The 57,671-nt window shown below is 32.6% G+C and carries 58 protein-coding genes and 2 tRNA genes (1 of these 60 running past the window's edge); 31 read left to right on the plus strand and 29 right to left on the minus strand.

Annotated features, from left to right (window positions below):
• Together DMZ43_RS13250 and DMZ43_RS13255 are read left to right on the plus strand one after the other, a co-directional pair.
• The coding region (locus DMZ43_RS13250; RefSeq protein ID WP_131508844.1) for a T9SS type B sorting domain-containing protein at positions 1-966 on the plus strand (966 nt) is incomplete at its 5' end.
• 9 nt (positions 967-975) lie between these two features.
• Positions 976-1,983 (plus strand): type IX secretion system membrane protein PorP/SprF, encoded by a 1,008-nt coding sequence (locus tag DMZ43_RS13255; protein WP_129761179.1) that lies wholly within the window; start codon positions 976-978, stop codon positions 1,981-1,983.
• 144 nt (positions 1,984-2,127) lie between these two features.
• Here DMZ43_RS13255 and DMZ43_RS13260 read toward each other — a convergent pair whose 3' ends face one another.
• Positions 2,128-3,282 carry a VWA domain-containing protein gene (locus tag DMZ43_RS13260; RefSeq protein WP_131508845.1) on the minus strand — a complete coding sequence of 385 codons (1,155 nt, stop codon included), beginning with the start codon at positions 3,280-3,282 and terminating at the stop codon, positions 2,128-2,130.
• Positions 3,283-3,492: 210 nt separating this feature from the next.
• On the opposite strand from DMZ43_RS13260, the gene DMZ43_RS13265 reads away from it, so the two are divergent.
• Genes DMZ43_RS13265 through DMZ43_RS13275 form a run of 3 tightly spaced genes read left to right on the plus strand, consistent with a single transcriptional unit; the run spans position 3,493 to position 6,966 of the window.
• The gene (locus DMZ43_RS13265) at positions 3,493-5,661 is read left to right on the plus strand and encodes a histidine kinase (protein WP_131508846.1); all 2,169 of its coding nucleotides are present in this window, start codon (positions 3,493-3,495) and stop codon (positions 5,659-5,661) included.
• A 45-nt stretch (positions 5,662-5,706) separates the two neighbouring features.
• Positions 5,707-6,441, plus strand: a complete 735-nt coding sequence (locus tag DMZ43_RS13270) for a LytTR family DNA-binding domain-containing protein (protein WP_131508847.1) — start codon at positions 5,707-5,709, stop codon at positions 6,439-6,441.
• 6 nt (positions 6,442-6,447) lie between these two features.
• On the plus strand, positions 6,448-6,966 hold the full coding sequence (locus DMZ43_RS13275) for a gamma carbonic anhydrase family protein (protein WP_129761175.1): 519 nt from the start codon (positions 6,448-6,450) through the stop codon (positions 6,964-6,966).
• On the opposite strand, the gene murI is transcribed toward DMZ43_RS13275, so the two are convergent.
• The 8 genes from murI to DMZ43_RS13315 all read right to left on the minus strand — a co-directional run bounded on the left by murI (position 6,963) and on the right by DMZ43_RS13315 (position 15,142).
• Positions 6,963-7,742: a glutamate racemase gene (gene murI / locus DMZ43_RS13280; RefSeq protein ID WP_131508848.1), complete on the minus strand. Its 780-nt coding sequence runs from the start codon at positions 7,740-7,742 to the stop codon at positions 6,963-6,965. The genes DMZ43_RS13275 and murI overlap by 4 nt on opposite strands.
• Positions 7,743-7,806: 64 nt before the next feature.
• A complete protein-coding gene (locus DMZ43_RS13285; protein ID WP_129761173.1) occupies positions 7,807-8,316 on the minus strand; it encodes an OmpH family outer membrane protein in 510 nt (169 codons plus the stop codon).
• A gap of 36 nt (positions 8,317-8,352) precedes the next feature.
• Positions 8,353-9,360: an OmpH family outer membrane protein gene (locus tag DMZ43_RS13290; protein ID WP_131508849.1), complete on the minus strand. Its 1,008-nt coding sequence runs from the start codon at positions 9,358-9,360 to the stop codon at positions 8,353-8,355.
• A 169-nt stretch (positions 9,361-9,529) separates the two neighbouring features.
• Positions 9,530-12,073 (minus strand): outer membrane protein assembly factor BamA, encoded by a 2,544-nt coding sequence (bamA, locus tag DMZ43_RS13295; protein ID WP_238155824.1) that lies wholly within the window; start codon positions 12,071-12,073, stop codon positions 9,530-9,532.
• A 10-nt stretch (positions 12,074-12,083) separates the two neighbouring features.
• Positions 12,084-12,824, minus strand: a complete 741-nt coding sequence (locus tag DMZ43_RS13300) for an isoprenyl transferase (RefSeq protein WP_131508851.1) — start codon at positions 12,822-12,824, stop codon at positions 12,084-12,086.
• A gap of 1 nt (position 12,825) precedes the next feature.
• Entirely contained in the window at positions 12,826-13,515 is a 690-nt protein-coding gene (locus DMZ43_RS13305) for a DUF6089 family protein (protein ID WP_129761170.1), read from the minus strand.
• Between the two features lie 88 nt (positions 13,516-13,603).
• Positions 13,604-14,482: an NAD kinase gene (locus tag DMZ43_RS13310; RefSeq protein WP_131508852.1), complete on the minus strand. Its 879-nt coding sequence runs from the start codon at positions 14,480-14,482 to the stop codon at positions 13,604-13,606.
• Positions 14,483-14,485: 3 nt separating this feature from the next.
• Positions 14,486-15,142, minus strand: coding sequence for a CBS domain-containing protein (locus tag DMZ43_RS13315; RefSeq protein ID WP_129761168.1), 657 nt, complete (start codon positions 15,140-15,142; stop codon positions 14,486-14,488).
• Between the two features lie 91 nt (positions 15,143-15,233).
• On the opposite strand from DMZ43_RS13315, the gene DMZ43_RS13320 reads away from it, so the two are divergent.
• The 6 genes from DMZ43_RS13320 (at position 15,234) to clpX (ending at position 20,591) form a co-directional block, all read left to right on the plus strand.
• A complete protein-coding gene (locus tag DMZ43_RS13320; RefSeq protein ID WP_131508853.1) occupies positions 15,234-15,947 on the plus strand; it encodes a pyridoxine 5'-phosphate synthase in 714 nt (237 codons plus the stop codon).
• A 58-nt stretch (positions 15,948-16,005) separates the two neighbouring features.
• Positions 16,006-16,770 carry an alpha/beta fold hydrolase gene (locus tag DMZ43_RS13325; protein ID WP_131508854.1) on the plus strand — a complete coding sequence of 255 codons (765 nt, stop codon included), beginning with the start codon at positions 16,006-16,008 and terminating at the stop codon, positions 16,768-16,770.
• Between the two features lie 30 nt (positions 16,771-16,800).
• Positions 16,801-17,154, plus strand: a complete 354-nt coding sequence (locus tag DMZ43_RS13330; RefSeq protein WP_129761165.1) for a phage holin family protein — start codon at positions 16,801-16,803, stop codon at positions 17,152-17,154.
• 81 nt (positions 17,155-17,235) lie between these two features.
• Complete coding sequence (gene tig / locus DMZ43_RS13335) at positions 17,236-18,558, plus strand: trigger factor (RefSeq protein WP_131508855.1); 1,323 nt, start codon at positions 17,236-17,238, stop codon at positions 18,556-18,558.
• 87 nt (positions 18,559-18,645) lie between these two features.
• Positions 18,646-19,323 (plus strand): ATP-dependent Clp endopeptidase proteolytic subunit ClpP, encoded by a 678-nt coding sequence (gene clpP, locus DMZ43_RS13340; RefSeq protein ID WP_129761163.1) that lies wholly within the window; start codon positions 18,646-18,648, stop codon positions 19,321-19,323.
• A 35-nt stretch (positions 19,324-19,358) separates the two neighbouring features.
• Positions 19,359-20,591, plus strand: a complete 1,233-nt coding sequence (clpX, locus tag DMZ43_RS13345; protein WP_129761162.1) for an ATP-dependent Clp protease ATP-binding subunit ClpX — start codon at positions 19,359-19,361, stop codon at positions 20,589-20,591.
• Positions 20,592-20,880: 289 nt separating this feature from the next.
• Here clpX and DMZ43_RS13350 read toward each other — a convergent pair whose 3' ends face one another.
• Positions 20,881-22,401: a GH3 auxin-responsive promoter family protein gene (locus DMZ43_RS13350; protein ID WP_131508856.1), complete on the minus strand. Its 1,521-nt coding sequence runs from the start codon at positions 22,399-22,401 to the stop codon at positions 20,881-20,883.
• Positions 22,402-22,443: 42 nt separating this feature from the next.
• On the opposite strand from DMZ43_RS13350, the gene DMZ43_RS13355 reads away from it, so the two are divergent.
• Positions 22,444-23,235, plus strand: coding sequence for a DUF2797 domain-containing protein (locus tag DMZ43_RS13355; protein ID WP_129761160.1), 792 nt, complete (start codon positions 22,444-22,446; stop codon positions 23,233-23,235).
• An 11-nt stretch (positions 23,236-23,246) separates the two neighbouring features.
• Here DMZ43_RS13355 and rpsU read toward each other — a convergent pair whose 3' ends face one another.
• The 3 genes from rpsU to DMZ43_RS13370 form a co-directional block, all read right to left on the minus strand.
• A complete protein-coding gene (gene rpsU, locus DMZ43_RS13360) occupies positions 23,247-23,441 on the minus strand; it encodes a 30S ribosomal protein S21 (RefSeq protein WP_129761159.1) in 195 nt (64 codons plus the stop codon).
• Positions 23,442-23,541: 100 nt separating this feature from the next.
• Positions 23,542-26,190 carry an AsmA-like C-terminal region-containing protein gene (locus tag DMZ43_RS13365; protein WP_131508857.1) on the minus strand — a complete coding sequence of 883 codons (2,649 nt, stop codon included), beginning with the start codon at positions 26,188-26,190 and terminating at the stop codon, positions 23,542-23,544.
• A gap of 216 nt (positions 26,191-26,406) precedes the next feature.
• A complete protein-coding gene (locus DMZ43_RS13370) occupies positions 26,407-27,111 on the minus strand; it encodes a queuosine precursor transporter (RefSeq protein ID WP_131508858.1) in 705 nt (234 codons plus the stop codon).
• Between the two features lie 72 nt (positions 27,112-27,183).
• Here DMZ43_RS13370 and folK point away from each other — a divergent pair, with 72 nt between their 5' ends.
• The gene (gene folK / locus DMZ43_RS13375) at positions 27,184-28,317 is read left to right on the plus strand and encodes a 2-amino-4-hydroxy-6-hydroxymethyldihydropteridine diphosphokinase (RefSeq protein ID WP_129761155.1); all 1,134 of its coding nucleotides are present in this window, start codon (positions 27,184-27,186) and stop codon (positions 28,315-28,317) included.
• The gene (locus tag DMZ43_RS13380) at positions 28,307-28,792 is read left to right on the plus strand and encodes a GyrI-like domain-containing protein (protein WP_131508859.1); all 486 of its coding nucleotides are present in this window, start codon (positions 28,307-28,309) and stop codon (positions 28,790-28,792) included. The genes folK and DMZ43_RS13380 overlap by 11 nt, the downstream gene beginning before the upstream one ends.
• A 29-nt stretch (positions 28,793-28,821) precedes the next feature.
• On the opposite strand, the gene DMZ43_RS13385 is transcribed toward DMZ43_RS13380, so the two are convergent.
• Positions 28,822-29,595, minus strand: a complete 774-nt coding sequence (locus DMZ43_RS13385; RefSeq protein WP_131508860.1) for a hypothetical protein — start codon at positions 29,593-29,595, stop codon at positions 28,822-28,824.
• A 63-nt stretch (positions 29,596-29,658) separates the two neighbouring features.
• Positions 29,659-30,195: an RNA methyltransferase gene (locus tag DMZ43_RS13390; protein WP_131508861.1), complete on the minus strand. Its 537-nt coding sequence runs from the start codon at positions 30,193-30,195 to the stop codon at positions 29,659-29,661.
• Between the two features lie 298 nt (positions 30,196-30,493).
• Between DMZ43_RS13390 and mutS the strand changes: the two genes are divergently transcribed.
• The 3 genes from mutS to DMZ43_RS13405 all read left to right on the plus strand — a co-directional run bounded on the left by mutS (position 30,494) and on the right by DMZ43_RS13405 (position 33,387).
• Complete coding sequence (gene mutS, locus DMZ43_RS13395; RefSeq protein ID WP_131508862.1) at positions 30,494-33,106, plus strand: DNA mismatch repair protein MutS; 2,613 nt, start codon at positions 30,494-30,496, stop codon at positions 33,104-33,106.
• A gap of 102 nt (positions 33,107-33,208) precedes the next feature.
• A tRNA-Gly gene (locus tag DMZ43_RS13400) sits at positions 33,209-33,280 on the plus strand.
• A 23-nt stretch (positions 33,281-33,303) separates the two neighbouring features.
• Positions 33,304-33,387 (plus strand) — tRNA-Leu (locus DMZ43_RS13405).
• Between the two features lie 58 nt (positions 33,388-33,445).
• Here DMZ43_RS13405 and DMZ43_RS13410 read toward each other — a convergent pair.
• From DMZ43_RS13410 to DMZ43_RS13420, 3 genes are read right to left on the minus strand one after another with little or no spacing between them, the layout of a single operon-like run.
• Complete coding sequence (locus tag DMZ43_RS13410) at positions 33,446-34,078, minus strand: transglutaminase family protein (protein WP_131508863.1); 633 nt, start codon at positions 34,076-34,078, stop codon at positions 33,446-33,448.
• Positions 34,079-34,087: 9 nt separating this feature from the next.
• Positions 34,088-34,684, minus strand: a complete 597-nt coding sequence (locus DMZ43_RS13415; RefSeq protein WP_238155825.1) for a peroxiredoxin-like family protein — start codon at positions 34,682-34,684, stop codon at positions 34,088-34,090.
• On the minus strand, positions 34,659-35,252 hold the full coding sequence (locus tag DMZ43_RS13420) for an NAD(P)H-dependent oxidoreductase (protein ID WP_131508864.1): 594 nt from the start codon (positions 35,250-35,252) through the stop codon (positions 34,659-34,661). The genes DMZ43_RS13415 and DMZ43_RS13420 overlap by 26 nt, the downstream gene beginning before the upstream one ends.
• 104 nt (positions 35,253-35,356) lie before the next feature.
• On the opposite strand from DMZ43_RS13420, the gene DMZ43_RS13425 reads away from it, so the two are divergent.
• From DMZ43_RS13425 to DMZ43_RS13455, 7 genes are all read left to right on the plus strand, one after another.
• Positions 35,357-35,716, plus strand: coding sequence for a helix-turn-helix domain-containing protein (locus DMZ43_RS13425; protein WP_131508865.1), 360 nt, complete (start codon positions 35,357-35,359; stop codon positions 35,714-35,716).
• Between the two features lie 16 nt (positions 35,717-35,732).
• Positions 35,733-36,305, plus strand: a complete 573-nt coding sequence (locus DMZ43_RS13430) for a Crp/Fnr family transcriptional regulator (RefSeq protein ID WP_106676121.1) — start codon at positions 35,733-35,735, stop codon at positions 36,303-36,305.
• A gap of 124 nt (positions 36,306-36,429) precedes the next feature.
• Positions 36,430-37,182, plus strand: coding sequence for a type 1 glutamine amidotransferase domain-containing protein (locus tag DMZ43_RS13435; protein WP_131508866.1), 753 nt, complete (start codon positions 36,430-36,432; stop codon positions 37,180-37,182).
• 2 nt (positions 37,183-37,184) lie between these two features.
• Positions 37,185-38,390 carry an MFS transporter gene (locus DMZ43_RS13440; RefSeq protein ID WP_131508867.1) on the plus strand — a complete coding sequence of 402 codons (1,206 nt, stop codon included), beginning with the start codon at positions 37,185-37,187 and terminating at the stop codon, positions 38,388-38,390.
• Between the two features lie 4 nt (positions 38,391-38,394).
• On the plus strand, positions 38,395-39,333 hold the full coding sequence (locus DMZ43_RS13445; RefSeq protein WP_131508868.1) for an aldo/keto reductase: 939 nt from the start codon (positions 38,395-38,397) through the stop codon (positions 39,331-39,333).
• A gap of 58 nt (positions 39,334-39,391) precedes the next feature.
• Positions 39,392-40,357, plus strand: a complete 966-nt coding sequence (locus DMZ43_RS13450; protein WP_131508869.1) for a TIGR03571 family LLM class oxidoreductase — start codon at positions 39,392-39,394, stop codon at positions 40,355-40,357.
• Positions 40,357-40,743, plus strand: coding sequence for a VOC family protein (locus tag DMZ43_RS13455; protein ID WP_131508870.1), 387 nt, complete (start codon positions 40,357-40,359; stop codon positions 40,741-40,743). Before DMZ43_RS13450 ends, DMZ43_RS13455 begins: the two co-directional genes overlap by 1 nt.
• A gap of 91 nt (positions 40,744-40,834) precedes the next feature.
• On the opposite strand, the gene DMZ43_RS13460 is transcribed toward DMZ43_RS13455, so the two are convergent.
• Positions 40,835-41,140, minus strand: coding sequence for a hypothetical protein (locus DMZ43_RS13460; RefSeq protein ID WP_129761150.1), 306 nt, complete (start codon positions 41,138-41,140; stop codon positions 40,835-40,837).
• Positions 41,141-41,259: 119 nt separating this feature from the next.
• Positions 41,260-42,495 (minus strand): 3-deoxy-D-manno-octulosonic acid transferase, encoded by a 1,236-nt coding sequence (locus DMZ43_RS13465; protein ID WP_131508871.1) that lies wholly within the window; start codon positions 42,493-42,495, stop codon positions 41,260-41,262.
• Positions 42,496-42,623: 128 nt separating this feature from the next.
• Here DMZ43_RS13465 and DMZ43_RS13470 point away from each other — a divergent pair, with 128 nt between their 5' ends.
• The 4 genes from DMZ43_RS13470 to DMZ43_RS13485 all read left to right on the plus strand — a co-directional run bounded on the left by DMZ43_RS13470 (position 42,624) and on the right by DMZ43_RS13485 (position 46,878).
• Positions 42,624-43,760, plus strand: coding sequence for a DegT/DnrJ/EryC1/StrS aminotransferase family protein (locus DMZ43_RS13470; protein WP_131508872.1), 1,137 nt, complete (start codon positions 42,624-42,626; stop codon positions 43,758-43,760).
• Positions 43,760-44,779 carry a UDP-glucose 4-epimerase GalE gene (gene galE / locus DMZ43_RS13475; protein ID WP_131508873.1) on the plus strand — a complete coding sequence of 340 codons (1,020 nt, stop codon included), beginning with the start codon at positions 43,760-43,762 and terminating at the stop codon, positions 44,777-44,779. The genes DMZ43_RS13470 and galE overlap by 1 nt, the downstream gene beginning before the upstream one ends.
• 114 nt (positions 44,780-44,893) lie before the next feature.
• Positions 44,894-46,141, plus strand: coding sequence for an AraC family transcriptional regulator (locus DMZ43_RS13480; protein ID WP_131508874.1), 1,248 nt, complete (start codon positions 44,894-44,896; stop codon positions 46,139-46,141).
• 545 nt (positions 46,142-46,686) lie between these two features.
• A complete protein-coding gene (locus DMZ43_RS13485) occupies positions 46,687-46,878 on the plus strand; it encodes a hypothetical protein (protein WP_129761145.1) in 192 nt (63 codons plus the stop codon).
• 41 nt (positions 46,879-46,919) lie between these two features.
• On the opposite strand, the gene lspA is transcribed toward DMZ43_RS13485, so the two are convergent.
• The 3 genes from lspA to DMZ43_RS13500 all read right to left on the minus strand — a co-directional run bounded on the left by lspA (position 46,920) and on the right by DMZ43_RS13500 (position 49,313).
• On the minus strand, positions 46,920-47,411 hold the full coding sequence (gene lspA / locus DMZ43_RS13490) for a signal peptidase II (RefSeq protein ID WP_131508875.1): 492 nt from the start codon (positions 47,409-47,411) through the stop codon (positions 46,920-46,922).
• A 3-nt stretch (positions 47,412-47,414) separates the two neighbouring features.
• Complete coding sequence (gene fabD / locus DMZ43_RS13495) at positions 47,415-48,308, minus strand: ACP S-malonyltransferase (RefSeq protein ID WP_129761143.1); 894 nt, start codon at positions 48,306-48,308, stop codon at positions 47,415-47,417.
• Between the two features lie 81 nt (positions 48,309-48,389).
• Positions 48,390-49,313, minus strand: a complete 924-nt coding sequence (locus DMZ43_RS13500) for a dihydrofolate reductase (RefSeq protein WP_131508876.1) — start codon at positions 49,311-49,313, stop codon at positions 48,390-48,392.
• A 360-nt stretch (positions 49,314-49,673) separates the two neighbouring features.
• Between DMZ43_RS13500 and DMZ43_RS13505 the strand changes: the two genes are divergently transcribed.
• Positions 49,674-49,973 carry an isoamylase early set domain-containing protein gene (locus DMZ43_RS13505; protein ID WP_129761141.1) on the plus strand — a complete coding sequence of 100 codons (300 nt, stop codon included), beginning with the start codon at positions 49,674-49,676 and terminating at the stop codon, positions 49,971-49,973.
• Between the two features lie 63 nt (positions 49,974-50,036).
• Here the strand turns inward: DMZ43_RS13505 and DMZ43_RS13510 are convergent, their stop codons facing one another.
• From DMZ43_RS13510 to DMZ43_RS13535, 6 genes are all read right to left on the minus strand, one after another.
• Positions 50,037-50,489, minus strand: coding sequence for an energy transducer TonB (locus tag DMZ43_RS13510; protein ID WP_131508877.1), 453 nt, complete (start codon positions 50,487-50,489; stop codon positions 50,037-50,039).
• A gap of 2 nt (positions 50,490-50,491) precedes the next feature.
• Positions 50,492-51,316: a thymidylate synthase gene (locus tag DMZ43_RS13515; RefSeq protein WP_131508878.1), complete on the minus strand. Its 825-nt coding sequence runs from the start codon at positions 51,314-51,316 to the stop codon at positions 50,492-50,494.
• A 93-nt stretch (positions 51,317-51,409) separates the two neighbouring features.
• Entirely contained in the window at positions 51,410-52,939 is a 1,530-nt protein-coding gene (locus tag DMZ43_RS13520) for a NupC/NupG family nucleoside CNT transporter (RefSeq protein WP_131508879.1), read from the minus strand.
• A 14-nt stretch (positions 52,940-52,953) separates the two neighbouring features.
• Positions 52,954-53,562, minus strand: a complete 609-nt coding sequence (locus DMZ43_RS13525) for a bifunctional nuclease family protein (protein WP_129761138.1) — start codon at positions 53,560-53,562, stop codon at positions 52,954-52,956.
• 119 nt (positions 53,563-53,681) lie between these two features.
• Entirely contained in the window at positions 53,682-54,641 is a 960-nt protein-coding gene (locus tag DMZ43_RS13530; protein WP_129761137.1) for an electron transfer flavoprotein subunit alpha/FixB family protein, read from the minus strand.
• A gap of 21 nt (positions 54,642-54,662) precedes the next feature.
• Positions 54,663-55,409: an electron transfer flavoprotein subunit beta/FixA family protein gene (locus DMZ43_RS13535; protein ID WP_129761136.1), complete on the minus strand. Its 747-nt coding sequence runs from the start codon at positions 55,407-55,409 to the stop codon at positions 54,663-54,665.
• A 303-nt stretch (positions 55,410-55,712) separates the two neighbouring features.
• On the opposite strand from DMZ43_RS13535, the gene DMZ43_RS13540 reads away from it, so the two are divergent.
• The gene (locus tag DMZ43_RS13540; RefSeq protein ID WP_131508880.1) at positions 55,713-56,690 is read left to right on the plus strand and encodes a pyruvate dehydrogenase complex E1 component subunit beta; all 978 of its coding nucleotides are present in this window, start codon (positions 55,713-55,715) and stop codon (positions 56,688-56,690) included.
• A 61-nt stretch (positions 56,691-56,751) separates the two neighbouring features.
• Positions 56,752-57,671 carry the 5' portion of a DUF5686 family protein gene (locus DMZ43_RS13545; RefSeq protein ID WP_131508881.1) on the plus strand. Its footprint extends 1,579 nt past the window's final position, so only the first 920 of its 2,499 coding nucleotides appear in the window; it begins with the start codon at positions 56,752-56,754; its stop codon lies beyond the right edge, outside the window.

A 57,671-nucleotide genomic window follows, 5' to 3' on the forward strand; every position in this document is an offset into this window, starting at 1 on the left:
GATGAAGACGTACTAGATGGTCAAGACCCATTAAATTATACAGTAACGTACTATGCGAGTTTTGATGATGCAGACGCAGGAGTAAACCCATTACCTACACTTTATGAGAACATCACTAATCCACAGGTTATTTATGTAAGAGTAGACAATGATACCACACCAAACTCTATCTGTTATGATGTGACAGATCTGACCCTTCAGGTGAATCCGTTACCAGTATTTGATTTAGAAGACAGTTATATACTATGTGTGGATACTAATGGGACAGAAGTATTAGATCCTTTAGTATTAGATACAGGACTGACCACACCAGATTACAGTTTTACATGGTATCTTAACGGAACAGAAATCGCAGGCGCTACAGAAGGTAGTTATATGCCAATAGAAGGCGGAACTTATAGTGTAACTGTTGTGGACGAAGCAACATCAACAGAGACCAACTGTGAGAATACCGATGAGACTTTAGTTATAGAAAGTGCACCTCCAACCTTGGTAGCCGAAGTGACTACACAAGCTTTTTCAGAAAATCACGTTATAGAAGCAGAAGCAACAGGACCAGGAGAGTATGAATACAGTTTAGATAACGGTCCATGGCAAGACAGTGGTTTGTTTGAAGACGTTACCTCAGGAGAACATGTAGTAGTGGCAAGAGACAAGAATGGATGTGGATTGACAGCGTTGGAGATAACAGTGTTGGATTATCCAAAGTACTTTACACCAAATGGAGATGGATATCATGATACATGGAACATTATAGGATTTGCAGGTAGAGCTGACGTAAAAATTTATATCTTTGACAGGTTTGGAAAACTGTTGAAGCAGATATCTCCTTCGGGACAAGGATGGGATGGAACCTACAATGGAAACCCAATGCCATCAAGTGATTACTGGTTTGTAGTAGAGTACGACGAACCAATTGGTGGGCAGAGAAAAGAGTTTAAAGCTCACTTTACTTTGAAACGATAATTTATTGATATGAACTTAAAAAAGTATTGTTTAATAGCAATTTTAGCATTAGTTACAAAATTTGGAGTAGCCCAAGAAGGGCTTCCAGTTTACTCAGATTATTTAACGGATAATTATTATCTTATTCATCCTTCAATGGCTGGTGTTGCTAATTGTGCTAAAGTAAGATTAACAGCACGACAACAATGGTTTGGTCAAGATGATGCCCCAAGTTTACAAACATTAAGTATTAATAGCAGAATTGGAGACTCTCCATCTGCAATTGGAGGTATTGTTTATAATGATAAGAATGGTTATCATTCTCAAACTGGAGCCTATTTTACGTATGCTCATCACATTATGTTCTCTCGTAATGAGATAGACTTAAACATGCTGTCATTTGGTTTAAGTGCCGGATTAATTCAGTATAAATTAGACGAAACTGCTTTTTTAGATGAAGGTTTTGACCCAATTATAGCAGGTATCGAGCAAAGTGCTACGAACTTTAATGTTGATTTTGGGTTCTCATATCATTTATATGATTTTTATGCGCATGCAACTATAAAGAATTTACTTAAAAATGAGGGAATAAACTTTAATGAGCAAGGATTAAGTTATGATAACTTAAGAACGTACTTGTTTTCAGCTGGACATGTTTTTGGAAAATATGGTAGTGAATGGAGTTATGAACCTTCTATAATGTTTATGTATCGTGATGCAACTGAAGAGTCATCTATCGATATAAACGCTAAGGTTTATAAAGAAATGGACTTTGGTAAAGTTTGGGGTGGTTTATCTTACAGAAGAAGTTTAGATGGAGCTGAATTTTTAGATGGTTCTGGAGTGAGCAGTCAAAAATTACAATACATTACACCATTTATAGGTGTTGATTATAACAACTTTGTATTTGCTTACACGTATTCTTACCAAGCAAACTCTGTAGTGTTTAACAATGGAGGTTTTCACCAAATTACTTTAGGGTATAACTTTGGTTGTAAACGAGAAAGATATGAGTGTAATTGTCCTGCAATTAACTAAACATAAAAAAATAAAAGTCTCGATTTTGTCGAGACTTTTTTATTTGTGTTAGTGATTGAGGTAGTTGTTGGAGCTCATCTTTGATAGCGACTACCGAAAGCACGTTGCATTGTAACCCTATAAGTTGCAATGCAAACACCATAATTACCATTTATACTTTTTGGCTTTGGCTTGTGTTTTAATGGCTTTAATCATTGCGCTTTCCAATCCGTTGTCATTTTCTTTTTGTTGTGATTGAATATACACTCTTCTTTTTTCGTTTAGGTCTTGTATGTTTTTTTGAATGTCTTCTCGCACTTGTTTTTTCTTAGTAACATAAGCCTTAATTTCAGATTTGGTTTTGCCTTTTAACTCAGCAGGTAAATCTGATTCTTTTAAATCGTCGAAACTAAAGTTTTTGTCGCTTAGAGCATCAACTAAATCCCAAGTTGAATTTAGATACAGATGAGAGCTTTTACTTACAGTTCTGCTTACAGCATTAGCACTACTGTAGCTTTCGGCATTAGTATCTTGTTCTCTTTGAAGTGCCATTTTTTCTTTACCGTAATTGCCATAAGCTACATAGGTGTTGTTAAGTTTTTGATTGAGTTTTAAAATATCGTCATCAAAAGGTGTGGCAACGTAGGTGGTTTTTATGTTGTGGTTTATTGCCATATAATCACCATGGGCTAATTCTGCACCATCTTTCCAATATCCTGAAATACCTTGGTTATAATCTCCACAAAAAATAGTGTTTATAGTTACGTCTTTATCATGAGCTAATTTTGCTGCAGTTTTATAGTTAACTCTACCTTGTGTAAAAGGTTCGTTTCCTGCAATAAAAATGAGCTTTAGGTCATCTGCATTTGAGCCCCATTTTAACTGATTTAATGAAGTTTGAATAACGTGTCCGCAGTATTCATTTCCACCATTGGTTGTTAGTGAGAATAGTTGTTTTGAGATTTCGTCTAAGTCGTTACTAAATGCTAAAACTTGTCTTATATAACCTTCATCTCCATTAAGGTTGTCGTTTCCATACTCGTAAAGTGCAATTTGTAAGTTTGGTTTGTTGTCATCACATTTTGCATAGGAAAGCTCATTAACAATTTCCCAAAGTTGTGCTTTAGCCTGATCAATCAACCCATCCATACTATTACTGGTGTCTAGTAGAAGTGCTACTTTTATAAATTGCTTACTTGGTTGATCGGTTACTTTATGTTCTGCAATTGCAAGATTGCTTTCTTTTTTAGTGTTGGCATTGCAGGAGGTAAATGCTACAATGCACAAGACTAATGCTACTGATTTTAAAATGGTTTTCATTTTTTATTCGTTTTATGATTAATGCTGTAAAGCTAGAATCAACTTTTTTACAGAAAAAACAACAATGAGTAAACACGTATTATAAATGAGTAAAGAGCTTTTAAAATTGAGTGAAACTGTCATTTAAGAAGCGGATTTATGAACAAGTGAACAGTTTTGATTTTAAATACTCAATTAAAGTATGTATGTTTATTCAATTGAATTTTTTGAATGAAAAAAATAGTAACATATTTAGTCATAATTCTATCTACTAGTTTTACCAGTTTTACGATAGCTCAGGTTAGTAAAAATAAGGTTGATGAACCAACTTTTTTAATAAGAGGCGAGGTACGAGAAAAGGCTTCGTTTGAGCCTATTGCACGAGTTAATATTGAAGTTAATGGAGGCGCATATACCATGACTGATGTTGATGGTAAATTTAGAATATATGTTAAAAAAGGTGACGAACTTGTTGTAAGGCATAAAGATTTTGAAACAGTTTACCACACTATTACTTCTGATGATAGGATTATTATTGAAGTTGAGCAAGCAGTTTCTCCTTACCAAAAGAATTTAAATAAGCGAAAAAACAATTTAGTTACTTATAACGCAATGATTGATTCGGCTTCATATTATTTAAAGAAAGATGCCGAAAAGGGGATTCAATTTGTTACTGAAGCATTAGAAAATAGTAATTCAGTAAAACAAAATGCTGAGGCTTATGAACTTCTTGCTGATATTTATAAAGAATGGAAACAGTACGATCTTGCAACTACCAATTACCGAATAAGCCTTCAAAATTTTGAAACCAATGAGGCCAAATTAAAACTAGGTTTAGCCTATAGACTAAACAAGAACTATCAAGAAAGTTTAGAAACTTTTAATGCTATTAATAAAGCAGAGTTATCAAATTATCAGTTGGTAACATTGTATGAAGGGTTTGGAGATACTTATCTAAACATCAAAAATTACAATGCTGCTATTGACAACTATAAAAACGGATTAAACGTCGCTCAAAAGCACTTAATCACTCCAAAGGTTACAGATTTAAACTCTAAAATTGCACAAGCCTATAACGCAAGTGGGCAAGTTGATAAAGCACAAGGGTTTTTCTCTAATTCACTTAATCTTGCTTCACAGGAGAATATAAAACGATCGGTTGAAGAAAAAGTGGTAGTGGCAGAGTTCAATAATCTTAATCAAAATTATACTGATGAAATTGAGCTTAGAAAACAAGCTTTAGAAGATATTGAAGACATTGCAAAAGATTCAATAATTGAAAATGAAAGTGCGATTACACCCCAAAAGCAAAACTATAAAATAGGAAACGCTTACTTTTTGAAAAAAGACTACGACAGTGCTATTACCTATTTTGAAAAGAGTATAAAAGAAGCCGATTCAAAAGAAGATTTAATTGTAAAAAAAGACGGATTAAGACGATTGTCTGATGTGTACGAAGACGCAGGCGATTATGACAAGGCAAAAGCTGCTTTTGAAGAATACACGCAAGCTGTAGACGAACTTTATATAAAAAAGGAACAGGAAATTTCCCAAATAGCACGTTTTAATAGAAACATTGCCGAAAAGCAAAACCGTATTAGTAGCTTGGAGAGTGACAGAGAACTTTCTGAAAGTAAATATCAGCTTACTATTGAGCGTAACAAGCGTCAACAACTTATAATTTACTCATTAATTGGTGGTTTGGTATTGCTGTTGGTAACGGCTTATTTTATGTTTAAGTACATCAAGCAACAACGATTAGCAAACAACTTACTCGCTTTAAAATCGTTGCGAAGTCAAATGAATCCGCATTTTATTTTTAATGCACTAAACTCGGTAAATAGCTTTATTGCTTCAAATGATGAACGTACAGCCAACAAGTATTTATCAGATTTTTCACATCTTATGAGAGCTGTTTTGGAGAATAGTGAAGAAGACTTTATTCCGTTAGAAAAAGAAATAGAATTGTTACAGCTATACACAAAGCTAGAGCATTTTAGATTTAAAGATAAGTTCGATTATAGTATCAATGTAGATGAAGCCATTAATGTTCACGATTATCAAATCCCTCCAATGTTATTGCAACCTTATATTGAAAATGCAGTATGGCATGGACTAAGGTATAAAACCGAAAAAGGACATTTAAGTATTACAATTTCACCTAAAAGCAATGACGAAATCATTATTACAATTGCTGATGATGGTATAGGACGTGAGCGTTCAAAAGCTTTAAAGACAGAGCATCAACAAAAACAAAACTCAAAAGGCATGGGTAATATTAAAAAACGAGTTGCTATTTTAAATGCTATGTATAAAGATAAAGTTGATGTTTTTATTGACGATTTTCAAGATGCTGAAGATGCAGGAACAAAAGTAGTTGTAACTTTAAAAAAGGATTGAAACTAGAAGATTTACTTCTAATTTTAAACTTCCAACATATACAATATGAAACTAAAATCAATTATAGTAGAAGACGAAGAAACCAGTAGAGACATTTTAAAAAACTACTTAAAAAAGTATTGCCCAAATGTAGACGTATTGGGTGAGGCAGCAAATGTTGATGAAGCTCTGGTACTCATTAGAAATAATGATTTGGATTTAGTGTTTCTTGATGTTGAAATGCCTTATGGTAATGCTTTTGACTTATTAGATAAAGTTGGTGATATAGATTTTGAAACCGTTTTTGTAACAGCATACAATCATTATGCTATTGAAGCTTTAAATGCTCATGCTTCGTATTATTTAATGAAGCCTATTTCAATAGATGAACTTATAAAAGCGGTAGATTATGTTACCGAAATTAAAACCAAGGAAGAAGCACTCCAAGACCAAGTTTTAGTTCCTAAAACAAATAGCGTCAATGGAAAAATAACCATTCCACAACAAGATGGATTTGAAGTTTTGAATACAGCAGATATTTTATACTGTAAAGCTGATGATAACTATACCGAAATCTATTTGAATACCGATAAAAAGAAATTGGTAAGTAAAACTTTAAAGTATTTTGAAGATGCATTAAGTGATAGTAGTTTTGCTAGAGTACATAAAAGCTATTTGGTAAACGTCAACGAGGTTACCAAATATGTAAAAGGAAAAGGAGGTAGCGTTATACTTAGTAACGGAAAGCAAATAATGGTTTCAGCATCTAAAAAGTCTGAATTGTTATCATATTTTAAATAAGAAGTTATGCCAATCATAAAACCTGTAAAAGGAAAACAACCTCAAATACCAAGCGATTGCTACATCGCAGAAAACGCGACTATTGTTGGAGAAGTTACTATGGGTAATCAATGTAGTGTGTGGTTTAATGCTGTTATACGTGGCGATGTTCATTTTATAAAAATGGGTAATAAAGTAAATGTGCAAGATGGAGCTGTAATACATGCAACCTACCAAAAGTCACCAACCACTATAGGAAATAATGTATCAATTGGTCATAATGCTATTGTTCATGGATGTACCATTCATGATAACGTACTTATTGGTATGGGAAGTATTGTTATGGACGACTGTGTTGTGGAAAGCAATAGTATTATTGCAGCAGGAGCAGTAGTAACTCAAAACACAAGAGTAGAAGCAGGAAGCATTTATGCAGGCGTACCAGCTAAAAAAGTTAAAGACATTAGTAAAGAATTAATTTCAGGAGAAATTGATAGAATAGCCAATAATTATGTAAAGTATTCTAGTTGGTTTAAAGAAGATTAAAAGTCTAATTGCTCAGCAGTATAATCACCATTTAAAAGTGTTTTCATAACACTTGTATCTGCATTACTATAAAACTCATAGTTAGTCGAAATAGGGATTTTATTGAGTAACTGTTTGGTCTCTAAAATAAATTTTGTTTGTCGTGCAACAGCCTCACCAGAGTCTATAATTTTTACATGCTTAGGAAGTATCTCAAGCAGTAAAGGCATAAGATAAGGATAATGTGTACAACCTAAAACCAAGTAATCTATATTAGCTTCAATCATTGGCTGTAGGTAAGTTTTTAAAAGCGATTTCATAGCCTCTGATTGTATTTCACCTCGTTCAATAAGCTCTACAAGACCATTTCCTACTTGTTCAATAATGGTTATGCCACTACTGTATAAGTTTGTGGTTTTATGAAATAACTCGCTTGAAAGTGTTCCTTTTGTAGCTAAAATACCTATAGCTTTTGTTTGTGTATTTAAAGATGCAGGTTTTATTGCAGGTTCAATACCAATAAAAGGTATTTGGTAGTTTTCTCTTAAAACTTTAATAGCATTTGTAGTAGCTGTATTGCAAGCTACTACAATTATTTTGCAGTTTTTTTTAAGTAAGTACTCAGTGTTTTTTATACTTAAATCTATAATTTCAGACTTGGTTTTTAAGCCATAAGGAGCGTTTTTACTATCAGCTAGATATATAGTGTTTTCATTAGGCAAGAGCAAATTTATCTCTTTCCATATAGAGGTGCCACCAACACCAGAATCAAATATACCTATAGGCTGTGTACTCATTATTACAAAAATAAAAAAGCCGCTTTTATAAAAGCGGCTTTCTTTGTGTTTTTATTAGTGATTATTAAAATCCTAACTCTTTCTTTACGTCAGGTAAAAGATTTTTTCCTTTAGATACTAATACGCCACCACCTTCACTAGCGTCTAGTACATAATCAAAACCTTGAGCAGCAGCAACTTTTTCAATAGCTTCTTTAGCTTTAGTGAAAATTGGCTTTAACAATGCAGCCTCTTTTTCAGCAAGATCTTTTTGAGCTTGCCCTTGGTACTGACGAATACCTTGCTCCATAGTTTGAACTTCTTCAGCTCTTTTCATGTTCTCTTCTTCAGTTTTAGTTTCAGCTTCAGCATTGTATTGCTTCATTTTGTTTTGAAGTTCTGTTGCCATTGTTTTTATCTCAGCCTCATAAGTTTTAGTAAGCTTTTCAATTTCAGCTTTAGCAGCTTTCATTTCTGGCATATCTTTAATTAACTCATTTGTGTTAATATGAGCAACTTTACTTTGCGCTACTGAAAAAGATGTAGCTCCTAAAAAAAGTATAGCTGCAAATAAAAGGGTCTTAAATTGTTTCATTTTTAAAGTATTACGTGTTATAATTATTGTTTGCTTTTAGTTATTATCATTGTCACTAGGTACAGAGTCTTTTTCTTTTTTCTGTTCCTCTCGTTCTTTTTTAGCTTTTTCTCTATCGGCTATTATTTTTTTTCTTCTTTCTTCTAATGCCTTTTTTCTAGCTTCTCTATCTGCTATTTTTTGTTGTCTTTTCTCTTCGGCAATTTCAGCAGCTGTTTTACCAGTTGTATCTCCATCAGTCTTTACACCTTCTTTTTTACTGTTTTTGATACTATCGTTTTTAGCTTTTGCTTTAGCGCGTTCTTCTAGCATTTTTTCTCTTTTAGCTTGTGCTGCAGCTTTTATTGAATCTCTTCTAGCCATTTGCTCTGCTCTTCGATCTTCAATTGCTTTTTCACGAGCAGCTTTTTTCTCTTCTAGTGCTTTTTCTCTTGCTTCTAGCTCTTCATTTATTTCAGGAACTACATCTTCATCTTCAGCAGCTCTTCGTTCAGCTTTGTTTTGAGCTTGAGTTCTTTTTGCAGAACGTGTAATACTTCTTATTACAAGTTCACTAATATCAAAACGTTCAGCAGAATAAAGCATAACTACATCAGCTGATTTGTCAAATACAAAATCATACTTTCTATTAGCAGCTATTTCTTGTACAGCTGCAAAAATTTGATCTTGAATAGGCTGAATTAACTGTCGCTTTTGAATCATTAAATCACCATTTGGACCAAAACGTTTTTGTTGGTAATCTAATATTTCATTTTCTTCAAAAGTAATATCTTCCAAACGTTCTTCATACAGTTCTTTTGTTAAAAGCACACGCTCATTATTAAGCTGAGTCTTTTTTTGCTCAATCACATTAAGACGTTGGTCAATTTCGGTTTTCCATTGTTGTACCTTTTTGTCTAACTGTAATGTTGCATCTTGATATTCTGGAACGTTTTGTAAAATATATTCGGTGTCTATATAGCCAATTCTAACACCACGTTGCGCATTAGAATTAAGGCTTATAAGACCTATAATTGCCAGTAAAAAAAGAACTTTATTTTTCATCTGTTATATTTTTGATTTATTGAAAACATCTATAAATTTAAAATGACAGATTTTATTTGTTATTCCGTCATTTAAACTAATATTATTCAAATTAACGAAATATATTCTTAAAAATTTTAACACTCTAGTTAAAACCTTCAAAAGGATATTAGAAAATATCGTGCCAAAGTTAAAATTGCTGTCCAATAATAAAGTGGGTTTCCCATCCATTTTTAGTAGTTTCTCCTGGAAGAGCATCAAACCCGTGTCCGAAATCAATACCTAATAATCCAAATGCTGGCATAAATATTCTTAGACCAAAACCTGCAGATCTGTTAATGTTAAAAGGGTTATAATCTCTAAAGTTATCAAAAGAAGCACCACCTTCAATAAATCCTAATCCATAAATTTTAGCCTGTGCACCCAATGTGATTGGATAACGTATTTCCATAGAAAACTTATTGTAGATAGTTCCTCCATCAGTAGATGATAATGATTGGTTAGGGTAACCTCTAAGCTGAACAACTTCTCTTCCGTCTAAAGAGTAGTTACCTAAACCGTCTCCTCCTAAGAAGAAGCGTTCAAATGGAATAACACCTCTATCATTATTATATGCTCCTAAGAAACCAAATTCTAAACCAGACTTTATTACTAGTTTATCAACGATTCTTGTATACCAATCTCCTTTAAACTTTACTTTGTAAAACTCTAACCAATTATAACGCTGTTGGTCAATTTCGCTAATTCTAACTGAATCATCTTCATCAGTTGGATCTAAGCCATCTCTTTCTTCTTTTAAGGCTTTATAATCTACATTGTTAAACAAAGAATATGGTAAAGATAGTTTAGCAGAAACTGCAAAATTTGAACCTCCCATTGGATATATTGGGTCAGCAGTTGTGTTATTTCTACTTAAACCAACAGTATAGGCTAAGTTGTTTGAATAACCGTCACCAAATGTAAATAATCCTGTGTTGTAATTTTTTAGGTTATAATGCTGAAAGCTGATTGCTTGAGATAAATGGAAATAATCATCAGGGAATGTTAAACGTTTTGACAGACCCACTGAAACTCCTGTTATGTTAAAACGTCTGTCTTTATCAGCATCTCTTGTCACTGCATTATATAAAAACTGTTTAGTATGAGATATAGATGTTGATAATTGTAAAGGACGTTTACCACCTAACCAAGGCTCAGAAAATGAAAAACTATAGGTTTGGAAAAATCTACTTGCTTGTAGTCTTAAAGCTAAACTTTGACCATCTCCCATTGGTACAGGTTTGTAGGCATCTTTTTTAAAGATATCTTTCATTGAGAAATTATTGAAAGACAATCCTAAAGTACCAATGAAGCCTCCACCACCATAACCACCTTGTAGTTCTATTTGGCTTGATCCTCTCTCTACAACTTCATATTCAATATCAACAGTACCATCTACAGTATTAAAATTTTTCATGTTAGGAACTAGTTGTTGAGCATCAAAAAATCCTAATTGACCAAGCTCTCTAATAGTTCTAATTACATTTTGCTTGCTGTAAAGTTGACCTGGCTTAGTTCTAAGTTCACGATAAACTACATGGTCGTTTGTTTTGTCGTTTCCAGATACTGAAACGTTATTAAAATATGCTGGTTTACCTTCAGAGATTCTAATTTCCATATCAATAACGTTACCGTCAGCACTTACTTCAACAGGATTTATTGTTGAGAATAGGTAACCATTATTTTGATATAGGTTTGTTAAATCAATAGCATCAGGTTTAGTATCGTCAGCAATACGTTTTCTTAATTCAACACCATTGTATGTAGAACCTTCTTTTATCTTAAGCACACTTGCTAATTGCTGGTCAGTATATACACTGTTACCAACAAAGGTTATTTTACCAAATTTGTACTGTTCTCCTTCTTCTACATTTATATTTAGAGAGATGGTTTTGTCATCATTAATAATTATAGAGTCAGATAGTATACGAGCATCTCTATAACCGTTTTCTTTATACTTATCTATAATACTCACAAGGTCTTCTTTGTAATCTTCTTGAATGTATTTAGAACGTTTTAATATACGTATTGGGTTTTTTTGCTTAGTATTCTTCATGGCTTTTCTTAGCTTTTTATCAGCTATTTTTTCATTGCCTATGAAGTTGATTTTTTTGATTTTTACCTTTTCACCTTTATCAATTTTTATTGACATGTCAACTCTACTTTTTTGAATAGAGTCAATTACTTCTTTAGTGTTTACAGTAACTTTTGTGTTTAAGAAACCGTTTTTCTTGTATTTATTGGTAAGGTAATTTCTTGTTGTAGTAATTAAGTTTTCAGTAACCTTAGCACCTTTGGTAAGCTTGTTTTCAGTAATAACAGCTTCTTTTTTAGATTTTTTAATACCATCAATAGTTACTTCGTTAAGTTCTGGTAAGTCTTCTAAGTTTATTTCTAGATAAGCAGTGTTTCCTTCTAGTCTTACAAGATAAATATCAATACTGCTAAACAAATTAGAACCCCATAACCTTTTAATAGCGTTGCTTATTTTTTCACCAGGAATTACAATTTCATCACCTTTATTTAATCTTGAAAATGAAATAATGGTTTGAGAACCAAAACTAGTATTACCAGTTACGGTAATATCTCCAATTATGTACTTTTGACCTGTGTTGTAAGTTGGCTCTTGCGCTATTGCTACACTTGAAAAAAGAAAGAAAAGTGCAATAAAAAATATATTAGTAAAGGTTTTCAAGGGTAGTTTTTTAGCTAATTTGTTCACTTGTTTTTCCAAATCGTCGTTCTCTATTTTGATAATTAATCAAAGCTTCGTAAAAATTTTGTTTTTTAAAATCAGGCCAAAGTATATCGGTAAAATACAATTCGGCATAAGCAATTTGCCAAAGAAGAAAATTACTGATTCTTTGCTCACCGCTGGTTCGAATCAATAAATCTACGTCAGGTAAATTTTGCGTGTAAAGATGCTTATTTATAATTGATTCGTCAATATTTTCAGAAGAAATTATATTATTTTTAACTTTATTTGCTAAATCTTTAATAACACTCGTTATTTCTTCTCTAGCGCCATAGCTAAGGGCTAGAGTTAATGTCATTCTAGAATTATTTTTGGTTTTTTCTATAACATCTAACAGTTCGTTATGTGCTTTTTTTGGCAAATCATTAAGATTTCCGATAGCATTTAGCTTTATGTTGTTGTCTTGAAGTGTTTTGATTTCCTTTTTTAAGGATTTCACTAATAACTTCATTAAGGTTTGAACCTCAACTTTTGGTCTGTTCCAGTTTTCAGTAGAAAAAGCATATAGGGTTAAGCAGTTTATGCCTAACTCAGCACTGGCTTCAACAACTTCTCTTACAGATTTAGTACCGTTTTCATGACCAATTACTCTAAGCATTCCTTTTTGTTTTGCCCAACGACCATTACCGTCCATAATTATGGCAACGTGCTTAGGAAGCTTATCTGTAAGTATTTTTTCTTTTAAACTCATACTAAAAATCGCAGTAACAAGGTCTTCTACCAAAAGTATATGTTAACGTAAAACCAGTAAAAACATACCAATCGTTACTATTGGTGTTTCCAAAAGATAGTGGGTGTTCGTTGTCAAAATCAGGAACACTTCCATCTAACTCATCAGAAAACGTATAGCGTGCGCCAATTTCTGCACCTAAAATAAGGTGATCTGTTAAGGTTGTTTTTACGCCCAAAACCATAGGTATACCAAAAGCCCAACTGTAAGTGCCTTCTCCAACTATTTCTCCATTATTGTCAAAATAAAAGTTGCTATGTCTTCCAGATGTAATTCCTGTATATAAATATGGTGTGGTTTTATTATCGTATTCATGCAAATTAAAATCAAAAAACGTAAACTCCATTCCTGCTGAAATTTCAAATATATTATTATCAAAGGAATAATCACGCTCTTGTCGTCTTGGATCGTCAGATTTAGCATCGATACCTTCCAAACCAGCATAAATTACTGATACTCTCCATGAGTGCCTTGGGCTTCGGTTCCATTTTAAAATAGCTCCAAAAGCACTTTGGTTTGGTGAGATATAATTAGTTTTACCAACGTCTCCAATAAAATTACTTCCTCCTCCAAACACGCCAATTTCATAGATTTGAGATTGAGCCGTTTGCGAGAAAATAATACTAAATAAAATTATGGTTAAATACCTCATAAATTTTTAAAAGTTTGCAAATATAGTAAATTGATTAGCCTATAACAATTTGTATTACAGATAAACAGTAATTATGAGGTTTTATTGTTTAATTACGCTTGTCTTCTCCCCAAAGCATCTTTTTTCTGAGTGTATCAATAAAGCTTTCATCAAGCAGTTCAACCATTTTTATTTTAAAGTCGGCTTTTTTTATGGTAACAATTGTTGAATTGTGAAGTGTTGCAATTCTTGAATCTAACGAAATTAAATAGTGGTCTTCTCTTCCGTCAATTTTTAATTGTATGTCAGTGGTGTCAGGTATAACAAAAGGTCTTGCGTTTAAATTATGAGGCGCAATAGGTGTTATTACCAAATTGTTTGCTCCAGGCGTTATTACTGGTCCTCCACAACTTAGTGAATATCCAGTAGAGCCTGTAGGTGTTGAAATTATTAAACCATCAGCCCAATAAGATGTTAAGTACTCATCGTCTAAATGTGTTTCAACAGTAATCATAGAAGTTGTGTTTTTTCTACTTACTGCTATTTCATTTAATGCAAAATTAGTTTCCACTAAATCTTTGTTTTCTGGTAAAGTGGTAACGCTTAATAATGTTCTTTCAGAAATTTTATAGTTGCCATTTAATATTTCGTCAATGGCATGTTCAATTTCATTTGTTTGAATAGTAGCCAAAAAACCTAAGCGACCTGTATTAATGCCTACTATTGGGATTGAAAGATCTCTTACATGGGTTATAGCACGTAAAATGGTTCCGTCACCACCAATACTTATTAAAAGATCGTAACTGTTATCTAAGGTTTTAAAAATCTTAAACGCTTTTATGTCTTTTTCGTTTTCTTCTTTTAGAATGTTGAAGAAATCCTTTTCAATGTATACCTCAACTTCTTTTTTAGACAGAAAGCCAAACAAGGTTTCAATACTCGATTGCGTATTGTTATGATAATATTGACCGTAAACAGCTATTTTCATTGACTATATATTGAGGTATTTTTTTAAATATTCTGAACGCTCTTTAAGGTTTTCAATATAAGTGTCTTCTTCATGTCCAGAAACTATATTGTAGCTGTACCTTCTAAAGGTTTGCATCACATCATTTAAGCCAGCGTTTCCAATTTTTAAAGTGATTTGAGCAACATCACTTTCAATTTTAGAAATAAAAGCACCTAAAAGTTTAGCATCATTAGATTCAATAATTTGGCTTATTTCACTAAAAGAATAATCGTTTATGCCTTTTTCAATAATTAAAATTCCACCTGGTTCAGCAAAAAAAGGAGTTTCGTTAAACAAGCCAATAATGTCATTTAGTTCGTAATATCCTAAATAGGTGTTCTGCTCATTAAGTACTGGCATAATATTGCACGAATTTTGAGCAAAAGCCTCTAAAACATCTAACCAAGTAGTAAAAGACCTAACAAAAAAACCTTCAATAGCATAGTTGAATTCTGATATTTCTTTACTATTATCAAAACAATGTACGTCAGTTTCAGAAACACAACCCAAATAAACACCATCATTTTCTACAGGAATATGAGAGTAGGTTAGTTCATTAAACAATAACTTAAAATCACTCACTTTGTCATGAATGTTTAAAGGTTTAATATCGTTTATGATGTATTGTTGTAATGGCATTTTTGCAAATTTTCTTATTGCAAATTAATTAAAAATAACTACAAAAAGCACTAAGTAGTTTGTATTTTTGCTAGTCCAAAAAATAAAGTCAATGACAAAGTTAAGTGTAAATATTAATAAGATTGCTACGTTACGAAATTCTAGAGGAGGCGATGTTCCTAATGTGGTTCAGTTTGCTAAAGACGTACAGCGTTTTGGCTCTCAAGGAGTAACAATTCACCCAAGGCCAGATGAAAGACACATTCGTTATCAAGATGTTTATGATTTAAAACCAGTGGTGCATACTGAGTATAATATTGAAGGAAACCCAATCCAAAAATTTATTGATATCGTTTTAGAAGTAAAGCCTACACAAGTTACTTTGGTTCCTGATGCTGATGATGCAATAACTTCAAATGCAGGTTGGGACACTATTAAGCACAAGGAGTTTTTAGTAGATGTTATCAAAGAATTTAAAAACAACGGAATACGAACATCAATTTTTGTAGATCCTGAGCTAAAGCAAATTGAAGGTGCTAAAGCTACTGGTACTGATAGGATTGAGTTATATACCGAAGCTTTTGCGCATCAATATAGTTTAGGTAACGAACAAGCAATACAACCTTATACTGAATGTGCAGTTTTAGCAAATGAATTAAATTTAGGTGTTAATGCAGGACACGATTTGTCATTAGAAAACATTAAGTTTTTTAAAGATAACATACCAAACCTTTTAGAGGTGTCTATTGGACATGCATTAATTGCTGAAAGTCTTTACTTAGGAATAGAAAACGTGGTGCAAATGTATTTGCAAAGACTTAAGTAATTATAACTTTTTTGTCGGTTTTAGCGTAGGCGAGACCTCTCATTATAAAAACGAAAATATGAAATTACACTCCAATATATTAGGTCAAGGAAAGCCCTTTGTTATTCTTCATGGATTTTTAGGAATGAGTGACAACTGGAAAACACTTGGTAAAAAATTTAGCGAAGAAGGATTTGAAGTTCATCTTGTAGACCAACGAAATCATGGTCATAGTTTTCATGATGACAATTTCGATTATGAAACCCTGTCAGAAGATTTGCGTAATTATTTTGAAGCGCATAATCTTTCAGAAGCAATTGTGTTAGGGCATTCAATGGGAGGAAAAACAGCAATGCTATTTGCAACACAAAACCCAAATTTGGTTTCAAAATTAATAGTTGCAGACATTTCTCCTAGATTTTACCCAATACATCACGATGCTATTTTAGAAGGATTAAGCAGTTTAGATTTTTCTGAAATTAAAAGTAGAGGAGCAGCCGATGAACAACTAGCAAACTATGTGTCTGATTTTGGAACACGTCAGTTTTTGCTTAAAAACTTATATTGGAAAGAAAAAGGTCAGTTAGCATTACGCATGAATCTTCAAGTGTTAAAAGAGAATGTTTCAGAGGTTGGCGAAGCATTACCGCTTCATGCAAAGTTTGAAAAAGAGACGCTTTTTTTAAGAGGAGACAAATCTGAATACATCGCTTTACAAGACGAAACTATCATAAAACAGCATTTTTCTAATGTAAACATTGTAACAATTGCCAATGCTGGACATTGGTTGCATGCCGAAAACCCAGATGATTTTTTTAATGAAGTTATGCAATTCATCATTTAATATTTGTAACTTTAGTAAAAACATATAATTATGAATCTCTTATTTAGATTATTATTAACTGCTGTGGCAGTTTTTGTCTTGGCGTACTTTTTACCAGGAGTAGATTTAACAGGAAACCAATTTGTAACAGCACTTATTGTGGCTGTTGTTTTGGCGGTTTTAAACCTTTTGGTAAAGCCAATTTTAGTTATTCTAACTTTACCAATAACAGTGGTAACCTTAGGCTTGTTTTTACTCATTATTAACGCGTTAATAGTACTTTTAGCAGATAAACTCATTGATGGTTTCGCGGTAAATAGTATCTGGACAGCCATTCTATTTAGTATACTTTTGTCGATACTTCAATCTATACTACATTCTATTTTAAAAGAAGATAAAAAATAGTCTGAATTTCAACATCTTAAAAACTTTGTTGGGTTGTAAAAAATATGTACTTTTGCAACCCAATTTTTATTTGATTCTATAATGAATATTACAAGAGAAAACATTGATGCATTAAATGCTGTTGTGAAAGTAGATATCGCTAAAGAAGATTACAGCGATAAGGTAGAAAAAATCCTTTCAGATTACCGTAAGTCGGCTAACATTCCTGGATTTAGAAAAGGACATGTGCCAATGACAATGGTGAAGAAGCAATACGGAAAAGCAGTTTTAGTAGATGAAGTTAACAAGCTTTTACAAGATGCTTTAAACAAGTATTTAACTGAAGAAAAACTAGACGTTTTAGGTAACCCATTACCAAAACCACAAGACGATTTGGATTGGGATGCTGATAATTTTTCTTTTGAGTTTGAATTAGGTTTAGCACCTGAGTTTGAAGTAAACTTAAAATCCAAAAAAGCAATTACACAATACAATATTGTTGCTAATGATAAAATGTTAGACGACCAAGTTGAGCATATCAGAAAGCAGTATGGTAAATTAGTATCTCAAGATACTGTTGCTAAAGATTCTGAAATTACAGGTGTATTTGTAAACGAAGATAAAGAAATCAACAATACAGCAACTATTACTTTAGATAAGTTTAAAGGTAAAGCAACCGAAAAGAAATTTGTAGGTTCTAAAGTTGGTGATGTTATTACTTTAAAAACAAAAGGATTGTTTAATGACGACCACGATTTAATGCACTTCTTAAAAGTATCTCATGATGATGCTCACGGATTGGACATTGAGGTAACATTTACAATCAACGAAATTAATACTCGTGAGTTGGCTGATTTAGACCAAGAGTTATTTGATAAATTATTTGGTAAAGATGTAGTAACATCAGTAACTGAATTAAAAGAGAAAATAAAAGTAGATTCTGAAAAGCAATTTGCACAACAAGGTGATCAAAAATTACTTAACGATGTTACTGAGTATTTAGTTGAAAATACTAAGTTCGATTTACCAGCGTCTTTCTTGCAAAAATGGATGCAAACTGCAGGTGAAGAGCAAATGGATGCAGACCAAGCTAAAGAAGAGTATGAAAAGTCTGAAAAAAGCATGCGTTACCAATTAATAGAAGGTAAACTTATTGAAAAGCACAACCTTCAAGTAACGTTTGATGATCTTAAAGCACATGCAAGAGAAATGATTAAAGTGCAAATGGCGCAATTTGGTCAAATGGATCCATCAGATAAAGAACTAGATGATATTGCTGCTCGTATTTTATCAAATCAAGATGAGGTTAAACGCTTGTCTGAGCAGTTAATGAGTCAAAAACTGTTAAACCTTTACAAAGAAGAAGCAAATCTTAAAGTAAAAGAGATAACTTACGATGATTTTGTAAAAGAATTTTACAGTTAAGCATTACAGAATAAATGATTATATTTATAGCGTAAAACTGTGAGGTTTTACGCTTTTTTTTTACTAAATAATTTATTGAAAAAATATATGGATTTCGGAAAAGAATTTGAAAAATTCGCAATAAAAGACCAAGGTATTAGCAGCACATATTACAATAAGATAATTAGTAGTATGTATCCTACAAACTTAACGCCTAATATTATTGAAGAGCGTCAAATGAATATCGCAATTTTTGATGTGTTTTCTCGTTTAATGATGGATCGTATCATCTTTATGGGTACAGCTATCAACGATCAAGTAGCAAATATTATTCAAGCGCAATTATTGTTCTTAGAAAGTACAGATGCTTCTAAAGACATTCAAATATATATCAATTCACCAGGAGGAAGCGTATATGCAGGTTTAGGTATTTATGATACTATGCAGCTTATTAAACCAGATGTAGCTACAATATGTACAGGTATGGCAGCATCAATGGGAGCAGTATTATTATGTGCTGGTGAAAAAGGTAAGCGTAGTGGATTAACACACTCAAGAGTGATGATTCACCAACCATTAGGAGGTGCGCAAGGTCAAGCAAGTGATATTGAAATTACAGCGCGTGAGATTTTAACCTTAAAAGAAGAACTTTATAAAATTATTAGTAAGCATTCAGGTCAAGATTACGACAAAATTTACGAAGATAGTGATCGTGATTACTGGATGAAAGCTGATAAGGCTAAAGAGTATGGAATGATTGACGAAGTATTAGGTTCAACCAAATGATCATTTTCATAATAGTTTAAGAAAATTAATAGCACATGGCAAAGGAAGAATTAGAATGTTCATTTTGTGGTAGGAAAAAGCCAGAAACCAATCTGTTAATAGCAGGATTGGATGCGCATATATGCGATAGGTGTATTGAGCAAGCTCATGGCATTGTACTAGAAGAATCTAAACAAAACAATAATGCTGAGTTATCATCTGAATTGATGTTGAAAAAACCTCAACAAATCAAGTCGTTTTTAGATGAATACATCATTGGACAAGAATATACCAAAAAGGTAATGTCTGTTGCAGTATACAACCATTATAAGCGTTTATTGCAACCACCAAGTGACGATGATATTGAAATTCAAAAGTCAAACATCGTTATGGTTGGTCAAACAGGAACAGGAAAAACCTTAATGGCTAAAACAGTTGCAAAAATGCTTAATGTACCATTAGCAATTGTTGATGCTACAGTGTTAACCGAAGCAGGTTATGTTGGAGAAGATGTTGAAAGTATTTTAACACGATTATTGCAAGCTGCTGATTACAATCTAGAGAAAGCTGAAAAAGGTATTGTGTTTATTGATGAAATAGATAAGATTGCTCGTAAAAGTGATAACCCATCAATAACTAGAGATGTCTCAGGAGAAGGTGTTCAGCAAGCTTTATTAAAACTCTTAGAAGGAACAGTTGTTAATGTGCCACCAAAAGGAGGTCGTAAGCATCCTGACCAAAAATTTATTGAAGTAAATACAGAACACATATTATTTATAGCAGGAGGAGCTTTTGATGGTATTGAAAAGAAGATTTCAAAGCGCCTCAACTTAGCTGCTATTGGTTATAAGGCAGTACAGGAAGGTGTAACTTTAGATTCTGATAATTTATTGCAATACATTATTCCAAAAGATTTAAAAGACTTTGGTTTAATCCCTGAAATTATAGGTCGTCTTCCAGTGCTTACGTATATGGATCCTTTAGATGCTAAAACATTAAGAGCTATTTTAACTGAGCCTAAAAATGCCATTATTAAACAGTATAAAAAATTGTTTGAAATGGATGAAATTGAATTTACAATTACTGATGGTGCTTTAGACTATATAGTTGAAAAAGCTATTGAGTATAAATTAGGAGCTCGTGGTTTAAGATCATTATGTGAAGAAATTTTAACCGATGCAATGTTTGAATTGCCAAGTGGCACAGAAAAGAAACTTAACGTTACAAAAAGTTACGCCGAAGATAAGCTCACCAAAACAACATTAAAGAAACTAAAAGCAGTTTCCTAAAAAATAAAAAGCCACTCGAAAGAGTGGTTTTTTTATTCGGATTATTTGGTAATTAATAATTGCAATACAATTTTTTTATCTATTTTGATATAATTGATCTTGCTTTGTGTGCTATTAGTTAATCAAAATTTTAAAAAGGGGTTTTTGATTATCGAGGTGTAAATATAACAGCATTAATGTAAGATAAAAACTACTTTTAGTAGGTTTTGGATAAAGGTCTCTAAAAATTCGTTATGATGTTTTTAACATTGTCGTTTATCGGATTTATTCGCATCGACTTACCGTTCGTCTAAGAAGTGCCATTCAAAGAAAGTAATTCATCAATGTATTCTCTAGTGTTTGAAAGTCTAGGAACTTTGTGTTGACCTCCTAACTTATTATGTTGTTTTAACCAATCGTAAAATAAACTTTGACGCGCTACATGTATTTGCGGTTTATTAAGCGTCATGTTGTTGTAACGTTTAGCTTCGTAGTCAGAGTTTAATGCTTTAAGTGCATTGTCAAAGAGTTCGTTAAAGTAATCGATGTCTTTTGGAGGCGTTTTAAATTCAATTAGCCACTCATGAGCTCCTTTTTCTTTGCCTTTCATAAAAATAGGAGCAGCTGTATAATCAACAATTTCAGCTTTGGTTTTTCTACATACTTTTTTAAGTGCATCTTCTGCATTTTCAATAATTAATTCTTCACCAAAGACATTAATATGATGTTTTGTTCTTCCGGAAACCTTAACTCTGTATGGATTTATAGAAGTAAATTTAACCGTATCACCAATTTTATAACGCCATAATCCTGCATTGGTAGTAATAATAACTGCGTAGTTTTTGTCTTTTTCAACTTCGCTTAGCGGAATTATTTTTTCTTTAGGAGTTCCGTAAGTATCCATTGGGATGAACTCATAAAAAATTCCGTAGTCTAGCATTAGTAGTAGCTCGCTTGAATTGTTTTGGTCCTGAATAGCAAAAAAGCCTTCAGAAGCATTATAGATTTCGTAGTATTTAAAATTCTTATTTGGAAGTATGCTTTTATATTGATCTCTATATGGTACAAAACTTACACCTCCATGAAAATAAACTTCTAGATTTGGCCAAATTTCAAAAATGTTCTTTTTCCCAGTGGTTTCTAAAATGTTGTTAAGCAGCACAAGCATCCACGAAGGTACACCAGCAAGACTTGTTACATTTTCATTTATGGTTTCGTCAACAATGGCTTGCATTTTTACTTCCCAATCACTCATTAAAGATACTTTGCTACTAGGTGTACTGCTAAATTCAGCCCAAAAAGGCATGTTGTCAATTAATATAGCAGAAAGGTCGCCAAAAACAGTTCCGTTTTCTTTATAAAGTTCTTTACTACCTCCAAGTCTTAGACTTTTCCCTGTAAAAAGTTGAGATTCTTCGTTATTGTTGAGGTACATGCAAAGTAAATCTTTACTCGCAGCATAGTGGCAATCTTCTAAAGATTCGTAACTAACAGGTATAAATTTACTTTTAGCATTGGTAGTTCCGCTAGATTTAGCAAACCACTTTATAGGACTAGGCCAAAAAATATTATGCTCACCATTTCTGGAACGTTCAATAACTTGATGATAATCCTCGTAGGTTGAAACCGGAATTCTTTCAGCAAAAGTGCTGTAATTTTTAATCGACTCAAAGTCGTATTTCTTCCCTATTTCGGTGTCTTTAGCCATAGTAACAAGCTCTAAAAGCAACTCGTTTTGGACTTCGTTAGGATATTTTAAAAACAGTTCAATTTGATGAAATCGCTTTTTTAAAAACCATGAAGCAATGGAATTTACTAAAGGAATTGGCATATTTGCATTATATTTATTGAACTAAAAATAATACTTTTTTTTATGACCTACCAAGGTGTGTTAACAAAAATGGAAAGCGAATATGCTAATCCTATTCAATATTATTTGGTATTTGAATCTGACTTTTTGAATATGAACCAGTTGTTGGATAAAACTATTACCATTCAATTTATAAAATACCAATGTTTAAATTGTGGTTTAGATAAACCTATTTATAGACAAGGGTTTTGTAAAAGCTGCTTTTTTGATATTCCACAGGCTGCGGATTGGATTATGCGACCAGAATTAAGCACTGCACATTTAGATAAAGAAGATAGAGACTTGGAGTATGAGAAAAAAGTGCAATTGCAACCACATATAGTGTATTTGGCAAACTCAAGTAATGTAAAGGTAGGAGTTACTAGAAAATCGCAAGTGCCAACACGATGGATTGATCAAGGCGCTCATGAAGCTATTGAAATCGTTGAAGTACCTAATCGTTATTTAGCAGGTATTACCGAAGTCGCTTTAAAGGACCATGTAAGTGATAAAACCAATTGGCGAACCATGTTAAAAAACGAAATAGTTGATGAAAACTTAGTAGAATGGCGTGAGCGATTAAAACAATACATTCCTGATGAAGCCAAAGATTATTTCATCGAAAGTAATACTGAAACCAATTTAGATTTTCCTGTAATTAAATACCCTGAAAAGCCAAAGAGCTTAAATCTTTTAAAAGCTAAAAGCTATACAGGAACTTTAAAGGGTATAAAAGGACAGTATCTTATTTTTGAAGACCAAACCGTTTTCAATATAAGAAGTAATGAAGGGTTATTTGTAGGTATTAGCGTTTAAGCTAGTATCTACTAATATTCTTCTTGATCTCTTAAATGCTGAATGTAAGAGGCTTTTTGAATTTCGCGTCTGCGTTTTACAGAAGGCTTTGTAAAGAATTGACCATCTCTTAGGTTTTGCATAATCTTTACATTTCTGTGTTTACGCTTGTAGCGTTTTAAAGCACGCTCTATACTTTCTCCTTCTTTTAGTACAATTTTTATCATTCTTTGTGTTTAAATGTGAACCTACAACTTAACTTTTTTATTGAGTTACGCAAGAAAATACTTGTTTCTTTCAATAAAAATTAAAAAACACCTTAAAAAACTACTGCTGTTTGGTGCTGTCGGTTTTCTTTCGGTTTTTTATTAGTCCATTTAAAAGACTCTTAACACCTTCTTTAACAGGGTCTTTTGTAGTGGTAGTGTCTGTTTTAGTAGCTGTTGAGTCTTTTGTTGTTTCGTTAGTGGTATTTTTATCACCACCTAAAAGATTTCCAAGTAAGTCATTCACTTTATCTTTTCCAGAATTAAGTAATTTTTGCTTTTCAATCTCAATAAGTTGTTTTGTAAGATTAGAAACGCCACTTGTTAAATCGGTAGAAACTTTTGGACTCGTATAAGAACCAGTAATATTTGCAGTAACAGGAATAGTGATTTTGTTAACGTCGTTGTCATTTATTTTTCCAATAAGTCTGTTTACATCACTTCCTAAATATTTTGCAGGTACATTAAATACTGCGTTATACGACATGGTTTTTTCAAAACTATGCGAACCAGAAACCTCAATACCTATATCCTGATAGGATAGTTTAAATGGTTTAACAGTGACATTACCATTTTCAAATTTTAACTGCGCTTTAATGTCATTAAGGTTAAGTTTACTGAAGTCTACAAAGTTTAGAGCGCCTTCTAGCTTACTTAACAATTCGCCTTCCTTTGGGTCTATTTTAGTGGTCAGCAATTCTGCAAAAGCATCACCTGAAATAGAACTTAATTTTGGCGAAAACTCCTTGTCAAGACTACCAGCTAAATTAATAGTAGTATTAAGTTTTCCTTGCAATGCTTTTGCAATTGGAGCTAAGCTTTGCAACAATTGTAAATCTTTAAATGATTTTGAAATGTCAAAGCTATCTGCACCTAAACTAAGATTAAAAGTTGGTATATCTGCTTTGGTAGAAACGTTTCCAGTTACTGCCAAAATACCATCAAAAATAGATGAGGTTAGGTTTTGTAGTTTTGCTTCTTGGTCTTTTATCACCAAAGCACCCTTTACATCTTTAAGGTTTAAATTATCATAAACTACAGTTTTAGCATTAGCGTTTATGGTGCAATCTAAAAAGTCAGGTATTTTTAATGATTCTGAGGCTGGAGTAGTTTTATTGGTGTCTTCTGTTTCAGAACTAGCAACCATAAAATCACTAACTGCAAAATAGTTAGAATTTACATTAAAGTTTCCTTGTAGTTTTTTGTCGCTTAGTAAAAATCCAATAAGGTTTTTAATAGTTCCTGTAGCATTTAGGTCGCTTTCTCCAGTTTTTGCATTAAAACTGTTAAGGCTTACAGTTCCTGGGTTAAAAGTAACATCGGCTTTTGAAATATGAATTGGGTTTACAATATCTTCTGAAGAAAATATAAAATCAGAAACCGTTACCGAACCGTTGTTTTTTATGCGTTCGTATTGGTTTTTTTCAATCGCTTCCATATCAAAAGCAGTATTTAATTGTCCTTTTAAAATACCACTTAACTCATTTTCTAACTCAATTGGATATGCTTTAGTAATGTTGCTCAGGTTTAATGTTCCGTCAAGATTAGCATTTACCATCATGTTTTTTGTAATGTTTTTTATAGTTGCCGAAGATTTAAACACGTCTTGGTCTATTTTAAAATTCAAGGTGTTTATAGCTACAAAAGTATCATCAACATTTCCTGTTGTGTTTTTTATAGCTGTGTCAATGGTAATGTTTTCAACACGTTTTGGCAAATCAGGATATTTAAACGATGCATTGTTAGATAAAATACTAATATCTAATGTTGGTATAGTGGTTTCTGAAACCAAACCTTTAATAACACCAGAAACTTTAAAATCTCCAGAGGTTTCTACATCATCAATGTTTTTGGAATAGGTTTCAGGTATTACTGCTAAGAAATCCTTGAATGACGATTGCGGATTTTCAAAAGTAATATCAATTTCTTGACCTTCGTCTACCATTTGAACATACCCTTTAAACTCAAGTGGTAACTGGTTAATGTAACCTTTGTTGTCCTTAAATGTGTACTTTTGGTTGTTGAGGTCTAAGCCAATTAAGGCATCTAACTTTATGTGGTTATTATTTAAGTATTTTGTGCTATCCATACTTAAACTCACATTGGCTTCGGTTTTAGTGTCTAATTCAGAAGCTTCAGCTGAAAATGTTCCTTTTCCGCTATGGTTAAGTTCAGTAACATAAATTTCGGTATTGGCACCTTCATCTAAATAAGTTAATGCACTACTGTTAATACTATAATCTTCAATGTCAAACGAAAAACTAGAGCTTTCAGTTGAAGAGTCAGTGTTATTTGTTGTGTCGTCTTTTTTGGCTAAATCGTAGTTTGTGTTTCCAAATTTATCGGTTTTTAATGTCAATAAAGCTTCATCGACAGTTATAGAATTAACCACAATTGGGTCTTCATCGGCTTTTTTGAAAAGTTCTTTTACTGACATGGTAAACGAAATATTCTTTGCAGTTGCAAAGGTTTCGTCTTTAAACGGTTCAAAATTGGTAATCACTAAATCATCAACATTTACATGAGCTTGCGGGAAACTCCTTATCAAGCTCAAGCTAACATCGCTAAACTCAACATGAGCATTTAAGTTTTGGTTGATAAAGTTTTTTACCATATCCTTTATTTGAGATTGAAACGCAAACGGAATGGCTAACAGGAGAAGAAATACTATAAGAATTACTATACCTAATATTTTTAATGCTTTTTTCATCAGATGATTTTTAGTGTTTGTTGTTGGTTATATGCAATGCCTCAATGTTATTATTGATAATTTGTAATCTATAAAAACTGGACATGTCATAAGTTGGTTTATGTAAGTATATACGTATAAAATAGCAGATTGGTTGATGCAAAGCAAATTTAACAATCTTTAAGTTAGACACGCGTAAACTTAATAAGTCAAAAGGTTAAATAAACTTTAACATTTTTAGAGCAGTTGAAGTTCTTCATTGGTTTTAAGCTTAAACCTTCTTTTAAACAAGTATACGCCAAGGTATAAAAATGGAGTGTCAAATAAAGCGACGAGTACTTTAAACAAAAAGCCAGCAACCAATAAGCCTTTGAAGTTTTCCCAAGGAATAATATCAAACGAACAAAGAAGCATTAATACTGTAAAGGTATCGACAAATTGAGAAAACCAAGTAGAAAAATTGTTTCTTAACCATAAGTGTCTGCCTTTAGTAAGGCGTTTCCAGAAATGATAAATTTGAATATCTATAAACTGAGCAAATAGATATGCCATCATACTAGCGCAGACAGCAATGGCAGAATTCCCGAATACTTTTGAGAATAATGCATCGTCAACATAAGACCAAGAAGTAGCAGGAACAGAGTTGGCAGCAAAAATTATTAATAACGAAAATACCGAAGCAAAAATACCAGTAACTACAACTTGGTTAGCTCTCTTTTTTCCATAGATTTCACTGATAAGATCGGTAATTAAAAACGTAACAGGATAGGGTAAAATACCAACCGAAATTTCAAAAAGCTTTGTTCCAAAAACCGAAACGTTTACAGGATACCAATAAAAAAACTTCTGAAAAATTAAATTAGAAACCACCAAGGAGGTTATAAACAAAGCAGCTAGGAGCAGGTAAATTCGTTGTGAAGCAAGTTTGTCTTTTAACGTCATTTTAAATTGTGAATAAATAGGTTTAGTAAATATAAACTATTAAAATTTCTTTTACTTATTTTGAAGCCTGTTATGAGCAATACCAACAAAGTTTACATCGCATTAGGGAGCAATAAAGGAGATAGATTAAAACATCTGCAAGATGCTGTAGATCTTATTTTTAAGCAAATAGGAAAGGTGAATATTATTTCAAAAGTGTACAATACACCTGCTTTAGGCTTTGAAAGTGACGACTTTTTAAATACATGTTTGCTTATTGAAACGCCTCTTGAAGCTCAAGATGTGTTACAGCAATTGTTGCAAATTGAAACACAATTAGGACGTCAGCGTACTGAAAATTCTGGATACGAAGCACGAACTATCGATTTGGATGTCTTGTTTTTTAATGACGAAATAATTGAAAGCAAAGACCTTGTTGTACCTCATAAAGAGCTGCATAAACGTAAGTTTGTGTTGCAGCCTTTATTTGATATTGCGCCAAAATATCAACATCCTGTTTATCAAAAAAGTATTACCGAATTACTGCAAGACTGTGACGATAAAAGTGCTATTGAAACCATAAATATTTGGTTGAAAAACCCAATAAAGCAATACAAGTTGTCAGGTTACAACTATATTGCTATTGAAGGAAATATTGGCGCAGGAAAAACCAGTTTGTCTACTCAAATTGCCCAAGATTTCAATGCTAAACTTATATTAGAACGTTTTGCTGATAATCCGTTTTTACCAAAGTTTTACGAAGATGCGCAACGCTATGCCTTTACTTTGGAAATGTCTTTTTTAGCAGATCGATACCAACAAATAAGCGATGATCTTTCTCAGCTAGATCTCTTTAAAGATTTTATAGTTAGCGATTATGATATTTATAAATCGTTGATTTTTTCAAAAATCACGTTGCCTGAAGACGAATTTAAACTCTACCGAAAGTTATTTTACTTAATGTATAAGGACATTGCTAAACCTGAATTGTATGTGTATTTGTATCAAAACACACAACGCTTACAAGAAAATATAAAAAAGAGAGGTAGAGATTATGAGCAGAATATAGATAACGACTATCTCGAAAAAATTAATGCTGGATATTTAGAGTTTCTAAAAAACCAAACTGAGCTCAACGTAAAGATTATTGATATTTCAGATAAGGATTTTGTGAGCAGTAGAGAAGATTATTTATGGGTTTTAGAGCAGATTTCTAATGGATTGTAAGATTATAACAGCAAAAGATGTTTTGGTTATTGGTATGAAAGCTTCGGTAACATTTCAAAGTATGTCTATGGAAATGAGTAAGCTAGCTAGAACATTTATGCCTAGGAAGAACGAAGTTTTAAATAGGTTAGGAGAACATACGTTTTCGATACAGGATTATAAACAGCAAGATTTTAAAGTAATAACACCTCAAGCTACTTTTGATAAATGGTTTGCTGTTGAAGTAGCTAATTTTAACAGTGTACCAAATGGTATGGAAACGTTAGTTTTAAAAGGAGGTGATTACTTAGTAATTAACTACAACGGAACATTAGCAAATTTCCCTAAAGTTTGGCAGTTTGTACTAAACGATTGGTTGCCAAAACATAATTACGAGTTGGACTACAGACCACATTTTGAAAAATTGCCAGCAAGTTATAATCCTATGAATGTTGAAAATGAAGAAGAAGTATGGATTCCTATCAGGTTAAGGTAGTGTTTTGGATTTAGTAATGCTTAGAGCCTTTATTCGTAGTATTCTATTTCTCTGTAGAAAGTTTTAACAAGCTCTTTTTTTACATAAAGTTTTTTTACTATCCAATTGTTGTGTTGGTCAAATGAATATTTATATGAAGTTGTTTTAATAAAACTTCCATTTTTATCATACTCTTTTTCCTTTGTGATCAAATTTTTTCTATTCCACTTATACTTGTATTTGTTGTACTTGTATGAGCTGTCAGACTTAGTCCAATCCATTTCTACACATTTTTCATTTTTATCGTATAAGCTTTTAACTTTGAGATTTGTTTGATAAAAATCGGAGTCTATATCTTTTTTCGAATAAAAATACAGGCTGCTTATCAATTTATGATTTTTATTATAAGTGTAAGCTTCAAAAAATTCATTTTCTTTTTCATTTTCAATAAATCGAAAACTTTTTTTTGCTAGCTGATTATTTCGGTAATCATAATTGGTAAAATATTTTAAAGAATCTTCGACGACAAAATTATTTTCAAGTTTTATTCTTCCGTTATCGTCATATTGATAATCTGTAATTAGAGTTTTGTAAGGTTTGCCGTTAAAGTACGTGTTTCTAATATTTGATATTTTTTCCCCTTCTCTATTATATGTTGTTTGATTAATTTCTGATGTGAAAACATACTTTTTCCCATCGGATGAAGTGTTTGTGTAAGTTTCAGTTTCAGTAATACTCTTGATTTTGATTTCAGAAGAATTGTTTTGAGAAAAACTAAAGTTAATAAACAGGGCGAGGTAAATAAAGAGAGGTGTTCTTTTCACGGTAAATATTTTGTCAATTAAAAATTGAACTTAAAATCATATCAGATATTGTGTTTCGCAACTTTAATTTAGCTTCTTTAGCTTTGAAAACACATCCCAAACCACAACACCACAACTCACCGAAATGTTTAAAGAGTGTTTGGTGCCATATTGAGGAATTTCAATAACAACATCACTTTTGCTAACCACATTTTGAGCAACACCTTTTACTTCGTTGCCAAAAACCAAAACGTAAGTAGTGTTAGCTTCAGGTTGAAAGGTGTTAAGCATAGTGGCATGTTCAGCTTGTTCAATAGCACAAACTTTTACCCCTTCAGATTGCAATTTTTCTATAAGTGAAAGCGTATCTTTAACATACTCCCATTGTACAGTATCTGTACTCCCTAAAGCGGTTTTATGGATGTCTTTATGTGGTGGAGTTGCTGTAATACCGCAGAGATATATTTTTTCAATTAAAAACGCGTCACTAGTTCTAAATACTGAGCCAATATTGTTTAAGCTTCGTATGTTGTCCAGCACAATAATGATAGGTGTTTTTTTACTGTCTTTAAATTCGTCTACACTTAGTCTGTCTAGTTCGCTATTTTTTAGTTTTCGCATCAAAAATTTATGTTTTGTTTCCGCGTAAGCAAAAAACCTTCTATTTAGTTACACTTAACCTTGTTAAAATCTCGCTATAATTGTAAATAACTTATAGTTACAAGGTTTTAAAAACCCTTAAAATATAAGTACATTAGCAATCCTTTAATTTTAGGTGTTTTCGATACAATTTTCAATGTTTTGAAAATCACTCAAACTGACATAAATTAAAAGAACGTCAATTCGAGTGTTTTGAATGTAATTCAAAATGTATCGAGAATTATACGAACAAAAATAACATTTAAAAACCATTTTACCATTGGCAAAAAAAGCTAAAAAAGAAACGCCTTTGATGAAACAATACAACGCTATAAAGGCAAAATATCCTGATGCGTTGCTGTTGTTTAGAGTTGGTGATTTTTATGAAACTTTTGGAGAAGATGCTGTTAAGGCTGCAAAAATTCTGGACATTATCTTAACCAAACGAGGTGCAGGTAGTGAAAGCGAAATAGAATTAGCTGGTTTTCCGCATCACTCCATGAATACTTATTTGCCAAAACTGGTTAAGGCTGGAGAGCGTGTTGCTATTTGCGACCAGCTGGAAGATCCAAAACAAACCAAAACTATTGTAAAACGTGGTGTTACTGAACTTGTAACTCCTGGAGTAGCTCTAAACGATGATATTTTACACTCCAAGACCAATAACTTTTTGGCTGCTGTATGTTTTGGTCGAAATAGTATTGGTGTATCGTTTTTAGATGTGTCAACAGGTGAGTTTTTAATTTCTCAAGGCAATACAGAGTATGTAGATAAACTACTTCAAAATTTTAAACCTAGCGAAGTGTTGGTCGCTAAGCCAAAACGTCAAGAGTTTAAAACAGTTTTTGGTGACAATTTTCATACGTTTTATTTAGAAGATTGGGTCTTTCAAGACGATTATGCCAATGAAACACTGTTAAAGCATTTTGAAACCAAATCATTAAAAGGTTTTGGGGTACAAGATTTGTTTGAAGGTATTGTTGCTTCTGGAGCTGTGCTTCATTATTTAGGAGAAACTCAGCATCATAAATTACAGCATATTACATCCATTCAACGCATAACGCAAAACGAACATGTGTGGATGGATCGATTTACCATAAAAAATCTAGAACTTTATCAGTCAACCAATGCTCAGGCAGTAACTTTGGTAGATGTTATAGATAAAACTATTTCTCCAATGGGAGGACGTTTGTTAAAGCGTTGGTTAGCGTTGCCATTGGTGAATATTGATAAAATAAGGCAACGACATGAAGTAGTAAACTACTTTTTAAAAGAACCTGCTATACTTGCCAAAATACAGTCGTATGTAAAACAAATAGGCGATGTAGAGCGATTGATATCTAAAGTGGCAACCACTAAAATTTCACCTAGAGAAGTGGTGCAGCTTAAAAATGCTCTTGAAGCCATTGTGCCTATAAAAGCAGTAACAATGCAAGCTGAAAATAAGGCATTGCAACATATAGGAAATCAATTGGAGGCCTGTGAAGAGTTGAGGCAACGTATAAAGTCAACGCTTAATGAAGATGCTCCTGTAAATATTTTAAAAGGAAATACGATTTCTTCAGATTTTTCTTCAGAATTAAAAGAACTTAGAGATTTATCTACGTCTGGGAAAGAATACCTAGATAACATGCTTGAGCGCGAAAGTGAACGCACAGGAATTACCTCTTTAAAAATAGCATCAAACAATGTATTTGGTTATTATATTGAGGTTAGAAATACGCATAAAGACAAAGTTCCTCAAGACTGGATACGTAAACAAACTTTAGTAAGTGCAGAACGCTACATTACAGAAGAGCTTAAAGAGTATGAAGCCAAAATATTAGGTGCTGAAGAACGTATTTTAGCAATAGAGCAACAATTGTTTGCCGAATTAGTAAGTTGGATAGGATTGTTTATTCAACCGGTTCAAAAAAACGCAGCTTTAATCGCTCAGTTAGATTGTTTGTCTGGTTTTGCACAGTTAGCATCAGAAAACAATTACGTTCAGCCTCAAATAGATGATACTTTTGCTTTAGACATAAAAAATGGAAGGCATCCTGTTATTGAAAAACAATTGCCTCATGGAGAACCTTACATTGCTAATGATGTGTTTTTGGATAGAGAAGATCAACAAATCATTATGATTACAGGGCCAAACATGTCAGGTAAATCAGCCATATTAAGGCAAACAGCTTTAATTGTTTTACTTGCTCAAATAGGAAGTTTTGTACCTGCTGAATCAGCAAACATAGGATTGGTTGATAAAATATTTACACGAGTAGGAGCAAGTGATAATATCTCTATGGGAGAATCTACTTTTATGGTAGAAATGAACGAGACGGCTTCTATCTTAAATAATATTTCTGAACGTAGTTTGGTATTATTAGATGAAATAGGTAGAGGAACTAGTACTTACGATGGTATTTCAATTGCATGGGCAATAAGTGAGTATTTGCATGAACATCCTAGTAAAGCAAAAACATTATTTGCAACCCACTATCACGAGCTTAATGAAATGACCGAAACTTTTGAACGCATTAAGAATTTTAATGTTTCGGTAAAAGAGTTGAAAGATAATGTATTGTTTTTAAGAAAACTAGTTGAAGGAGGTAGTGAACATAGTTTTGGAATACACGTTGCAAAAATGGCAGGAATGCCTCAGCAAGTCATTCATAGAGCAAATAAAATATTAAAGCAACTAGAAAAATCGCATTCTAGTGAAGAGTTAACTGATAAGGTGAAATCGTTGGATAACGAAATGCAGTTAAGCTTTTTTAATTTAGATGACCCTCTTTTAGAGCAGATTAAAGAAGAAATTGTCAATACTGATATTGATACCTTAACACCTGTTGAGGCGCTTATGAAACTAAATGAGATAAAACGTATGTTGCTGAAAAAGAAGCGCGCATAAAAAAGTTTCTTTTTTTTTGCAAAAAGGCTTTGAGTTTCTGAGAAAAGTTTTAAATTTGCCCTCGCAATTATAACAAACGTTCTTTTAAATAATTGCTATATTGCGAAAGTAGCTCAGGGGTAGAGCATCACCTTGCCAAGGTGAGGGTCGCGGGTTCAAATCCCGTCTTTCGCTCTAAACCTTGAAAAAAATACCATGCTGAAGTGGTGGAATTGGTAGACACGTTGGACTTAAAATCCAATGACCATTAGGTCGTGCGGGTTCAAGTCCCGCCTTCAGTACAAAAAAAGCCTTACAGAAATGTAAGGCTTTTTGTATTTTAAAAAAACAGTTCTTCTTTTAAACTGTAATATGATCCTGACCTTCAAATCTTTCATAAAGACTAGGATAATTTGATTTAAATGTGTCCTTTATAAATTCTAATGGCACATCTTCAAAATGACCATAATCTTCAATGTAGGTCATAAATTTATGGTCGTCTTTATTGTATTCTTGCAACACTGCATCTTCGGTACCATTAAAATCTAAAACATCTACATTGTAAATAGCACACAATTCTTTATTAAACGCAGGCGAACATTTAACCCATTTGCCATTATAAAATACATCTACCAAACCATGAGGTGCCAGCTCGTTAGTGCCAATCACTTTTTCTAAACGCTCAGTAGCAATGTGGTTAGACACTTTAGCTAAATGTAACCTTGCAGGAATATTAAAGGCGCGTAAGCAAGCAATGTATAAAATGGCTTTGTCAATACAATGTCCATCTGGTTTTTTTGCAATATTACTGGCTTTAAAATGCGCTTTTGTTAAACCAATATTAAAAGGTAAATAACGCCAACCATCTCTAACCTTTAGATATAATTGCTCTATAATATCTTGTTGAGAAGTTAAGTGCTCAACCTCTTTTACAATGTCCTTAATAACAGGATTATCGTAATCGAAATAATAGGTTTTTTCAGTGTAATTCATATTACAAATTTATAACATTTCACCTCTTGCAGGATAACCTGAAGATACAATATAATCTACAGTCTTTACAAATGACGGTAAATAAGGTCTTCCCCAAGGATTACTATTTATGGCAGAATAATAGACTTTATTGTTATTATCTATTAAAAATAGTCCTGGTTCACTAAATGTGTCTGGTTCACCATCTTTTATAGCTTTACTTAAATATAATCCCCAGTTTTTAGCAGTTTCTAAATCTAAGTTATAACCTAATTGTAATTCTGATAGTTCCCATTTTTGACGTGATAAGCGTGCTCTAGACTCAGAATCCATACTTACAGCAATAACGTTAACGCCTCTTTCTTTAAATTCTGGTAACAAATCTTCTAACTGTTGTAGGTATTTTTTGCACAATGGGCAATGCAAACCTCTATAAAAAACCACTAAAGTGAAATTTTCTGGTTGCTGATTGTTAATCTGCCATTCGTTACCATCTAAAACTGGAAAAGTTAAATTTGGTGCTATATGCTTTGGTGTTGGTCTGTTCATTTTATGTGTATATAAATTATATTCTTTATAAATATGAAGACTTTTGAAAGGATTATATCTTTTGAAGCAATTCTTCATTAATATGCTTTTCAAATCTTGCAAAGTCGTTTTCAGTGTCTGGATTTTTCATCACATCATAAGCAAAAAAAGTTTTTAAAGGCTCTAGACCAAACCATTTAAAGTTAAGGTGCATTGGTAATAGCAAGTCGTCTTCACTTTTGCCTGCAAAAAAAGCTTCGTCAGGATTATTAAAAGCTTCTTTTGGTGCATTGGCAGTTACCGAAATCATATATTTTCCTTTTAACAAACCTCCTGAACCGTAATTCTTTTTTGGTGCTTCTGCTGTACGACCATCACCTTGAGATAGTTTTCCCATCATTCCTGCGGTAAACACATCGTCAATGTATTTTTTAAACGACCAAGTAATTCCCATCCAGTTAAGAGGTGTTTGCAAAAACACGATATCTGCCCAAAGAAATTTTTCAATTTCCTCATCTACATTGTATTCATTTTGAGTTTCTGTGGTCTTTACTCTTAAATTAGCATCACCTAATTGAGTGGATAATTTTTCAACAAAAGATTGATTTAATTTTCCTTCAGAAAAAGGATAATATTGATGACCATTAATTATAAGTACGTTTTTCATGTATTTAAATTTTAAATTAGTATTGCAAAGAAACCAATAATAGTTTATTTTTGAAACCAATAATGATTAAACCACCTTAAATAGTGGTTACAAAATGGTAACTAATGGGAAGAAAAGTAATTGACAATCCGAATGTATGTTCTTTAGTTCATGCGATGAACGTAATTGGAAATAAGTGGAAACCGATTTTAATTTACCTACTAGCTAACGGTAGTTTACGCTTTGGAAAACTCTTAATGTTTACACCTACCATATCAAAAAAAGTATTGACAGAACAATTACGAGAGCTTGAAGAAGATGGGATTATTATCAGAAAAAAATATGCCGAAATACCACCACGAGTAGAATATTCTTTATCTGAAAAAGGTGAAGCTTTGCTACCAATTCTTAAAAGTTTGAGCCAATGGACTCAAGACAGCTATAATGAAATAGAGTTTGAGGCATGCAGAATTGTAACTTTATAATTTCTATTTTTGAAGCATGCAAGACAAATACCAACTCTTAAGACAACATTTTGAAGAAATTGTAACACTTACAGATGAAGAGTGGAATTTTATTGCACCTCATTTTGAACATAAAAAACTTAAAAAGCATCAGTTTTTAATTCAAACAGGACAACCCGTAGATTGCGAATTTTGGATTATCAACGGACTTATAAAATCTTATGCTGTAGATGAAAAAGGTAGTGAGCACATTCTTCAATTTGCTATGGAAGACTATTGGGTCAGCGACTACTACGCATTTCAGCATCAAATACCTGCCACAATTTTTGTAGATTGTATAGAAGATTCTGAGTTTTTCTGCTTGTCTTTAGAAAGTCGTGAAACCATTTGTCAAAAAATTCCAGCTATGGCAAATTTCTTCCGAATAAAATCTAATTACGGATTTATTGGTTTGCAGCAACGTATCCTGTCTTTATTAACACAAACTGCCGAAGAACGTTACGACGCTTTATTATTTAAACTACCAAAATTAGTACAGCGCGTACCTAAAAAACTGATTGCAGCCTATTTAGGTGTATCCAGAGAAACCTTAAGTCGTTTTAAAGGTTAAAAAAGTGATATACATCACACTTTTTTATTGCGATACATCACTTTAAAATCGTGATATACATCCTCGCACAAGTAGTGCTTTTCATTGAATTTTGTACCAGAATTTTAAACCAAAAAACAAAACAATGAAAACAAGATTTTATTTCTCAGCAATCGCTTTGCTTTTTAGCATTGCCTTAATAGCACAAACCAAACAAGACAAACCAAGTGTATTAATGGTGCTTTCTAGCCATCAAGAATTAGGTGACACAGGTAAAGACACTGGTTATTATTTAAGTGAAGTTACTCATGCTTACGAGGTTTTTGAAGCTAATAATTATGAAATCACCTTAGTAAGTCCAGAAGGCGGCAATCCACCAGTAGATGGTTTTGATCTTAAAGATGAAGTGAATAATAAATATTGGAATGATTCAACATTTCAGAATAAACTGAAAAACACATTAAAAGTTTCAAAAGTAAAAGCTAAAGATTACGACGCCATTTATTATGCAGGTGGACATGGCACAATGTGGGATTTTCCAAATAACAAAAAGCTAGCAAAAATTGCTGCAAAAATTTACGAAAATGACGGTGTTGTAGCAGCTGTTTGTCATGGTCCTTCGGCTTTGGTTAATATTAAATTATCTAACGGTAATTATTTAGTTGAAGGTAAAACGGTAAGCGTATTTACTAATGAAGAAGAAGCTAATGTAAAATTAGAAAACGTGGTACCATTTTCATTAGAAGACAAACTTATTGAACGTGGTGCAACTGTAGATAAAGCAGCTATGTGGCAAGAAAAAGTAAGCGTAGATGAGCGTTTAGTAACAGGTCAAAATCCTGCTTCTGCAAAATTAGCAGCAGAAAAAATTGTAGAACTTTTAGAGGATAAACACTAAAAATGGAAACACAAACAGCAACTCTAAAAACTAAATCTAAACGTAAAAGTTTACCAGCTGCATTATGGGCATTAACCATTAGTGCATTTGGTATAGGTACTACAGAGTTTGTTATTGTTGGCTTACTGCCAACAGTAGCAAACGATTTAAACACCTCAATATCCTCTGCAGGTTTATTAGTAAGTCTGTACGCTGTTGGTGTTGCAATTGGTGCACCAGTATTAACAGCTTTAACAAGTCAAATAGCAAGAAAACGACTGCTAATTGCTATAATGCTATTGTTTATAATTGGTAACGGATTAGCAGCTATTGCACCAAGTTTTACCTTACTAATTTTAGCTAGAATATTAACTGGTTTTGCACATGGTGTGTTCTTTTCAATAGGCTCAACAATTGCGGCTAGTTTAGTACCTGAAGATAAACGTGCTTATGCCATTTCTATAATGTTTGCAGGTTTAACTGTAGCAATTGTTACTGGTGTACCATTAGGAACCTATATAGGGCAAAATTTTGGATGGCGTGCCACCTTTATAGGTGTCGCTATCTTAGGAATTATTGGTGCTGTAGCAAGTTACTTTTTGGTACCAGCGTCGATTAAAACATCAAAACCACTTCGTATTGTAGATCAGTTAAAAGTACTTAAAAACCGTTCTATTTTACTGGTGCTTGCTATCACAGCTTTAGGCTATGGTGGTACTTTTGTAACCTTTACTTATTTAGCACCATTATTAGAAGAAGTTACTGGTTTTTCAGCAAATATGACGAGTGTTTTATTACTGGTTTACGGTATCGCAATAGCGTTAGGAAATGTAATTGGCGGTAAAGTATCTAACAAAAAACCAGGAAAAGCCTTAATGGTGATGTTTGCCTTACAAGCTATAATATTATTTATACTTTATTTTACAGCATCTAGCCAAATATGGTCGGTTGTTACACTATTTTTTATGGGCATATTAGCCTTTTCTAACGTGCCAGCATTACAATTGTATGTGGTAAAAATGTCTGAAAAATATTTACCAGGAACTGAAGATGTTTCATCTGCTTTAAATATTGCAGCCTTTAATGTAGGTATTGCAATTGGCGCTTATGTTGGTGGACTTATTGTCGAATCTTCACTTGGTGTTGGCGCAACACCTTGGGTAGGTAGTATATTAGTAATAGTTGGCTTTTTAATCACTTTAATTTTATACAAAAAAGAAAAACTTTAAAACAATGAAAACTTTACAATTTAGAAATAACGACGAAATGCCAATTCTAGGTCTTGGAACCTTTAGATCAGAACCTAATGAGGTGTACACGTCGGTATACGAAGCTATTAAAATAGGTTACCGACATATTGATTGTGCATCAGTATATGGTAACGAAAAAGAAGTAGGAAACGCTATCGCAGATGCCATTAAAGAAGGTATTGTTACACGTGAAGACCTATGGATTACTTCAAAATTATGGAGCGATTCTCATGGAAGAGAAAACGTTATTCCTGCGTTACAAAACACCTTAAACGATTTACAGTTAGAGTATTTAGATTTATACCTAATCCATTGGCCAGTTGCCTTTAAAAAAGGTGTTGAGTTTCCTAAAACGGTAGAAGAATTTATTCCGCTTGAAGACAAACCGCTTACAGACACTTGGAAAGGTATGGAAGATGCTTTAGAGCAAGGTTTAACTAAGCATATTGGGATGAGTAATTTCAACCAAAATGATTTAACAGACATTATTGATCATGCTAAACATTTACCAGAAATGCTTCAGGTAGAAGTGCATCCGTTTTTACAACAAAACAAACTGTTAGAATTCGCTAAAGCACATCGCATTCACATGACGGCTTATGCGCCAATTGGTTCTGGTGCAAATGAAGATGACGATTTAAATCTGTTGAAAAACAAGACTATTAACGACATCGCAACCGCTAATAACATGACAGCAGCTCAAGTACTTCTAGCTTGGGATATACAACGTGGTGTTTCGGTAATACCAAAATCGGTTAACCCAAAACGTCTTCAAGAAAATTTTGATACCATTCATTTTGAATTGAAAGAAGACGATATGAAACGTATTGAAGCTTTAGATAAACATCATCGTTTTATAGATGGTACATTTTGGGAAGTTGAAAACGGTCCGTATACCGCAGACAGTATCTGGAATGCTTAACAAAACAACATCAGGTAGCTGTATAGTTACCTGATGTTATTGAATTGAAAAAATTGCTATGAAAAATTTTGATAAACTATATACACCAGGTAAAATGACGCTTGGTATTGAGTTTCCTTTAGATAACGATTGGTCTTTAGAAGGCGATAAAAAAAGAAAAGAAGACGGTAGACCATTTGGTGTGCCAGATATAAGCAAGCATTTACAGTACGTTAAACAAATTGATAAGGCTGGTTTTGCTGCAGTTTGGATTAGAGAAGTACCTGTTTACGATCCTAATTTTGGTGATGGCGCACAGTTATTTGACACCTTAAGTTATTTAGGATATTTATCTGCCGCAACTAAAAATGTGTTGTTAGGTACAGCAGCAATAGTTTCACCATTACATCAACCAATAAAACTAGCAAAAGCAACTGCTACTATAGAACATCTAAGTGATAGCAGGCTTATTTTAGGTTTAGGTTTGGGTGATAGACCTATTGAGTTTCCTATGTATGGCATAGATTATCAAGAGCGACCAAAATTGTTTAGAGATCATCTTAATATTATGCAAGAGGCTTGGAAAACCAACAGCGATTTATCTACCATATATCCTTTTTTAAATAAAGGTGTTGCTGTGTACCCAAAGCCAAAACATCAGATTCCGCTAGTTGTTGCAGGACATTCTGGACAAAGTCTCGAGTGGATAGCCAAAAATGCTAATGGTTGGTTTAATTATCCAAGAACACCAGAAGAAACCTATTTAAATCGTAAACGATGGTGTGAAGCGTTATACGATACAGATCAGGCTTGCAAGCCATATATTTCGGCATTTCATTTAAATCTGTTACAAGATGATAATGCGACTTTTAAACCACATCGTTTTGGTGGTGCAATTGGTATTAATCATTTAACCGAATTATTAAAAGCTTACGAAGAGGCAGGTGTAAACCATATGGCATTACATTTACGAAAATCAGACACACCTTTAGATGAAGCAATAGGTAAAATTTCCGATATTGTTTTACCAAATTTCAATTCATAATGCAGTTACAGTCCGTTCATCATATTGCCATAATCTGTTCAAATTACGAAATGTCAAAAGCATTTTATACAGACATTCTTGGTTTTAGCATAAAAAATGAAGTTTATCGTAAAGACCGAGATTCTTACAAGTTAGATTTAGCATTAAATAATCAATATATAATAGAGTTGTTTTCGTTTCCTAATCCGCCAAAACGCGTATCGCAACCAGAAGCGGCAGGTTTACGACATATTGCTTTTAGTGTAAATAATTTAGAAGAAAGTTTACAATACTTAGATTCAAAAAAAATTACGCATGAAGGTGTTAGAATAGATCCATTTACCAATAAGAAATTTACATTTTTTAATGATCCAGACAATCTACCTATTGAATTATATGAGTTGTAAATTTTATATTGATAGTAGTTCTTAAAATAATGAGAAATAAAAAAAGCCTTACAGAAATGTAAGGCTTTTATTTTTAAAGACATTAAAAGAATTAGTGTCCTTTAACTGCTTCTTTTGCTTTGTCTGCTGCATCGTTTACAGCGTCTTTAGCACCTTCTTTAACTGAATCAGCTGCTTCTTCTACTGCGTCAACAGCATCATCAATAGCTTCTTCTGTTGCATCAGCTGCATCGTCCATAGCTTCTCCAGCCTCTTCAACAGCTTCTTCAACTGCGTCACCTGTAGCTTCAGCTGCGTTTTCTATTGCATCTCCAGCTTCATCTGCTTTCTCTTTTGTTTCTCTACATGCTGTGAATGACAATCCAAGTGCCAAAACAAGTAATAATAATTTTTTCATTGTTTAAAATAGTTTTAAGTGTTAAATATGTTACACGAAATTAATAACTTATAATGAATAATCAATGAAAAATTTTAACAAATATTAACATTTTTATTAAGATTATTCAAAATATTAGTCTATTTACGTATGTAATTGATTATTTGGATTACAGCTCCTTTATTTTTTTTAATAAAGTTGAGATTTAGTGTACCTTGTTGTAGTCTTTTGTCTTTATTTTCTATTAGCAACTGTAATTTATCTTCTAATTCATTGAAATTTTTGATAGAAATCAACCCTCCATTGTCAATCATTTCATATGCTTCTGGGAAATTTTTATAGTTGCTTCCAATGATTATAGGGACACCAAAAACAGCAGGTTCTAAAACGTTATGAAGGCCTGTATTACCCATTGCACCACCAACATAAGCAATATCAGCATAAGCATAAACTTTACTTAATAGTCCGATAGTGTCTATCACAAATACTGAATAGTTAGAAAGTAATTTGCCCTCTTTTTGTGAGAATAAAACGGTTTCAGTATTTAGGTTTTTAGTAATATTTTGAATTTGAGCAGCTTTGATATTATGAGGTGCAATAATATATTTAACATCGAGGTTTTGATTGTTGTTTATGAACTTAATGAGTAACTCTTCATCTTCTCGCCATGAGCTGCCAATAACTACGCAGAGTTTGTCTTGTTTAAAGTTTGAGATAAAGTCTAAAGTGTTATCTTGATTAAGTTGATTGCTAACACGATCAAAGCGAGTATCACCTGCAACAGTTACATTTTTTAAACCAAGAGTGTTTGCTAGAGTTTTTGAACTTTTGTTTTGAACAAAAATGTGTTCAAATGTATGTAAAGCTTTTTTAGTTTTTGAACCATAAAACTTAAAGTAAGATTGGTTTTTTCTAAATGTAGCCGAAATTAAAATAGCTCTTAATTTATGTTTGTATAGAGCATTTAGCATATTCGGCCAAATGTCATATTTTACAAAAATGGTCAGTTCAGGTTTTACTAAATCTATAAACCGTTTTGCATTACTTTTTGTGTCTAATGGTAAGTACACAACAAGATCAGCAACGTCGGTGTTTTTTCTTATTTCATAACCTGAAGGAGAAAAAAAAGATAATACGATTTTATGGTTGGAGTAAAGAGTTCTTAGTTCTTTAAAAACTGGTAAGCCTTGTTCAAATTCACCTAACGAAGCACAATGAAACCAAAGTGTATTGTCTTCTTTTTTAAGGTGTTGGTTTAGTTTCTTAAATGTTTCATTTCGACCTTTAACACCTAGCCTTATTTTTTCATTAAATAAAGCTACAATTTGTAATACAAAACCTAAAAAATAAATACCAAGATTGTACAATATTCCCACGTAAATTATGTTTTTGCTAAAATACATTACTTTACACTAAATTCATTGGCTGTCGTTATTGAATTTTGTAAATTCGCTACTCGTCAAATGTTTTTTTGACACTTTCTACAACTCATTACAAATTTCGAATGAAAAAAATACAAATGGTTGACCTTAAGGGTCAATATGAAAAAATTAAAACTACAGTAGATCAATCTATATTAGAAGTTTTAGATTCTACAGCATATATTAATGGGCCAAAGGTTCATGAGTTTCAAAGTAACTTAGAAAATTATTTAGGCGTAAAACATGTAATTCCTTGTGCTAATGGAACAGATGCTTTGCAAATTGCAATGATGGGATTAGGATTAAAGCCAGGAGATGAGGTTATAACAGCTGATTTTACATTTGCGGCAACAGTTGAGGTTATTGCGTTATTGCAGTTGACACCTGTTTTGGTAGATGTTGATGAGAAAAATTTTAATATCGATATTGAAGCTATTAAAAAAGCGATTACTCCTAAAACCAAAGCTATTGTTCCTGTGCATTTGTTTGGGCAATGTGCAAATATGGAAGCGATTATGGAAATTGCTCAAGAACATAACCTTTATGTAATAGAAGATAATGCTCAAGCTATTGGTGCAACCTATACTTACAGTAATGGTAAAAAAGCCAAGGTTGGCACAATAGGTCATGTGGCTTCAACTTCATTTTTTCCATCTAAAAATTTAGGATGTTATGGCGATGGAGGTGCAATTTTCACTAATGATGATGATTTAGCGCATACTATTAGAGGAATTGTAAATCATGGTATGTATGAGCGTTACCATCATGATGTTGTAGGTGTTAACTCGCGTTTAGACTCTGTTCAAGCTGCAGTTTTAAATGCTAAATTGCCAAACTTAGATACATATAATTCTGCAAGAATAAAAGCAGCTAATGCTTATGACAAAGCATTTGAAGGTCAAGAAAAAATTGTTACTCCTCATAGAGATGGAGCAGAAGATAATCACGTGTTTCATCAATATACATTGAGAGTTTTAGATACTGATAGAGATGCTTTGGTTAAACATTTGAATGAAAACGGAATACCATGTGGTGTGTATTATCCAATTCCGTTGCATTTACAAAAAGCGTATAAGGATTCTAGATATAACGAAGCCGATTTTAAAGTTACCAATCAATTGGTGAAAGAAGTGATTTCGTTACCAATGCACACCGAGCTTGATGATGAACAAATAAGCTTTATTACAAATACAGTTATAAATTTCATAAACAACAATTAATGAAAGTATTAGTTACTGGAGGACTAGGATTTATAGGCTCGCATACTGTCGTTGAATTACAAAACAAAGGTTTTGAAGTCGTAATAATTGATGATCTTTCAAATTCCTCAATAGATGTGCTTGAAGGCATTACAGCAATTACAGGTAAAACACCAATCTTTGAAAAACTAGATTTAAAAGATAAATTAAAAGTTGAAACATTTTTTAATGCCCACAAAGATATTGTAGGTGTAATTCATTTTGCAGCAAGTAAAGCGGTAGGCGAAAGTGTTGAGAAACCTCTGTTGTATTATGAAAACAACTTAAATACGCTTATTTACATGCTTAAGTCGGTTTTAGGTTTACAAGCATCTAACTTTATTTTTAGTTCTTCATGTACAGTATACGGACAAGCTGATACTATGCCAATACTTGAAAATGCACCAGTAAAACCAGCAGAATCTCCTTACGGAAACACGAAGCAAATAGGAGAGGAGATTATTAAAGATACCTGTAAGGTTAATGATGATTTCAATGCAATTTCCTTGCGATATTTTAATCCAGTTGGAGCACACGAGAGTGCTAAAATAGGAGAGTTACCTCTTGGTGTTCCTCAAAATTTAGTGCCTTTTATTACTCAAACAGCTGCTGGACTTAGAGAGCAACTTTCGGTATTTGGAGATGACTATCCAACACCTGATGGTACCTGTATACGAGACTATATTCATGTGGTCGATTTGGCAAAAGCTCATGTTATTGCGTTGCAACGCCTAATTGATAAAACCAATGCTTCTAACTACGAAGTCTTTAACATAGGAACAGGTAAAGGCAGTTCAGTGCTAGAAGTTATTAAGTCTTTTGAAAAGGTGTCTGGAGAAAAGCTTAATTACAAGATTGCTCCAAGGCGTGCAGGTGATATTACAAAAGCTTATGCTGACACGTCAAAGTCTAATAATGAATTGGGTTGGAAAGCTGAACTAACTTTAGACGATGCTATGCGTTCTGCATGGAATTGGGAAAAAAAGATAAGAAACCTGTAATACGTGTGTTGTTATTGCTGTAAGATTTAACAGTAACTAAGTCAGTGTATTAACAATTTTTTAAGAGCATTTCATTATTAAATTGAATAACTTTAAAAAGGCTAATTCAATCTAATGAAATTTCATTTAAAAATAAAAAGGTTGCTTTTATCTATTGGTTTTACTTTGTTTATAACCAATTGTTTTTCAATGACTGCTATTGATGTTGCACAATTAACTGACTCCTATAATTTAAAGTATGGAGTTTTAGACTTTTTATATTTCTACGTTGCACTTATTGGTTTTTATGTTGCCATAATCCTCAATTTTACAAAGAATACTGATAGAGTTAGTACAAGTTTAATGAGTGGTTTTATTCTTGTTCATGCTTTTTTTATATTGGATTTTGTGCTTTATAATACCAATTATCAGCTTAAATATGCACATACCTATTTAATGTCTGCTTCTGTAGCTTTACTTTATGGTCCATTACTGTACTTTTACTTTAAAAGAATTAATAATCAACATAAGTTTAAAGCATTAGATGCTTTACACCTCTTACCTACAGTGGTATTACTTTTCTTTTTATTCCCATTGTATAGTTTGCCTTTAGAAGAAAAAATGAAAATACAATTAGGGACAAGTAGTGTTTACACTGAAAGTTCGTTTTTTTATATAGTTTTTATCCCAAAGTTAGTGTCGTTAATTATCTACGGATTTTTGATAAGTAAAAATCATTTAAAGAGTTCAAAGTCTAAACTATACAAGAATTTAGAAGCAATCGCTTTTTGGAAGAAGGGAGTGTATAGAATGCATGTGCTTTTTGTAGTGTCTTATTTTATATATGGTATATCAATTAGTGGCCTGTTTTTTAATGCATATAGTTTTATTTATCAAATTGTAGTGGTAGCTATGGCTTTAATGGTGCTTTATATTTCCTATATGGCTCAAGTGCAACCTAAAGTATTTAGTAAACAAATAATTTTAAAGAATACTGAGTTTTTTTCAAAGTATCAAAAATCAGGATTAACAAAATCGTTGTCCAATGAATTGAAGCAAAATTTGATTACGCTTATGGTAGATCATAAAATATTTATGGATAACAGTCTAAACCTAGAAAGCCTTTCTGAGAAACTCGAAACATCTCGCCATAATACATCTCAGATTATAAATGAGCATTTTAATATGAACTTTTTTGAGCTAGTTAATAAATTTAGAGTTGAAGAAGCTATCCAAATGCTTAAGCTAAGCGATAAGAATACTCAAATTATTGATGTTGCTTATGCTGTTGGTTATAATAATAAGGTTACATTTAATAAAGCATTCAAGAAAGAAACTTCTCTAACACCTTCACAGTTTTTGAAATCAGTAAATGAAAAATGAGTAAACTATTATAGGCTTTACCTTTTTTTAACGACAAAATAGCTTCATTTGTGATGCAATTGCAAAGGTAGTTTGTGTGCATCAAACTAAACTAAATTCTATAGTTTCATTAAGCTTTGTATTCATATTGTGAAAAAATAGATTTGAATTAGCCTTTAAAAATATTTATCACCTACCTTTTTGCAGTTGTATTTTTAATTATTTCAATAGTATTATAGTTATCAACGTCTCAAGGAAAAAGTATCAACTTAACCCTGACTTCTGTTAGTTAGGAATGAGTTAAGTTCTTTTATTGAGCATGTCTAACTCAATACAAGTTTTAGGTAAAATCTGAAAGATTAAGTAATTTCCTTGAGGCTTTTTATGAAAGACCAGTATTTTTTGAATTTTCAATAGATGCTGGTTTTTCCTACAAATATCATAACGATATGCGCATTAAATTATTATATTCGTATTTAATAAATTGATTAACAATGATTTAACCTCAATTATTTTGAATTGGGATATAAGATGTCTTTCTTTGCCTTGAATGATAAATGAATAAAATGAAATTGATAAGTATAAAAAGACAGACAAAACCCGAAGCACGATTCACTCCAAAAATGGGTTTATTACAAACAAATGTAACGTATATTAAAAAGCAATTTTTAAGTATTCCGTTTAAAACCCTTCACAAATATAGAGAGACATACTATGGTGAAGTAAAAGATTGCGAAGACTGTATTTTAGCTAAATAAAAAAGTAAAAGCCTCTATTAAGAGGCTTTTACTTTTTTATTCTACTGTTGTTTTTTCTTAGTAAAAAAACTTCCTAAAAGTAATAATATCATCCCAGATGTAACTGATACATCGGCAAGATTGAAGATTCCGGTTCTAAATACTCCACCAAAATCTAAATGAAGAAAATCTATTACTTTGCCATAAGCAATACGGTCAAAAATATTAGCAATTCCACCTCCAGCAATACAACTTAGACCAATAATTGCTAATTTATCTAAATGTTTGTTTTTGAAAATATAAAAAACAAGATAGCTTAATACTAAAACGGGTAACAGTATTAAAAGTATAATACGTAATGTGTCGTTTAGTTCGCTACCCATTCCTAAAAAGGCACCTGAGTTTTTTACATATTGAAGAATAAAAGTGTTACCAAAAACTTCAATGGTTTCACCTAAATTCATTTTACTATCAACTATCAATTTAGATATTTGATCTACAGCAATGTTTACTACAATAAGTAGTATTATAGCTAAATTTCTAGATAGTTTCATAAGTTATGAGTTAGTCTCAAAAGTTGCTGAAACCGTTTCAGCTTCTCTATTTATTTTCTTAACTAAACCTTGTAATACTTTTCCAGGTCCAACTTCAGTAAATAATGTTGCACCATCAGTAATCATTTGTTGTACCGATTGTGTCCATCTTACAGGAGCTGTTAATTGAGAGATTAAATTGGTTTTAATGGCAGCTTCATCAATTACTGCACTTGCTGTAACGTTTTGGTATATTGGGCAGTTTGGTTTTCCAAACATTGTATTTTCAATAGCTGCAGCAAGTTCTTCTCTTGCAGGTTCCATTAAAGGTGAGTGAAATGCTCCACCTACAGGCAATACTAATGCACGACGAGCTCCTTCTTCTTTTAAAGTTTCACAAGCTTTGTTAATAGCTTCAACTTCCCCTGAAATTACTAATTGTCCAGGGCAGTTATAATTAGCAGCAACTACAACACCTTCGGTCATTGCACATACTTTTTCAACTACATCATCATCCAATCCTAATACTGCAGCCATTGTGCTTGGTTGTAATTCGCAAGCTTTTTGCATTGCCAAAGCACGTTGCGATACCAGTTTTAAACCATCTTTAAAAGTTAAAGTGCCATTTGCTACCAAGGCCGAAAACTCTCCTAAAGAGTGTCCTGCAACCATATCAGGTTTAAAACTATCACCTAAGGTTTTAGCTAAAATTACTGAGTGTAAAAATATTGCAGGTTGAGTAACTTTTGTTTCTTTAAGGTCTTCTGCAGAACCTTCAAACATTATATCAGTTATAGAGAATCCAAGAATATCATTGGCTTGTTCAAAAAGTTCTTGAGCAAGAGGTGAATTTTCATATAAGTCTAATCCCATTCCAGTAAATTGGGCACCTTGACCAGGAAAAATGTATGCTTTCATGTATTAAAATTTTATGTTGCAAAAATAGGAATAATATCTTTAAAAGATATTAGCATTAATTTTTGAGATAGGTATACTTTTTTACTGTCTTACATAGGTTATAAAAGAAAACGCATGATTGTGCTTTTCATCTTTTTCATGGCGTTCTCTGTCTATTTCTTTCCAAGTGGTAGTATCTATTTCTGGAAAAAATGTATCAGCACCTTCAAAAGTGTCATGTACTCTTGTAAGTTCAATTTTATCAACAAGATTAATGGACTGCTTGTAAATTTCTCCGCCACCAATTATAAACGGTTGTGCGTCACTTTTAGCTGCATCAATAGCGTCTTCTAAAGAATTAACTACAATTACTCCGTCTGGTACTTTATAGTTGTCTTGTCTTGTAATTACTATATGCGTTCTGTTAGGAAGCGGTTTAGGAAAACTTTCAAAAGTCTTACGACCCATTATAATATGATGCCCAGAGGTTAAACTTTTAAAACGTTTAAGGTCGTTACTTAAATGCCAAATAAGGTCATTGTCTTTACCTATAGCATTATCTTCACCTGCAGCAACAATTATGGTAAGTTGACTAGCCTTGTTGCTTTTTTTAAGTTTTTGAACTTCATTATATGCTTGGGTTTTTGCCATATGTGTTTCTTCTTTCAAAAAACCTTGTTTTAGTTGTTCAATACGCTCTTGTTGTTTAGCAACCAATTTGTCCAATTGCTGTTGTTCCCAAGCTGTTCCCATAAATTTTTGGGTTACAAACACATTAAAAAGATGATATATAAAAAGAAACAACCAAATAAGTATTGCATATACAAACCAGTCTATGCCAAAAAAAGTAGTGTCTTTTCCAATACCTAAAACAGTGTTTGCAACAATTAAAAACACAGCTCCAATTAAAAACACAACAAAGTGAGCATATAAGCGCTTTTTTTGTTTAATGCGTTTTTGAGCATTTTGTATAAGCTCCAATTGTTCTTTATCTATTTGAGGTTTTTGTTTTTTCTTTCCGAACATAATCATGAAATAATTGAAAGGTAAATTTACGTCTTTTTTATAATATAGTTTTTAAGATTTTATAGGTCTATTTTTTTAAAATAATAGAGTTTAATTGATGTAAAAAGTCGCGAAATCGTTGTAACATAAGTGCAGGTGATTGAGTTATTTGAAAGTGCAAACGTTGTAGTGGTAAACACTCTGAAAATCAAACGATAGCAATGTTGAATATCTGCCAAAAAAGAACATGTTTTTTTTCTTACTTTAAATTAAAATGAACTCATTTTTAACGAAATGATAAATCGTATCTCAAACGCAAAGAATAGTTTGTAGCTAGGATTTTCTTTTATAGCTTTGAAATAGAATTAAATACATTTAATTATGGCTATTAAAAAACAATACTTAAAAAGCAAACCAGTATGTAAAGTCACTTTTTCTGTACCTGCTGAAGAAGCTAAAAAAGTAACAGTAGTAGGAACCTTTAACGAGTGGAAAGAGAAAAAAGATTTTCAGCTTAAAAAGTTAAAGAACGGGACTTTTAAAGGTACTGTAGATTTAGAAAAAGATAACTCTTATGAATTTAGATATATTGTAGATGGTACATATACCAACGACGAAGCTGCAGATGCCTATGCATGGAATGACTATGCAGGAGCTGAAAACAGCGTTTTAAATTTATAATTTTGAAAAAACAGATTAAAAGAAAAGCTTTCAATTTTTGAAAGCTTTTTTGTTTTGTATAGTTTATCTATTGCTAAGATAGACAGGTATTGAATAAGGAATAATAACAGGTTTCCCTTTAATTTTACCAGGAGTCATTTTTGGTAAACTATTAATAACTCTTACAGCTTCTTTTTCAAGTTTTGGGTGAGGGCCTCTTGCTTTAGCTTCTATAATTTCCCCTTCTTTATTTAATTTGAAAATAATATAAACGGTATAATCACTTGCTGGCAGGTCAAGGCTTTTAAATACATCAAGATTGTAGTTTTTAGTGATGAATTTTGAAATTTTATCTGACATGCATTTTTTTAGTTTTTTATTACTTCGTTTTCGCTCACAACCAGGATAAATAGGAATTTCATCAAGCACTATAATTTCAGATTCGTTTTCGCTCTCAGGTTTAGTGATTGAATCTTGAGCATTGCTTAGACTAGTAAGAAATAAAAAGCAAGTAAAAAAGACTAGTGTTTTAAGCATGTTTATACAGCAACAGCACCTTTAATATGTGGGTGCGGATTATAATCCACTAAAGTGAAATCGTCAAAAGTAAAGCTAAAAATATCCTTTACTTCAGGATTTAAAATCATTTTAGGTAAAGGTCTTGGGTCTCTAGAAAGTTGCAACTCTAGTTGATCGTAGTGATTGCTATAAATATGAGCATCACCAAAAGTGTGTATAAATTCTCCAGCTTCATAACCACACACTTGAGCCATCATCATAGTAAACAGTGCATAAGATGCAATATTGAAAGGAACACCTAAAAATATGTCAGCACTACGTTGATAAAGTTGACAAGATAGCTTTCCGTTTGCTACATAAAATTGAAAAAACGCATGACAAGGAGGTAATGCAGCTTTACCATTTGCAACATTTTCACTAAAGCTTTTAGAAGTGTCAGGTAGCACTGAAGGATTCCAAGCTGAAACTAACATTCTTCGGCTATTTGGGTTGGTTTTAAGTGTTTCAATCACTTCCTTTATTTGGTCAATTTCGTCACTATTCCAGTTGCGCCATTGATGACCGTAAACAGGTCCTAAGTCTCCATTTTCGTCAGCCCATTCGTTCCAAATACGAACGCCATTTTCGGTTAAATAGTTAATGTTTGTATCACCTTTTAAAAACCACAGTAACTCATGAATTATTGACTTAAGATGTAGTTTTTTAGTTGTTACCATTGGGAAACCTTCACTTAAATCAAAACGCATTTGATAACCAAAAACACTTTTTGTTCCTGTTCCTGTTCTATCTCCTTTTTCGTTTCCGTGTTCTAAAACATGTTTTACTAAATCTAAATACTGCTTCATAATTTCTGTGACTTTTCGAAAAATAAAAATAGAAAAAAGGGTTAAATCACGATGACTCAACCCTTAAATAATATTAAAAGTTATTAACTGTTTTTAACCTATAATCATACCAGCAATAGTTGCTGAAATTAATGATGCAATTGTACCTCCAATTAAAGCTTTCATCCCAAATTTAGATAAGGTTTTACGCTGCCCTGGAGCTAAAGAACCAATACCTCCAATTTGAATACCAATAGATGCAAAATTAGCAAAACCACATAGCATGTAGGTTGCCATGATTATTGATTTTTCGTATGTTAAATGAATTGAGTTTCCTGCGTTTTTAAGGTCTGCTAATTGAATGTACCCAACAAATTCACTTGCAGCTAATTTAATACCTAGCAACTGTCCCATAAGTGCCATGTCTTCTTTGGCAACACCAATTAACCACATTAAAGGAGAGAAAATATAGCCCAAGATAAACTCTAATGATAAACTCTCATATCTAGTATTTTCAACAATCCAAGAGTTTAAACCAGTAAAATATCCTATTTTTCCAAATCCATAGTTAATCATAGCTATAAACGCTACAAATACTAAAAGCATAGCACCAACATTAACGGCAAGTTTTAAACCTTCGGTAGTTCCGTTAGCAATAGCGTCTAGTATATTTGAACCAATTTTATCTTGAGATACAGAAACATCTGTATTTACCTCTTCAGTTTGAGGGTAGAGTATTTTTGAAATAACTATAGCACCTGGAGCAGCCATTACTGATGCCGCTAAAAGGTGTTTTGCATAAAACAGTCTTAATTCTGGATCGTCACCACCAAGAAAACCAATGTAAGCCGCAAGTACAGCTCCTGCAACGGTAGCCATACCACCAATCATGACAAGTAGCATTTCGGACTTATTCATTTTTTCTAAGTAGGCTTTAATTAATAATGGTGCTTCGGTTTGTCCTAAAAAGATATTTCCAGCAACACTTAAACTTTCAGCTCCTGAAATTTTTAAAGCTTTTGAAAGTAACCAAGCCATAGCCTTAACAACTTTTTGAATAATTCCTAAGTAAAATAAAACCGATGTAAGTGCCGAAAAGAAAATAATTGTTGGCAGTACTTGGAATGCAAAAATAAATCCAAAGGTATCCATATCAACCACTAAGCCTTCAAATAGAAACTTACTTCCTGCTCTTGTGAAATCTAATATTTGAACAAATATTTTTCCAATAAAGTCAAAAATAGTTTGGACAAATTCAACTTTTAATACACCAACAGCAATTAGTAATTGAAAAGCTAGACCAATGCAGACGATTCTCCAATTAATTGCTTTTTTATTACTACTGAATAAAAAAGCAATAAAAACCAAACTTATCATACCTAATACACCTCTCCAAAGACTAGTGAAAGAAAACCCTTGGCTAGGAATAATTGTACTTTTAGGTGTAGCGTCTTCAGTTGTAGTAACAGTATTTTCAGTATCTACTACTTCAGTAATTTCATTAATTGAATTTATAGAGTCTGTTACAATTTCTGTAACTTGATCAATAGTATCTAATTGAGTGGTTGTTTCTGGATTTTGTGATACGGTTAGGGTTGTAAAAAGAAAAAATAGGGCAACAAAAAACAAAAACTGCTTTCTCATAATTTAAATAGGTATTACTCTCGTTTTGAGATTTCATCACGAATATTTGCTGCTTTTTCATAATCTTCATTATTTACAGCTTCGTCTAAAAGTGAATGTAATTCTTCAATAGATTTATCTTTGTAGCTTTCATGAACGCTAGCTTCAATTTCTTCAGCAACTAATTCATCCATTAAGATACTATCTTCTTCTTCGTCTTTTTTAGGATTTACTTTCAAGTAAATTCCTGCTTTGTCTAAAATATTTTTGTAAGTAAAAATAGGAGCGTTAAAACGCAAAGCCAAAGCGATAGCATCACTGGTTCTTGCATCAATTATTTCCTCTATTTTATCACGTTCACAAATTAAACTTGAATAAAACACACCATCTACCAATTTATGAATGATAACTTGTTTAACAACAATATCAAATCGGTCAGCAAAATTTTTAAAAAGGTCGTGTGTTAAGGGTCTAGGAGGTCGTATTTCTTTTTCTAAAGCAATGGCAATTGATTGTGCTTCAAAAGCACCAATAACTATTGGAAGTTTTCGGTCACCATCTACTTCGTTTAAAATCAAAGCGTAAGCGCCATTTTGAGTTTGGCTGTACGATATGCCCTTTATGTTAAGACGAACTAAGCTCATAAATTTAAAAACACAAAGAACTGTTTAAATTAGGACTTTACCAAACTGAAATTAACAGATTTGGAGATTTAGACCAAATTCAAACAGTCCTTTAACAATACAATTTATAAAAAAATTATTTATTGCTGAGCTTTAAATTCCTTTAATTTCTCTATTAATTTAGGTACAACTTCAAAGGCGTCACCCACAATTCCGTAATCAGCAGCTTTAAAGAAAGGTGCTTCAGGATCTGTGTTGATAACTACTTTTACTTTTGATGCGTTGATACCTGCTAAATGCTGAATAGCTCCAGAAATTCCAACTGCAATATATAAGTTTGATGCTACTGGTTTTCCTGTTTGTCCTACGTGCTCACTGTGTGGTCTCCAACCTAAATCACTTACAGGTTTAGAGCATGCAGTAGCAGCACCAAGAACATCTGCTAATTCTTCTATCATTCCCCAGTTTTCTGGACCTTTTAATCCACGTCCACCAGATACTACAACTTCAGCATCTGCAATAGTAACTTGACCTGTAACTTTATCTACAGCATCAACTTGTACTTTTATTTCTGGGATTGAAGCTGAAAAATCTTCAGCAGCTGCACTTGCAGTATTTTCTTTTAATCCGAAAGCATTTTTTGAAACTGCTACTAATTTAACATCAGAGTTAATAGTAGTCATGTTAAATGCTTTGTTTGTAAATGCAGTACGTTTTACTGTAAATGGCGAAGTGCTAGAAGGCGCTTCAACCACGTTAGATGCAAAACCTGCATTTAAATCTACTGCTAAAAGAGGTGCTAAATACTTGCTGTCTGCACTTGAGCTTACAATAACAACTTTGGCATCTTCTTTTTCTGTAGCTTGTTTTATAATGCTTGCATAGGCATTGGCATTAAATTTATCTAAACTAGCATCGTTAACTTTTAATACTTTGTCAACACCATAGTTTCCTAAAGCTGATGTGTCATCAGCATTTATAGTAACTGCAGTTACTGTTGTTCCCATTTGGTCTGCAACAGCTTTTGCATAAGAAGCAACTTCAAACGCTACTTTTTTAAATTTTCCTTGTTCTGATTCTGTATATACTAAAACTGACATCTTTTCTTTTTTGTACGTTAATTAAATGACTTTTGCTTCGTTGTGAAGTAGGTTTACTAATTCACCAACATTATCTGCATCTACTAAAGTAACAGCACCTTTTGGAGCTGGTTTTTCAAACTTAACTGAAGCTGTTTCAGCTGATGCATCAACAGGTTCTACAACGTTAAGAGGTTTTTTACGAGCCATCATAATACCTCTCATATTAGGAATACGTAAGTCACTTTCTTCAACAAGTCCTTTTTGACCACCAATTACTAGTGGTAAAGCTGTAGACACAGTTTCTTTTCCTCCATCAATTTCTCTTACTGCTTTTGCCGAAGTTCCATCAACCTCAAGACTAATACAGTTGTTTACAAAATTTGCGCTAGTTAATCCAGCTAACATTCCTGGAACCATACCACCATTGTAGTCAATAGATTCACGACCAGCAATTACTAAATCGTAACCACCATTTTTTACAACATTTGCCAATTGCTTTGCGACTGCAAAACCGTCTGTAGCTTCAGTGTTAACTCTTATGGCTGTATCTGCTCCAATAGCTAAAGCCTTACGAAGTGTAGGCTCAGTTTCAGGACCACCAACATTTACAACATCTACGCTAGCACCTTGTTTTTCTTTAAACCACATAGCACGAGTTAATCCAAATTCGTCATTAGGATTGATTACAAATTGTACACCATTTGTGTCAAATTTTGTGTCGCCATCCGTAAAATTAATTTTTGAAGTCGTATCAGGTACATGACTAATACATACTAATATTTTCATATCGTTATTATTATGTTTTACACTAAAAAATTTTTGAGGTTACGAAGTTAATTATTTTAATTTGAATATTTACTATGCATGCATAATATTTTTTCCTTTTTAAAGATAATTTCAAGATCGATTGATGAATTTTTGAAAAAAGATGCACAAATTTTAAGAATTCTTTAAAACAAAATACGATTTGAGTGTTTTAAAATAGCATCAATTTAAAAATGAAGACCCAATAAGAAACAATGTATTATTATAAGGTGTATTTTTTATGAAATATTCCTATTTTTGCTTTCCGATTTAAAGAGATAATACATGAAAACTATTCAATTTAGAGAAGCAGTTTGTGAAGCCATGAGCGAAGAAATGCGTCGTGATGAAAGCGTTTACTTAATGGGTGAAGAAGTTGCTGAATATAATGGTGCATATAAAGCATCAAAAGGTATGTTGGACGAGTTTGGTCCTAAACGTGTTATTGACACACCAATTGCTGAGCTTGGTTTTGCAGGAATTGCAGTAGGCTCAACAATGACTGGTAATAGACCAATTGTAGAGTATATGACATTCAATTTCTCTTTAGTTGGTATTGACCAAATTATAAACAACGCAGCAAAAATCAGACAAATGTCTGGTGGACAATTTAAGTGTCCAATTGTATTTCGTGGACCTACAGCTTCTGCAGGACAGCTAGCTGCAACACACTCTCAAGCTTTTGAAAGCTGGTTTGCAAATACTCCAGGTTTAAAAGTTGTTGTGCCTTCAAACCCTTATGATGCAAAAGGATTATTAAAATCTGCTATTCGTGATGACGATCCAGTAATTTTTATGGAAAGTGAGCAAATGTATGGTGATAAAGGCGAAGTTCCTGAAGGCGAATATTTAATTCCGTTAGGAGTTGCAGATATTAAACGCGAAGGAACTGATGTTACTATCGTTTCTTTCGGAAAAATCATCAAAGAAGCTTACAAAGCTGCAGACGAATTAGAAAAAGAAGGGATTTCTTGTGAAATTATCGATTTGCGTACTGTACGTCCTATGGATAGAGCAGCAATTATAACTTCTGTAAAGAAAACAAACAGACTAGTAATTCTTGAAGAAGCATGGCCTTTTGGTAATGTGTCTACTGAAATTACATATTTAGTACAGTCTGAAGCGTTTGATTATTTAGATGCTCCAATTGTAAAAATTAACACAGCCGATACACCTGCTCCTTACTCTCCAGTACTTCTGGAAGAATGGTTACCTAACAGTAACGATGTAATAAAAGCAGTAAAAAAGGTAATGTATAAATAAATCGCATTTTTTTGCGTTATATAAACTTCATTGGCAGTATTGTTGATGAAGTTTTTTGCTTATGAAGATAAAATTAATAGCCCTATTTTTTTGCTTAGGAATTGCTAACGTATTGGCACAGACCAAAGTTAGCGGTCATGTAGTAGACGAAAACAACGACCCTGTTGCTTTTGCTAATGTACTTTTTAAAGGATCTACCGAAGGTACAATCACTAACGAAAATGGTAAATTTTATCTTGAATCTGAAACTACTTGGGATGCTCTCATCGTTTCTTTTTTAGGTTACGAAACTTTAGAGTTGCCACTTGCCAAAAGAGTAAACTACGAACTCAATTTGGTTTTAAAAGAAGAGGCTGATGCACTTGATGAGGTTGTAATTGTTACAGGAAAACAATCTAAAAAAGCCGAAGAAAATCCAGCCATTGCCATTTTAAAGAAAATATGGGAGCACAAACGTAAAAACGGACTCAATCAGTTTAAGCAATACGAGTACGATAAATACGAAAAGGTTGAGTTTGACTTAAACACTATTGACAGTGCACTCATAAAAAGCAAGCTGTTTAGAGGTATGGAGTTTGTTTTTGAAGAAGTAGACACCTCAAGAGTAACAGGAAAAACCTACTTACCAATATTTATTAATGAAGCCGTAAGTAGAGTATATGGCGATAATGTGCTAGACAAGGAGAAAGAAGACTTAAAAGGAAATAAAAACTCTGGTTTTAGCAACAATCAGGTGATTATCGATTTTGTAGACGACCTGTATTCCGATTATAACATTTACGACAACTACCTTAAGTTTTTTGATAAAAGCTTTGTAAGCCCAATTTCTAAAACAGGAATTAATACTTACAACTATGTACTTTCTGATAGTTCGTTTATTGATAACAAATGGTGCTACAACATTATTTACTATCCACGTAGAAAAAACGAACTCACTTTTAAAGGCGATTTTTGGGTTGCTGATACTACCTATGCTATCAA

This window comes from Meridianimaribacter sp. CL38 (genome assembly GCF_004328055.1).
GTDB lineage: Bacteria > Bacteroidota > Bacteroidia > Flavobacteriales > Flavobacteriaceae > Gaetbulibacter_B > Gaetbulibacter_B jejuensis.

What these genes read in the sequence shown, in the direction of transcription:
- DMZ43_RS13255 (WP_129761179.1), top strand. Translation starts at nt 976, where the DNA reads ATGAACTTAAAAAAGTATTGTTTAATAGCAATTTTAGCATTAGTTACA.
- DMZ43_RS13260 (WP_131508845.1), bottom strand. Translation starts at nt 3,282, where the DNA reads ATGAAAACCATTTTAAAATCAGTAGCATTAGTCTTGTGCATTGTAGCA.
- DMZ43_RS13265 (WP_131508846.1), top strand. Translation starts at nt 3,493, where the DNA reads ATGAAAAAAATAGTAACATATTTAGTCATAATTCTATCTACTAGTTTT.
- DMZ43_RS13270 (WP_131508847.1), top strand. Translation starts at nt 5,707, where the DNA reads ATGAAACTAAAATCAATTATAGTAGAAGACGAAGAAACCAGTAGAGAC.
- DMZ43_RS13275 (WP_129761175.1), top strand. Translation starts at nt 6,448, where the DNA reads ATGCCAATCATAAAACCTGTAAAAGGAAAACAACCTCAAATACCAAGC.
- murI (WP_131508848.1), bottom strand. Translation starts at nt 7,742, where the DNA reads ATGAGTACACAGCCTATAGGTATATTTGATTCTGGTGTTGGTGGCACC.
- DMZ43_RS13285 (WP_129761173.1), bottom strand. Translation starts at nt 8,316, where the DNA reads ATGAAACAATTTAAGACCCTTTTATTTGCAGCTATACTTTTTTTAGGA.
- DMZ43_RS13290 (WP_131508849.1), bottom strand. Translation starts at nt 9,360, where the DNA reads ATGAAAAATAAAGTTCTTTTTTTACTGGCAATTATAGGTCTTATAAGC.
- DMZ43_RS13300 (WP_131508851.1), bottom strand. Translation starts at nt 12,824, where the DNA reads ATGAGTTTAAAAGAAAAAATACTTACAGATAAGCTTCCTAAGCACGTT.
- DMZ43_RS13305 (WP_129761170.1), bottom strand. Translation starts at nt 13,515, where the DNA reads ATGAGGTATTTAACCATAATTTTATTTAGTATTATTTTCTCGCAAACG.
- DMZ43_RS13310 (WP_131508852.1), bottom strand. Translation starts at nt 14,482, where the DNA reads ATGAAAATAGCTGTTTACGGTCAATATTATCATAACAATACGCAATCG.
- DMZ43_RS13315 (WP_129761168.1), bottom strand. Translation starts at nt 15,142, where the DNA reads ATGCCATTACAACAATACATCATAAACGATATTAAACCTTTAAACATT.
- DMZ43_RS13320 (WP_131508853.1), top strand. Translation starts at nt 15,234, where the DNA reads ATGACAAAGTTAAGTGTAAATATTAATAAGATTGCTACGTTACGAAAT.
- DMZ43_RS13325 (WP_131508854.1), top strand. Translation starts at nt 16,006, where the DNA reads ATGAAATTACACTCCAATATATTAGGTCAAGGAAAGCCCTTTGTTATT.
- DMZ43_RS13330 (WP_129761165.1), top strand. Translation starts at nt 16,801, where the DNA reads ATGAATCTCTTATTTAGATTATTATTAACTGCTGTGGCAGTTTTTGTC.
- tig (WP_131508855.1), top strand. Translation starts at nt 17,236, where the DNA reads ATGAATATTACAAGAGAAAACATTGATGCATTAAATGCTGTTGTGAAA.
- clpP (WP_129761163.1), top strand. Translation starts at nt 18,646, where the DNA reads ATGGATTTCGGAAAAGAATTTGAAAAATTCGCAATAAAAGACCAAGGT.
- clpX (WP_129761162.1), top strand. Translation starts at nt 19,359, where the DNA reads ATGGCAAAGGAAGAATTAGAATGTTCATTTTGTGGTAGGAAAAAGCCA.
- DMZ43_RS13350 (WP_131508856.1), bottom strand. Translation starts at nt 22,401, where the DNA reads ATGCCAATTCCTTTAGTAAATTCCATTGCTTCATGGTTTTTAAAAAAG.
- DMZ43_RS13355 (WP_129761160.1), top strand. Translation starts at nt 22,444, where the DNA reads ATGACCTACCAAGGTGTGTTAACAAAAATGGAAAGCGAATATGCTAAT.
- rpsU (WP_129761159.1), bottom strand. Translation starts at nt 23,441, where the DNA reads ATGATAAAAATTGTACTAAAAGAAGGAGAAAGTATAGAGCGTGCTTTA.
- DMZ43_RS13365 (WP_131508857.1), bottom strand. Translation starts at nt 26,190, where the DNA reads ATGAAAAAAGCATTAAAAATATTAGGTATAGTAATTCTTATAGTATTT.
- DMZ43_RS13370 (WP_131508858.1), bottom strand. Translation starts at nt 27,111, where the DNA reads ATGACGTTAAAAGACAAACTTGCTTCACAACGAATTTACCTGCTCCTA.
- folK (WP_129761155.1), top strand. Translation starts at nt 27,184, where the DNA reads ATGAGCAATACCAACAAAGTTTACATCGCATTAGGGAGCAATAAAGGA.
- DMZ43_RS13380 (WP_131508859.1), top strand. Translation starts at nt 28,307, where the DNA reads ATGGATTGTAAGATTATAACAGCAAAAGATGTTTTGGTTATTGGTATG.
- DMZ43_RS13390 (WP_131508861.1), bottom strand. Translation starts at nt 30,195, where the DNA reads ATGCGAAAACTAAAAAATAGCGAACTAGACAGACTAAGTGTAGACGAA.
- DMZ43_RS13410 (WP_131508863.1), bottom strand. Translation starts at nt 34,078, where the DNA reads ATGAATTACACTGAAAAAACCTATTATTTCGATTACGATAATCCTGTT.
- DMZ43_RS13415 (WP_238155825.1), bottom strand. Translation starts at nt 34,684, where the DNA reads ATGAAGAATTGCTTCAAAAGATATAATCCTTTCAAAAGTCTTCATATT.
- DMZ43_RS13420 (WP_131508864.1), bottom strand. Translation starts at nt 35,252, where the DNA reads ATGAAAAACGTACTTATAATTAATGGTCATCAATATTATCCTTTTTCT.
- DMZ43_RS13425 (WP_131508865.1), top strand. Translation starts at nt 35,357, where the DNA reads ATGGGAAGAAAAGTAATTGACAATCCGAATGTATGTTCTTTAGTTCAT.
- DMZ43_RS13430 (WP_106676121.1), top strand. Translation starts at nt 35,733, where the DNA reads ATGCAAGACAAATACCAACTCTTAAGACAACATTTTGAAGAAATTGTA.
- DMZ43_RS13435 (WP_131508866.1), top strand. Translation starts at nt 36,430, where the DNA reads ATGAAAACAAGATTTTATTTCTCAGCAATCGCTTTGCTTTTTAGCATT.
- DMZ43_RS13440 (WP_131508867.1), top strand. Translation starts at nt 37,185, where the DNA reads ATGGAAACACAAACAGCAACTCTAAAAACTAAATCTAAACGTAAAAGT.
- DMZ43_RS13445 (WP_131508868.1), top strand. Translation starts at nt 38,395, where the DNA reads ATGAAAACTTTACAATTTAGAAATAACGACGAAATGCCAATTCTAGGT.
- DMZ43_RS13450 (WP_131508869.1), top strand. Translation starts at nt 39,392, where the DNA reads ATGAAAAATTTTGATAAACTATATACACCAGGTAAAATGACGCTTGGT.
- DMZ43_RS13455 (WP_131508870.1), top strand. Translation starts at nt 40,357, where the DNA reads ATGCAGTTACAGTCCGTTCATCATATTGCCATAATCTGTTCAAATTAC.
- DMZ43_RS13460 (WP_129761150.1), bottom strand. Translation starts at nt 41,140, where the DNA reads ATGAAAAAATTATTATTACTTGTTTTGGCACTTGGATTGTCATTCACA.
- DMZ43_RS13470 (WP_131508872.1), top strand. Translation starts at nt 42,624, where the DNA reads ATGAAAAAAATACAAATGGTTGACCTTAAGGGTCAATATGAAAAAATT.
- galE (WP_131508873.1), top strand. Translation starts at nt 43,760, where the DNA reads ATGAAAGTATTAGTTACTGGAGGACTAGGATTTATAGGCTCGCATACT.
- DMZ43_RS13480 (WP_131508874.1), top strand. Translation starts at nt 44,894, where the DNA reads ATGAAATTTCATTTAAAAATAAAAAGGTTGCTTTTATCTATTGGTTTT.
- DMZ43_RS13485 (WP_129761145.1), top strand. Translation starts at nt 46,687, where the DNA reads ATGAAATTGATAAGTATAAAAAGACAGACAAAACCCGAAGCACGATTC.
- lspA (WP_131508875.1), bottom strand. Translation starts at nt 47,411, where the DNA reads ATGAAACTATCTAGAAATTTAGCTATAATACTACTTATTGTAGTAAAC.
- fabD (WP_129761143.1), bottom strand. Translation starts at nt 48,308, where the DNA reads ATGAAAGCATACATTTTTCCTGGTCAAGGTGCCCAATTTACTGGAATG.
- DMZ43_RS13500 (WP_131508876.1), bottom strand. Translation starts at nt 49,313, where the DNA reads ATGTTCGGAAAGAAAAAACAAAAACCTCAAATAGATAAAGAACAATTG.
- DMZ43_RS13505 (WP_129761141.1), top strand. Translation starts at nt 49,674, where the DNA reads ATGGCTATTAAAAAACAATACTTAAAAAGCAAACCAGTATGTAAAGTC.
- DMZ43_RS13510 (WP_131508877.1), bottom strand. Translation starts at nt 50,489, where the DNA reads ATGCTTAAAACACTAGTCTTTTTTACTTGCTTTTTATTTCTTACTAGT.
- DMZ43_RS13515 (WP_131508878.1), bottom strand. Translation starts at nt 51,316, where the DNA reads ATGAAGCAGTATTTAGATTTAGTAAAACATGTTTTAGAACACGGAAAC.
- DMZ43_RS13520 (WP_131508879.1), bottom strand. Translation starts at nt 52,939, where the DNA reads ATGAGAAAGCAGTTTTTGTTTTTTGTTGCCCTATTTTTTCTTTTTACA.
- DMZ43_RS13525 (WP_129761138.1), bottom strand. Translation starts at nt 53,562, where the DNA reads ATGAGCTTAGTTCGTCTTAACATAAAGGGCATATCGTACAGCCAAACT.
- DMZ43_RS13530 (WP_129761137.1), bottom strand. Translation starts at nt 54,641, where the DNA reads ATGTCAGTTTTAGTATATACAGAATCAGAACAAGGAAAATTTAAAAAA.
- DMZ43_RS13535 (WP_129761136.1), bottom strand. Translation starts at nt 55,409, where the DNA reads ATGAAAATATTAGTATGTATTAGTCATGTACCTGATACGACTTCAAAA.
- DMZ43_RS13540 (WP_131508880.1), top strand. Translation starts at nt 55,713, where the DNA reads ATGAAAACTATTCAATTTAGAGAAGCAGTTTGTGAAGCCATGAGCGAA.